Origin of the sequence: Gardnerella sp. Marseille-Q9185, from assembly GCF_046508745.1 — a bacterium.
Classification (GTDB): Bacteria; Actinomycetota; Actinomycetes; order Actinomycetales; family Bifidobacteriaceae; genus Bifidobacterium; species Bifidobacterium greenwoodii.
In genome coordinates this window covers 491,599-549,269 of record NZ_JBKFWK010000001.1, presented here as the reverse complement: position 1 = coordinate 549,269, position 57,671 = coordinate 491,599, and the positions used below count along the sequence as shown (strand labels likewise).

Here is a 57,671-nt window from a genome sequence, read left to right as displayed (position 1 = left end):
CGGATCGATCCCGCTCGGAGCCACAAACAAAAAACGCGCGGCAGTTTTGTCGCGCGTTTTGCTTTATCTAGTCAGTCTACTAGTCAATCTGCTTCCACGATTCAACGTCAATATGATGTTCAGGATTTGCTTGCCAAGCTGCCCAAGCAGATTCCACAATATCTTTTACATCGTAGCGAGCATGCCAGCCCATTTCCTCATTAATGCGCTTCGGGCTGCCAATAAGCTGAGGAGGGTCTCCTGCTCGGCGATCCAGCACAGTTTCCTTAAATGGAAGGCCTGTAACTTTTCGCACTTCTTCAACAATTTCTCGAACGGAAGTGCCTTTACCAGTTCCAACATTAAAAGCGTCGTACTTGCGATTGTCCAAATCCAAATACTTAAGCGCTTCAAGATGAGCGTCTGCCAAATCTGAAACGTGAATGTAGTCACGAATGCAAGTGCCATCTGCAGTAGGGTAGTCGTCGCCAAAAATAGCAGGAGCTTTACCGCGCTGCAAGCGTTCAAAAAGCATAGGAATCAGGTTCAAAATTGCAGGATCTTCTAATTCCACCGGACCGCAGCCTGCAACATTGAAATAACGCAGTGCGCAGAAGCGAATGCCGTAAGTGTGCTCGCAAGCGCGCGCCATCCACTCGCCAAAAAGCTTAGTCTGTCCGTAAGGGTTGATTGGAATCATAGGAACAACGTCTTCTGGCACAACATCAACAGGTGGAACGCCGTAAGTTGCTGCGGAAGACGAGAATACGAGCTTCTTCACTCCGCTATCTTTCATGCCCTCAAGAACATTCAGCATACCGTTAATATTCTGCTGGTAATACCAAAGCGGCTTTTCAACGGATTCGCCAACCTGCTTTCTAGCAGCAAAATGAATTACGGAATCAACATTCTCGTCCTTCATAATTTGCGCAAGACGTGCCCCGGCATCTGGAGATGCAATATCCATGCCATAAAGTCGAGCGCCTTCGATTCTAGTAGGCTTTCCGTAGCTTAAATCGTCTACTACAACAACATTCTGATTTATTTTATGTAAGGCGTGAACTACGTGTGCTCCAATGTAACCGCATCCGCCTGTAACAAGAACAGTCATTATTGACCTTTCCTAATATTTTGTATCTTTGTATAATCTCTGCAATTATATCTCGCCAAACTGAACTATAGGTTATTTTACATATTGATTGCTGTGGCGCGAGTTTTGGTGGATTTCTCTCCTCGCACGTCCCGTCCTTCGGGCGCTCTGGCTGCTAAGGGCGCTTATTGTGTTCGCCTTTCTTAAAGAATGTAGCTTCTCAGTCCTCTTTTAGTGCTCGTAAAGAAATCCACCAAACTCTGCGTGCTAATTCGTTAATAACCGTGCTAATCGCAGAGATTTTTCGATTTTTCTTCTTCGCTCGACGAATCAGCAGCCTTCGGCTCTGACGTTCGCCTCGCTCAGTGCGAAAAATCTCAAATCTCACCACACGAATATCCACACGACTGAATGACGTACAGCTAATATTTAAAACAAACTATAAATTTGCGTGCGGTTTATGCGCATTTTTTATAAAATCGGCGTTTTGCGCACAAATTTTTCGCATTATTTGCCCTAATTTTCTGCGTACGTGATAGCATCGAATAGATATATATCAATGAGATGCGTCCCAAAAGCGAGGTGTAAAGCATATGACTCTGTTGACGCCTAAGGACATTCGAGAGCATACCTTCCAGATTGTACGTTTCAAGGGAGGATATGACGTTGACGAGGTTGACGAATTTCTCGATCAAGTTACAGAAACAATAGAAGCGCTTGGTCAGCAGGCAGTGCAGGGACTTGGTGCTTCCACACAATCCCTCGGCCGCGATGTTGCGGGCTTGAATACCAAGATTGCTGAGTTGACTTCTAAAGTTGAGTCCTTAACTCAAGAAAATGAAATGTTGCGTAACGCTGCTAAGCAGCAGGGCGGATCTAATGAATCTGCTGAAAAGCTTGAGGCGACTGAAACTAAGTTGCGTGAAGCTGAAGAAAGCAACCGTGCTCTTACCGCTCAAAACCAACAGCTTAAGGAGCAGTTGGATGGCTTGGGTGCTCAGGTTGATCAGCTTACTGCTCAAACCGCTAAGGCGGATAACGCGGATCAGGTTCAGAAGGAACTTGAAGCTGTTACTCGCGAGCGTGATGACTTCCGTGCAAATAGCGAAAACTTGGGTCGTGAGCTTGAAACTGTTCGTCAGCAGCTTGTTGTTACCCAGCAGGAAAACGCTAAGGTTCAGGAGCTTTCTAAGCAGCTTGAAGAATCTCGTCAGCGTGAAGAGCAGCTTCGTCAACAAGTTTCTAAGATGGAGCCAAATACTGAAACTGGTAGCTTGCAGAAGATTGCTGGCGCTGGTGCTGATGCCCAGGGTTCTGAGCCAGAGCGCGCAACTGCTATGTTGACTCTTGCAATGCAATTGCACGATCAGTACGTTGATAAGGGCAAGGCTAAGGCTCAGCAGATTGTTGAAGAGAGCCAGGCTCGTTATAACGAAACAGTTGCTAAAGCTGATGAGTATTCTGAGCGTACTCGTTCTGAGGCAGATGAGTACAATAAGCAGACTCGTGGCGATGCTGATGATTATTCTGCACGTGCTCACAATGAGGCTGATGCTTACTCTGGTAAGGTTCGTCAGGCTGCTGACGATTATGCTAAGCAGACTCACGATCAGGCTGATCAGTACGAGTCCGAAGTACAGCACCGCGCTGCAGACTATGATTCTACAACACGCACAGCTGCCGACGCTTATGCTCGTCAGGTGCGCGAGAATCTTGAGAAGCAGACTCAGGTTATTGAAGGCAATATTCAGAGCCTCAAGCAGTTTGAGACTGAGTATCGCACTCGCTTGACTGACTTCCTTGGTCAGTTGGTTGCTCAGGTTTCTGACGAAAACGCGTATGCTGCTCTTGGTCAGAAGCAAGCTTCCAATGAGGATAAGCAAGAGTAGTTTTCTTCTTAAAGCGCGTAACTTTTAAATGGCGTAACTTTTGAATGTTTGTGCGCTTTAAGCAGATGCTGTTTTTATTTACAGATCGGATAAAAATTGACGCATAGAGATGTGCGTGTGAAACGGCTGCGTACTCGCGCAGCCGTTTTTGCACTTGTTGTTATTGTTGGGCTTGTTGTGGATCGCCTTAGCAAACTGTGGGCTCTTAGCGCTTTACAGTACGGAAAGCAGATTGTTTGTATTCCTAATTCCTTAATGCTTTCGCTTGTGCGAAATGGCGGTGCTTCGTTTGGTCTAGGCTCTGGATTAACTAGTTTTATTAGCATAGTGGCGATTTTGGCTTGTGTAGCTATGCTTGCTGCAGTTCGTCGCACAAAATCTTTGCAGTGGACGATTGTGCTGTCTTTAGCATTTTCCGGCGCTTTTGGCAATTTGATTGATCGCGCAATTTATGCCGAGCATTTTTTGGACGGCAAAGTTGTTGACTTTATTAACTACGGTTGGTCAGTTGGTAACGTTGCGGATATTATTCTTGCTATTGCTGGCATTTGGTTTGTTGGTTTGATTTTGTTTGAAACGCCGTTTAAGCCTGGCAAAAGTGATGACGAAAGCACTGACGAAAATACTTCCGAAAATACTTCCGAAAATGCTTCCGAAGGCGCTGCCGAAAATACTTCCGAAAGCAACAATTAATTATGCAAAGCAGTATGCCGGTTCCTGAAGATTTAGTTGGTTGCCGTTTTGACGTTGCAGTTTCAAAATTACGCAATATTTCGCGTTCAAAAGCAAGCGATCTTGTTTCTAACGGAACCGTGCGTATTGCTAATCGTAAAGCAAATAAATCTTCGCTGCTCGATTGTGGCGATGAAATAATATTCGATGATTTAGTTGGCGAAGATTTTGCTGAAAATAGTTGCAAAAATGATGCGCTTCAAGACGAAAACCAGCAAAATAATCAAATAGAGCTACAGCTACAAAATCAGTCAATCGAACAAAGCATGAAAATCGCTTATAAAGACGAAGATATTGTGGTTGTAGATAAGCCTGTTGGAATGGCTGCTCACCAAGCTCAAGGCTGGTGTGGTCCAACAGTGGGAGAGGCTTTAGAAAAGCGCGGAATTAGTATTTCGCATACTGCTGGAGACGAAAATCGCCGTGGTATTGTAAGTCGTCTTGATGCTGGCACAAGCGGCCTAATGCTTGTTTGCAGAACAGATTTAGCGTATGAAGAAATGAAAAAGCAGTTTGCTAATCACACTGTTAAAAAAACTTATCATGCGCTAGTACAAGGCGACTTGACGCAAAATAAAGCAACAATTGAAGCTCCTATTGGTCGCGCAAAAGTTTCGGATTTTCGTTTCACAATCACGCCAGATGGAAAACCTGCTGTTACGCATTGGGATGTTCTTGAACGCTTCGGTCAAGTAACTTTAGCAAGTGTTAACTTGGAAACTGGGCGCACTCATCAAATCCGCGTGCATTTTACGTCTATTGGTCATCCTTTGGTAGGGGATTCAATGTATGGAGCGAACCCAGTTTTGGCTAAAAAGCTTGGTTTAACAAGACAGTGGCTTCACTCTATGGAGCTTATTTTTACGCATCCTAGAACGGGCAAAATTATTAGAGTAGAGTCGAATTATCCTTCTGATTTACAACACGCTTTAGAAGCTATGCGAGAATTATCAAAGTAGCGTTTTTGCATTTTTCGGTCAGCTTTCGCTTATAGAATATCATTTATGACTCAGCCGGAAACCAACTTCGTACATTTGCATAATCACACGCACTATTCGCTTCTTGACGGTGCGTCAAAAATCCCTGATTTAGTTAATCGTGCTAAAGAGTTGGGCATGCCGGCTGTGGCTATTACAGATCACGGAAACATGCACGGCGCGTACGAAATGTGGAGCACCGCTGTAAAAGCCGGAATTAAGCCGATTATTGGCATTGAAGCGTATGTTACTCCTGAAACCGCAAGACAAGATAAAAGCCGCGTGCATTGGGGTACGGAAGATCAGCGTGCAGACGATGTTTCGGGCGGCGGCTTAATTACACACATGACTTTGTGGGCGGAAAACGATACCGGCTTAACAAATCTTCTTAAAGCTTCGTCTGTTGCAAATCTTGAAGGCCGTGTAATGCGCTACCCGCGTATGGATAAAGATGTGCTTTCAACCTACTCAAAAGGCGTAATTGCGTCTTCAGGATGTCCTTCTGGAATTATTCAAACGCGTCTTCGATTAGGCCAGTTCAATGAGGCTTTGCGCGCAGCCGGAGAGTTTCAGGATATTTTTGGTCGCGACAATTTCTTTATTGAACTTATGAATCACGGGCTTTCAATCGAAACGCGCGTAACTAAAGACTTGCTTGAGATTGCAAAAAAGCTTAACGCTCCTCTTCTTGCTACGAACGATTTGCACTACGTTCACGAGGAGGATCGCGAAGCTCAAGATGCTATGCTTTGTATTAATTCAGGCTCTAGGCTTGACGATCCTGACCGTTTTAAGTTTGACGGTTCAGGATACTATTTGAAGTCCGCTGAGCAAATGCGCGAGCTTTTTAAAGAGTTTCCAGAGGCTTGTGACAATACGCTTGAGATTGCTCGACGCTGCAATGTTATGTTCGACGACGGCGAAGATGGCGCTTTTATGCCGCAATTTGACTGCCCGGAAGGTTGGGATGAGACTTCGCTATTCCTTAAAAAAGTTGAGGAAGGTTTGGAGCGTCGTTACAACAACAACATTCCAATGGAAGTTTTAAAGCAGGCTGACTACGAGTGCGGTGTGATTTGCCAAATGCAATTCTGCGGCTACTTTTTGGTTGTTGCAGACTATATTAACTGGGCTAAAGCGCATGGTGTAATGGTAGGCCCTGGTCGTGGTTCTGCTGCAGGCGCTATGGTTGCGTACGCAATGGGCATTACTGAGCTTGATCCTATGAAGCATGGCCTTATTTTCGAACGCTTCTTAAATCCAGAGCGCGTATCCTTGCCTGATATTGACGTTGATTTTGACCCGGATGGTAGAGCAAAAGTTCTTGAATACGTTGGCGAAAAATACGGTAGGGATAAAGTTGCTCAGTGCGTTATTTACGGAACGATTAAAACTAAGCAGGCTCTTAAAGATTCCGCACGTATTATGGGATACGAGTTTTCAGTAGGCGAAAAAATTACGAAAGTTCTTCCGCCTGCAAAAAACGGCAAAGATATGAGCTTGCACGATATTTTCGACGAAAAAAGCAAGCGTTACGCTGAAGCGCGCGAGTTTCGCGAAATGTACGATACGGATCCAGATACGCATCGTATTACGGAAGAAGCAAAAGGTATTGAAGGTTTGATTCGTCAAACTGGTGTGCATGCTTGTGCAACAATCATGGGCTCGGAGCCAATCACAAACACCTCGCCGCTTCTTGAGCGCACTGACGGTACGATTACAACAACATTTGAGTATCACACTTGCGAAACACTCGGTCTTGTAAAAATGGACTTTTTGGGGCTTTCCAATTTGACAGTTATTCGCGATACTTTGCGAAATATTAAAAATAATGGAAAGGATTCGATCGACTATACGAAAATTCCTTTGGACGATAAAGCTACTTATCAGCTGCTTTCTAGGGGAGATACTTTAGGCGTTTTCCAGCTTGATTCCGACGGTATGCGCGCTCTTCTTCGCACCCTAAAGCCGGATAATTTCAACGATATTTCGGCTTTGATTGCACTTTACCGTCCAGGTCCTATGGATATGGATTCGCATACGAATTACGCTAAGCGCAAGAACGGTTTGCAAGATATTATTCCAATCCATCCGGAAGTTGAAAAGCCTCTTAAGGAAGTTTTGGACGAAACTTACGGTCTTATTGTTTACCAGGAGCAGGTGCAGTCTGCTGCGCGTATTTTAGCGGGCTACAGTCTTGGTAAGGCAGACGTTTTGCGTCGAGCAATGGGCAAGAAGAAGCCGGAAGTGCTGGCAAAAGAGCAGGTTCCGTTCTTTGAAGGTATGAAAGCGCACGGATATTCTGAAGAAGCTGCACAAGCTGTGTGGGATGTTTTGGTTCCGTTCTCCGGCTACGCGTTTAACAAAGCTCACTCTGCAGCTTACGGATTAATTTCTTACTGGACGGCATACTTAAAAACGCATTATCCTGTTGAATTTATGGCTGCATTATTGCAAAACGAGCGTACTAATAAAGATAAAACAGCGCTTTATTTAGGTGAAGCGCGCCGCATGGGTATTCAAGTTTTGCAGCCGGATGTTAACGAGTCCGTTCTTGAGTATTCTGCAGTTGGAGATGTTGTACGCTTTGGTTTGGGCGCTATTCGTAACGTTGGAGACAAGGCTGTAAACGATATTATTTCTGAGCGTGAAGCTGGACGCGGACGTTTCGTAAACTTTATGGACTTTGTAAAGCGTGTGCCAATTAGCGCACTTAATCGTCGCCTAGTGGAATCTCTTATTAAAGCTGGTGCTTTTGATTCGATTGATCCAAACCGTCGTGCGTTGCTGCAAATTTGCGACCCTGCAATAGACTCTGTGATTGCGCTTAAACGCAAGCAGGCAGAAGGTCAGTTTGATTTATTTGCCGACATTGACTCGTCTTCTGACTCATCGGACGATACTGGTTTGGGAGATATGCAAATCACTGTGCCTGATGTTGAAGAGTGGGATAAAAAAACGAAGCTTAATTTTGAGCGAGAAATGTTAGGATTGTACGTTTCTGATCATCCACTAAGCGGATTGTCTGCAGTTTTGGCAGATTTACGAGAAATGTCAATTGCTCAACTGATTGACCGCGCAAGAACTATGAGCGACGGCCAACAAGTAACTATCGCTGGTCTTGTTACAAGCGTAGATAGGCGAGTGTCTCGAAAAGGTAACGCTTGGGCAATAGTCACAGTTGAAGACATGGAAAGCTCAATACAATGCATGTTCTTTGGCAAAGTTTACGAAGCTTCGGCTCAGGAGCTTGCAATTGACCAGGTTGTGCGTATTCGCGGACAAGTTGAAGTGCGTGATGAAACTGTGTCTATGCGCGCAACCGAATTTGAAGTGCCAACGTTGGAATCAGTGGACGAAAGACCAATAACTATTGTGGTTCCGCGCAAAGCTTTAGATAAAGGTCATGTGGAAGAATTGAGCAATATTTTGAGCCGTCACCCTGGGTGCTGCCAAGTGCGTTTGGCTTTACTTGACGATTCTGGACGTGCGCAAGTTCTTACTTTTGGTGACCGTTTCCGCGTTAAGCGTGACACTTCGCTGTTTGCGGAAATGAAAATCGTATTTGGATCCAATTGCTTGCCGAGCGCGTAAAAAATATGCAGTATTAATTTGGTAAAATATGATTTTAAGAAGCTGTGTTTAAATAATTTATATTTAAAGGGGAGAAAGTAATAAAAATGTTAAATAATGACGACGAGAGTAAAAATAATAACGAGCGTAAAAATAACGATTGTAAAAATAACGAAGCTAACGATGACAATTCAGTACGCGCTTCTTTTACAGATGCTGAATTAGATAACGCGCTCGCAGGCTTTGAAAAAGAATTCCAAGAAAAAGAAAATCTAAGCAACTCAAATAACGAAGATTTATTAGAAGATTCCAATAGCAATAATCAAGAAAATAATTCTATCGAAGAAGCAATGCGCGGAATCGAAGAAGCAAATTTTGAAGAAGATTTACAAGGTTTGCTTGGCAACAAAGCAAAAGTTGCAATGATAATCGCATACGTTGAGCCGGCGAAATTACTTGCGGCCTTCTGCAAAATGGCAAATGTTAGCGCCAGATGCTTTTCGGAAGAACAGGGTTCTGTTGCAGTACTGAAAAATCTTGAAGGAAACGGCCCAGAAGAAGACGTGAAAAAATTTGTAGAATTCTTCTTCGGTATGGACGTAATGCTTATTACAAATCGTGCGGATAAAATAACTGCAAAAATCTACCAGGCTGTAAAAGAACCTCAAGAAATCGTTGCACCAATGGCACTAGCTGTTTGGTCAAGAGATGTTGAAGATCTTGCTATTTGCATGGAAAACGCCGATAGTCTTGAAAAACGTGGATTAGAAATGTTCAACAGTGACGACTTAAGTGACTTAGAAGCATACAAAATATTCCAAAAATACGGCAAAATAAACTAGCTAATAAATATGAGCATATAATTCGCAATTCATTACGATTACGTAAATTCATTGCGCATAGCTTAGATTTGTGCAGAATATTTTGCAAGAATACACTACAATATACATAACGAGCTTATAGATTTTATAGGGCTTATAAATATTACTGTGCAAATTGGCTTAAGCCAACATTAGCGCGGTAAATGCTACCCAAGGGGCTGATTTATGGATAGACAACAAGAGTTTGCTCTACGTACTGTTGAAGAGCGAGACGTGCGTTTTATTCGACTCTGGTTTACGGATGTTCTTGGCACGCTTAAATCCGTTGCTATTGCCCCTGCTGAATTAGAGGCAGCTTTTGAAGAGGGTATTGGATTCGACGGCTCGGCAATAGAAGGCATGACGCGCGTTTTGGAAGACGACATGATTGTTAAGCCGGATCCATCAACCTTCCAAATTCTTCCATGGCACGGAGGCCCGGAAGGAACAGCGCGCATGTTCTGTGATGTTTTAACTCCTGACGGTGAGCCTTCGCTGGGAGACCCTCGCCACGTTTTAAAGACTGCGCTCGCAAAAGCGAAGGAAAAGGGCTTTACTTTCTACGTGCATCCTGAAATTGAGTTTTATTTGTTCGAAGCTCAAGATGATTGGTCTAAAGCTCCTGTGCCGATTGACGAAGGTGGCTACTTTGATCACGTTCCTAGAAGCTCGGCAATGGACTTTCGTAGGAATGCTGTAAGTATGCTTGAGCAGATGGGTATTTCTGTTGAATACTCGCATCACGAAGGCGGACCTGGTCAAAACGAAATCGATTTGCGTTACGCAGATGCGCTTACTACAGCGGATAATATTATGACTTTCCGCACTGTAGTCAAGGAAATTTCGCTTGAGCGCGGAATATACGCAAGCTTTATGCCAAAGCCGCTAACGGATCAGCCGGGATCTGGCATGCACACGCATTTGAGCTTGTTTGAGGGAGATACGAACGCTTTCTATGAGGCTGGTCAAGAGTTTAATATGTCGCTTATTGCGCGTCAGTTTGCGGCTGGTATTTTGCATCACGCTTCGGAAATTTGCGCTGTAACCGATCAGTATGTGAACTCTTATAAGCGCTTGTGGGGTGGTGCGGAAGCTCCTAGCTACGTGTGCTGGGGTCATAGCAACCGTTCCGCGCTTCTTCGCGTGCCGCAGTACAAGCCTGGAAAGGGAAATTCTTGCAGGATGGAATTCCGCGCGCTAGATCCTGTGGCGAATCCGTATCTTGCTTACTCTGTGCTTTTGGCTGCAGGCTTGGATGGTATTGAAAAGCAGATGACTTTGTGCGATCCAACTAGTGACGACGTGTGGGAGCTTACTGATGCTGAGCGTCAAGCAATGGGTATTCAGCCGTTGCCAGAATCATTGGACGAGGCTTTGAAGATTATGGAGCGCTCGGACTTTGTGGCAAGCGTATTAGGCGAGCATGCTTTTGAGTATTTCTTGCGTAATAAGCACCAGGAGTGGGAAGAATACCGCCGCCAGGTTACGCCTTTTGAGCTGGAGAAGTACTTGCCGCGCTTGTAGCGCAAGCGACTTTGACGCTTTTATGAAACATTTGCCGGAGTTTTTTCTCCGGCATTTGTAGTTGTTAAGGCCCTCATGCGGCGCGACGACCTGCTTGAGCGCTGCCATTTAGCGCGAAAGCAACTCGGAGCGTGAGCTTGCTCAGGCGGAAAGTCCAGTGGACTTTCCGCGCAAGCTCAGCAGCGAGCGCGTAATCCGCGCGAGCGCAAACTGCGTGAGGGTCTTTTATTTGCTGTTTTGGGAAACATTTGCCGTGTATTTTTCCTGCGTTTGTTGTCGTTTTGTTTGTTTTTGACCACATTTGCCGGGAATCTACCTGGCGTTTGTAGTCGTTTTGGCAGCGTCTGACCACAAATGCCGTGTATTTTTCCGGCGTTTGTTGTCACTTTGGCGTTGCTTTGAAACATTTGCCGGAGATATTTAGGTGTTTGTAGCTGCTTCTATGCAAGTAACGTTTTTTATTTCCGGTGGTGCTTTTTTGAAAAAAAATCAAAAATTTTGCAAAAAAGTGGGGATTTTTGGGGAGGAATGGGGTAAAATGGTGACTAACGTGCAAATGGCATAGTGTGCGTTGAGTTAGGAGGTGGAGTATGGCACGTCGTGCTGCTAATAAGCAACCGCGGAATAAAGCCAATTCTGCCTCTGGGTATTCCGTAAATCAGGCTGGTTTCTCCACTGAATCTGATATGTCTCAGCAAACGCAGATGCCACTGCAAGCTGAAGCCCCGCAGATTCTTACGTCATATGTTCAGCCTGTTCAACCTCAGCATTCGCAGCACGCTCAGGACTCTTACGGAGTGCCTTCAACTTCTATGCCAGCTGTTCAGCAAGCAATTCAGGCGCCGACATTCACCTCCACTCCATCCGGCGCTTATAATTCAGCTACTCAAGCTGCAGCTATGCCAATTGCACCGTTCTCTAATGTTCAGCAGCCAATGCAGCAGCCAGTTCAGCCAATACAGCAGCCAATGCAGCAGCCTGTTCAGTATGCGCAAAATCCTGCGGCCTCGCCATTAGCTCCTATTTTGCTTGGAACTTACACGCCGAAAATCGACGATAAAGGTCGCGTGGCTCTTCCTGCAAAATTCCGCGCTCAACTTGGAAGCGGTTTTGTTATGGCTCGTGGCCAAGAGCGTTGCGTTTACGTGCTTCCAATGACTGAGTTTCAGCGCATGACCACGCAAATTCAGCGCACTTCTATGAGCAATAAGTCTGCTCGTGATTATTTGCGTGTCTTTCTTTCTGGCGCTGTTGACGAAGAGCCAGATAAGCAAGGTCGTATTGTTGTGCCGCCAATGCTTAGGGATTACGCCAGTTTAGGCAACGAAATCGTTGTTATTGGTGTTGGTACGCGTGCTGAAATTTGGAATAAGTCGGCTTGGGAAGCTTATCTTGCTGATCGTGAGCAAGGTTATGCCGATATTGCTGACGACGTACTTCCGGCGGTGATGTGATGCAAGATATTACAGCCATACACGCACCGGTTTTATTGCAAGATTGCGTCGATTTAGTAACTCCTGCTTTGCAGCATAAAGACGCGATTGTAGTAGATTGCACACTAGGTCTTGCCGGCCACGCTACAGCTTTTCTTAAAGCAGCACCTTTTGCAACTCTTATTGGAATTGATCGAGATTCTGAGGCGCTGTCTTTAGCTACAGAGCGCATGCGTAACGAAGGTTTGGAAAATCGTTTTATTCCAGCTCACGCAGCTTTTGACGAAATTGACTCAGTCTTAAGCGCGCATAATATTGACAAAATTGACGCAGCTTTTATGGATTTGGGTCTTTCTAGCCTGCAAATTGACGAAGCGGATCGCGGCTTCTCCTACTCTCACGACACCGCTCTTGATATGCGCATGGATACTACGCAATCAACTACTGCTGCAACGATTTTAGCAACATATGATGCTCGCGAATTAACTAAAATTTTCCGCGAGTATGGCGAAGAACGTTTTGCGTCTCTTATTGCGCGTCGAATTGTTGAAACTCGCGAAGATAAGCCTCTTTTAACTTCCCTACAGCTTGTTCGTTTAGTTGACGATGCGATTCCTAAGGCTCACCGTGCTGCCGGAAATCCAGCTAAGCGCGTGTTCCAAGCTTTGCGTATTGAAGTAAATGGTGAGTTAGATAAGCTTCAGCGTACGCTTCCAAAGATTGCTTTGCGTCTTCGTGAACGTGGTCGTCTTGTAGTTGAGTCTTACCATTCTTTGGAAGACACAACTGTTAAGCGCTTTATGAATAAGGGCTTAACAGTTGACGTTCCAGCGAATATGCCTGTTATTCCTGAAGATGCTCAGCCTTTCTTTAAGTCTCTTACAAGAGGCGCAATGAAAGCATCTAAAGAGGAGATTGAGCATAATACTCGCTCTTCTTCAGTTCGTTTGCGCGCTGTTGAATTGTGCCGTCCTATTCCTGAGCGTTGGCTCAACAGGCTTGAAGATGAAGCTTATGGCTTAGAGCCTCGTAAAGGAGGCCGATAAAAATGGTATTGAATACTAAAAATCGCGTATTGCGTTCGGCTTCTTCTACTTCCGCTCCTGCAGGTCGTGTTAAAGATGCGTCAACTCGTAAAGATTATTCGCGAAATTCTTCCACAGCAGTATTTGGTGCTGCTAAGCGTCAAACTTCCGTGGTTCTTAATCGTTTGCAGAAAGTTATGAACTGGAGTAATACGCGCAAAGTTCCAATCATAAATTTCATGATTATTGTGATTTTCATGGTTGTGACTTTGTCTACTTCGCTTATGCTTCGTACGCAAATGGCTGAGCTTTCTTTTGAGCAGACTGCTACGCAATCTCGTATTTCACGCTTGCGTCAAGATGTTGAAGCTAAGCAAGCAAAGCTCGATACTTTGGATGCTGAGCTTCCTTCGAAAGCGCAACGCATGGGGATGATTCCGCAGCAAGGTTCTATTGCGATTGATTTAAGTGATTATGCGGCTAAACGAAAGCATAATCAAAAGAACAAAAAAGAAGTTCCAAAAAATAATAATTCGCAAAATAATACGCAGGATAAAGCTAAAAACAAAACTAAAAATAAACCTAAAAACAAAACTAAAGAACAGCAACAAAAACAACAGTCACAACAAACAAAACAGGAGAAACATTGATGCGCCACATTTTTAAACAACGTTTCGCCAAAGAACAAAACTTTGTTCGTAAATGCGCTGTTATTGCTATAGTTTTCGCTTTCATAGGCATTTGTGCCATTGCAAAGCTTAGCTATATTCAGCTAATTAACGCACGCTCTACTGCACAGGCAGCTCAAGCAGAACGCAGCAGAGTGCGCCCAATTCTTGCTCGTCGTGGCAAAATTTTGGATGCAAATGGTGCTGTTCTTGCACAAAGCGTTGAGCGATTCAATATTATTGGAGACCCTCTTAACGCTCAGGCTTTTAAGCCTACGCCATGCACTAAGCAGACTGAAGATAATTGCCATATGCTAAATGGTAAACCGGTAGAGGGCACGGGCGCTGTGGCGGTTGCTCGTTTGCTCGCTCCGATTCTTCACATGAGTTCTGTAGAGCTTGGCGGAAAATTAGCTGGCGTTGGTCGTTACGTTTTGTTGAAGCGTAACGTAACTCCTGCAGTTAAGCGCGCTATTGACAATCTTAATCTTTCTGGATGCATTTATGCAGAAAATAGTAGTGAGCGAGTGTATTCTAGCGGCCCAATTCTTGGTTCTGTAATTGGTGCAGTTTCGAATGCGGATGAAGTTAATCGTAAAGATTTAAAGGATCGCAAGGGTGAAGTTGGTGTTTCTGGACTTGAGCTAACTCATGACTCCACCTTAAACGGTGTAGACGGTTACCAGCGTTACCAAGGAAATAACGTTGGAAATGAGAAGATTCCAGGAACTGTAACAGAATCTAAGCCTGCTGTAAACGGCAGCGATATTAAGCTTACGATTGATAGCGATGTTGATTGGTATGTTAAGAAGGTTCTTCTTGACGGAAAGAAACAATATCGTGCAGCATGGGGGGTTGCAGTAGTTCAGGATGTTCGAACTGGCGAAATTCTAGCTTTGGAAGATACTGACGATATTAAAGCTGGTAGCACGCAATCCAAAGTAAACGTGTCTCGCGCAGTAAGCCAAACATTTGAACCTGGTTCTATTGGTAAAGCTTTTGCAATGTCTGGTATGTTGCAAACCGGCGCTCACAAGCTTAGCGATCAGTTTGCTGTTCCTAACAGCATTAATAAGAATGGCCAAACATATCACGATGCTGTTGATCATGGTGTTGAACATTGGACTTTGGCTGGTATTCTTGCTGAATCTTCAAACGTTGGTATGGTTATGGCCGGCGAAAAGTATCCATTAGATAAGCGCTACGAATACCTTTATAAGTTTGGTCTCGGTCAGTATACCGGATTGAATTTGCAGGGTGAATCTCGCGGCTTGCTTCCTAGCATGCAATCTTGGGATGGTCGTAAGAAAGATACTGTTCTATTCGGCCAAGGTTATGCTGTGAACGCTTTGCAGCTTACTAACGCTATGGCAACTATTGCTAATAAAGGCGTGAAGTTGCGTCAAACTTTGATTAAGTCTGTTATTGATTCTAACGGTCATGTGACTAAAGCTGGGCGTGCTCAAGGAACGCGAGTTATTGATGAGAATGTTGCAGCTCAAATGATGAACGCTCTTGAAAACTCAGGCGAGCATTATCACCGTTTTGCAGGTGTTGATGGCTACCGTGTTGCTGCAAAGAGTGGTACTGCAGAAGTTGCGGGACCTGATGGCCGTCTTAGCTCCACAATTAGCGACTGGTCTGGCGCTATTCCGGCGGATAATCCTCGCTTCATCGTAACCGTTGTGCTAAAAGATCCACAAGGTGTTTACGGTGGTATGACTGCAGGCCCATTGTTCAAAACAATTGGTGAATTCCTTATGCAAAAGTACGATGTTCCAACTTCTGCTGCACGCACGAACCCTGTTGCGGTAAATTGGTAATGAGCGCATTACAATGTTGTTTAATACTAAGTAGGGTGTGCAATGAATGTGGTTGATGAATATTCAAGAGTAAGAGTTACTTTAGGTTTCGCTGCAAAAAACTACGGTTTTGAAGTTGTGCCAGCGTTTGCATCTGAAGTAACTGTTACTTCTATTGCTCATGACGTGCGACAAGTGCATCCTGGCTGCCTGTTTGTGCCGCTCGGCCACGTTGATCGCCGTCAACTTGAAGCTGCTAGAGATGCTGGAGCGTACGCTGCACTAGTTCCACCAGAGTTTCGTAATGAAGCTGTAGATTTAGGAATACCGCTACTTGTATCTTCTGCTAATCCTGTTGCTCTTGGAAAACTTGCTTGCGATATTAATTGTGATCCTTCTTCTTGCGTTGCAACTTTTGCTGTTGCAGGCGACGACGATGACGAAATTCATGCTAATGTTTTGCGATTGGCAGACTTTTTACACATGCTTGGTAATCCTGTTGGTGTGATTAGTGACGCTGGATCGTCTTCTTTGCAGCGCGAACTTTCGCTGGAATATCCGTTAAATATAGCTGATGTTCAGCATACGCTGTCAGTTTGTGCAGAAGATGGTGCTGCTGCAGTAGTTATTGCACTTAATAGCGCGACTTTGTCGAAAAATGCGTTGCAGTCGGTAAATATTGACGTTTTGGGTGCAGAGAAATCTCAAGTAGACGACGACTCTAAATCAACTGACAATGCCACTACTAATGCAACTAACAATGCCACTACAACTACAACTACCAATATAAGTTTTTATTCTTTGCGACAACGTTACGGTTTTAGTAGCAGAGATCACTCGTATTGCGTTACAAGATCTACTGAATCGGACGAATTAGCGCAATTAGCAGACGAAATTGGCGGACAAAATATTAAGCGTCATCTTTCACTAGCAATTGCAATGGTGTTGGCTGCTGGAGTGCGTCGTGGAACTATTAAAAGCGCATTGCGTGTTTCTCACGAATTGCGTTAAATAGGTAATTTGCGCGTGTGTTTTAGCTGTGCAAACTACTTTAAGCAAATGATTTAGACTTGGATTTTGGACTTTGGATTTGGGCTTTGAGTGTTTTTAAGCATGCGGAGCATTTAGGAGGATTTTATGAGTTGTAATCAAAACCATGAGGCAATTAGTGAAGCGAAGACGCAAAATAACATGATGCCTATGAGTGTTTTTGAAATTGCTTCTGTAGTAAATGGCACTGTGCACGTTAGCAATCAAAATAATTCTTCTAATACAAAGCGCGAAAACACTACTGTTACATCCGTTTTTACTGATTCTCGTGAAGTTCGTGAAGGATCCGTTTTTGTTGCAATTGCTGGTGAACATGTTGACGGTCACGACTATGTAGAAAGTGCTGAAAAATCTGGGGCTGTATTAGCAATTGTTGAGCATTTTGTAAAAGACGTTTATATTACTCAGATTGTTGTTAAAAATTCCGTTGAAGCTTTAGGCTTGCTCGCTAAACATAATTTGCAGCGTAGACGCGAATTACAGCAGCCGTTTACAATTGTTGGGATTACTGGTTCTGTTGGAAAAACAACAACTAAAGATATGCTTAAGGCATTGCTTAGCACTTTGGGCGAAACTGTTGCTCCTGTTGGGTCTTTTAATAACGAAATCGGCTTGCCTTTAACCTCTTTAAAAGTTGGCCCATCTACTAGATTCTTAGTAGCAGAAATGGGTGCTAACCATGTTGGAGAAATTGCGAATTTAACAAAAATTGCTCCGCCAGATATTGCGGTTGTGCTTAAAGTTGGTGTTGCTCACTTAGGAGAGTTTGGTTCAGTTGAGCGCATTGCTCAGGCAAAAAGTGAGATTGTGCAAGGGCTTGTGCCGCATGGTATTGCAGTGTTAAACGCGGATGATTCTAGGGTTTTTGCAATGAGCAATCTTGCAGATAAAAATCATGTTCGCTACTTTGGCAGAAATCTTAAAAATGGTTTGCTTGAATCAGCTCCTAAAAGCGAGTATCAACTTTGTGCGAGTTGCGTAGAACTTGATTCTTTTGGAAAGCCAACTTTTACGCTTAGCGAATACGAAAAATCTTCTGAAGATTCTTCTGAAATAACGAATAAAACGCAAGTTCATCTTGCTATACAGGGTGAGCATAATGTTATGAATGCTCTTGCTGCAGCAAATGTTGCTCGCTATTTTGGTATGCCTTTAGAAAATATTGCGGATGTGCTTGGCAAAGTTTCGCATATTAGCCCGCATCGCATGCAGCTTAGTACCGTTTCTTATGAGGGCAAAGAGTTTACGCTTATTGACGATTCTTTTAACGCTAACCCTGATTCTATGAAAGCTGGACTTGACGGCTTATGTGCTTACGAAAGTAAAGACAATGCAAATAAGTCTAATGTTTTTAGAATTGCTGTTTTAGGTTCAATGCTTGAACTTGGCAAAAATGAGTGCGAATTGCACGAAAATATTGGTTCGTATGCTGCTAAGTCAAATGTTGATGCTGTTATAGCTGTTGGTTCAAAAACGGATTCTGATTTAGACAATTTAGCCCAGTGTATTGCGCATGGCGCTCGCAATTCTTGGGAAAATAAAAAGCTTTCAGCCAATGACGCAGTACATTTAGCACATAGCTCTTATGAGGCTAATGAACTTGTTTGGAAGATTGTGGCCGACCATCCGAGTAGTGTTGTGTTATTGAAAGGTTCGCATGCGTCAGGTTTAAGTGTGTTGGCTGAACGTTGGGCCAGTATTAATAAGTAGTGCAAACGGAATATAAAACGGAGGTTAAGCGGTGATTGCGCTTATTATCGGAATTGTTGTGTCGCTAGTTGTGACGATTATAGGCACGCCTCTGCTTATTCGTTTGGTGCACCGCTTGCATTATGGGCAGTACATTCGTCAGGATGGTCCGCAATCTCATTTAGTAAAGCGCGGAACTCCAACTATGGGCGGTGTTGTTATTAATCTTGCCGTTGTTGCAGGTTGGGCTGCTTCTGCACTTTACCGCTACATGGCTGTTGGAAGAGCACCTTCCTGGTCTGCTGTTTTAGTGCTTTTTGCCATGCTTTCTATGGGTTTGCTTGGCTTTATTGACGATTTTGCTAAAGTGAGAAAAAAGCAGAATCTTGGTCTTTCTGTGCACGCTAAATTCATTGGGCAGATTGTTTTTGCAAGCATTTACGCTCTTCTTGCGCTGCTTCTTCCAACGCAATCTGGTATTGCTAGTGCTCAGCCTGGAATGAGTTTTATTGAGCGACCATTCTTTGATTTTTCAATACTCGGTAAGGGTGTTGGAATTGTTGTGTTTATTATTTGGGTGAATTTCCTAATTGCTGCATGGTCTAATGCTGTAAATTTGACCGATGGTCTTGACGGCTTAGCTTCTGGCTCTTCTATGATTGCTTTTGCAGGTTACGCTTTGATTGCTTTTTGGGAAAGCTACCATGTGCGCGGCGGCGGTCATTTTGGCTTCTCTTACGCTGTTTCTGATCCTCTTGATTTAACCATTATTTCCGTTTGCGCGGCTGTTGCCTGCTTCGGTTTCTTGTGGTTTAATTCCAATCCTGCTCAAGTATTTATGGGAGACACTGGTTCTCTTGCGTTGGGCGGCTTGTTTGCTGCTATTTCTATTGCTACGCACACAGAGTTTTTGGCAGTAATTTTGGGCGGACTCTTTGTAATGGAAGCTGCAAGTGACGTTATTCAGGTTGGCTTCTTTAAAGCAACGCATAAACGCGTTTTCAAAATGGCTCCTATTCATCATCATTTTGAATTGCTCGGCTGGACGGAAACAAAGGTTGTTGTGCGTTTTTGGATGATTGAGCTTATGTTTGTTCTTTCTGCGCTTATGATGTTCTACGCGGATTGGGCAGGCCGTTCTGGATTGCTTATTTAATATAAAAGTTGGAAGGCTTCAATATGAGTACTCTTAAGAGTTCTGATTCGTCTGTTTCGCTACCATCATGCGAGTGCAGTGGCACATTCCCGTTCAAAAATGTTCTTGTTGCAGGACTTGGTGTTTCTGGACGTGGAGCTGCTGAAGTTTTGCGCGCTGTTGGATCTAATCCTATAACTGCAGACGAAAAAAAGCCTGAAGCCGATATTCATAATTTTGAAGAAATTAACTGGTCTAAAATCGACGCTGTAGTTACTTCTCCTGTTTTTAATCCTCGCACACCATTTTTGCAAGAAGCTCAATCGCATAATATTCCAGTAATGAGCGAAGTTGAGTTAGCGTGGCGTTTGCGCGTTCCATCTAAGCGCACAAATAAACCTGCTTATTGGATTGGTATTACCGGAACTAACGGCAAAACTTCCACTACAGAAATGACTTCAGCAATGCTTAACTCTTGCGGATTAGATGCTCCAGCTGTGGGAAATATTGGAAAATCTGTTTCTCATGCGGCTTTGGAAGCTAATCACGACGCTTTATGTGTTGAATTAAGCTCCTTCCAGCTGCATTTTACTGATTCTTTAGCTCTTGATTGTGCTGCTATTACGAATATTGCTGCCGACCATTTAGATTGGCATGGTGGCATGGAAGCTTATGCTCACGACAAGTCAAAAGTTTTTAATAATGTTCGCAAAGCTTTAGTTTACAATGCTCAAGATGAAAGAGTTAAAGCATTAGCTCAAGCTGCAAAAGTGGCTTCGGGTTGCAAGCGTATTGGTTTTACTTTAGCTGAGCCTTCTTTGGGTGAAATTGGTGTTAAAGACGGTTGGATTGTTGATAACAGCGGTGTTGCTGGGGGAGATCCTGGAGTATTGAAGCGTATTGTTGCTTTGCGTGATTTGCGTCATTTATGCGAGCCAGATGGCACAGTTTACCCGCATTTGTTGGCTGACGCTCTTACGGCATTGGCTTTGGCTCTTGGCTTAACTGGAAACGTTGATGCTGCAGTTCGTGCTTTATGCGAGTTTGCTCCAGGCGGTCATCGAATTCAAACTGTTGCAACTTTGCCGGCTCAAGATTGCAATCCTTCGCATTCTATTCGATTCGTTGATGATTCTAAAGCAACTAATGCTCACGCTGCAGCCGCGTCTTTAGCAAGTTTTGCTAATAATTCGGTAGTTTGGATTGCTGGCGGCTTGGCAAAAGGCGGTTGTTTTGAAGATTTAGTAGCAAATCAGCTTCATGTGATTAAAGCTGTTGTTGTTATTGGCGTAGACCAGCGTCCGATTGTTGAAGCTCTTCATAATTCTGCTCCAAATATTCCTGTAACTATTGTTGCTCCAGACGGTTCTAGTGCTGAATCGTATAATGGTATTGACGATGCGGTTTGCGCGCGGATTGAGCATAATTCGCTTATAAATGCTGATTCTTCATTCGGCGAAGCTGTTATGCAACAAACTGTAGAAGCTGCCGGGCGTTACGCTAAGCCTGGTGATGTTGTGCTTCTTGCTCCAGCATGTGCTTCTATGGATCAATTCGTTTCGTATGCTGATCGTGGAAATCGCTTTGCTGAAGAATCTCAACGATGGGTACACAATCATGGTATTAAACAACAATAAGCCGATTAAGTGGTTGCGCTCATTAGTGCACAAAAAAAGTGGTGAAGAGCAGGGTCAAGATTTAGCGCTTAAGCATTATCTTGGGTGGAAAAGTTTAACAAATCCTCTGTGGTGCTTATACGGAATGAGAATATCGGTAATTATTTTATCGATATTTGGCTTATTTATGGTGTTTTCTAGCTCCTCAGTAACAATGATTACTTACGGAGTTGCACCTTGGGGGCAGGGCGTAAACCAAACTCTTTACTGCATTTTGGGCATGATTGGCTATATTTTTGCTTCTCGCGTGCCTGTTTCGTACTACAGAAAATATGTTGCGATTATTTATGCTGTTGCGGCCGTAGCGCAGTTTTTAACTTTTGTGCCAGGTTTGCGCCGAGAGGTTAATGGTAACGCGGGCTGGATTGCTGTTGGCCCTATTACTTTGCAACCTGCAGAAATCACAAAACTATCTTTGTGTATTTGGCTTCCAATCGCACTTCTTGCCGCAAAAGAAGCTTATAAGCGTGTTCAAATGCGAGCCTATATTCCCGCCGCATCCGGATTAGGCGTATCTTTGCTTCTAGTTATTGCCGGTAAAGATCTTGGTACTGCTTTAATTATTATTCTTATTGCTCTTATAGCTTTCTATTTAGGTGGATTTCCAACCAAATGGCTTGTTGGAAGCATATTTATTGCTTGCATAATGGTTGCTCTTTTGGTTTTAACAAGTCAAAATCGTATGCGAAGAATTCTCGCAACATTGCACGGCTGCGATGCTAAAGCAGCTAAAGGCGTGTGCTTCCAAGCAATTCACGCACAATACGCAATGGCTTCCGGAGGACTTTTAGGCGTTGGTATTGGTAACTCGCGCGAAAAATGGAATTATTTACCTTACGCTCATAACGATTTTATTTTCGCAATTATTGGCGAAGAAATGGGATTTTTGGTTGCGTCTGCAGTAGTTATTTTGTACATAATAATCGGCTGGTGCATTCTTTCTTCCGCACTTCAAGCAAAATCTAAGTTTATTTCAATAACTTTAATGTGCATAGCAACCTGGATTGTAGGCCAGGGCTTAGTTAATATTCTTGTAGTAGTGCAACTATTGCCGGTTATGGGAGTTCCTATGCCGTTTGTGTCTGCAGGCGGATCTTCGCTTGTTATGTGTTTGGTTGCAGTAGGAGTCGCTGACGGTCTTATGCGAGCAAACCCACAGCTTAAAATGGAAAAATAGTAGCGTAATTGAAGAATCGGGGAAATAATGAATCAGACTAATGCTAATCAGAAAGAAGTGCATATTGTGCTTGCAGGAGGGGGAACTGCAGGACATGTTAATCCACTACTTTCTGTTGCAGACGCATTAAAACGTATTGAGCCAAACGCTCATATTAGCGTAATTGGTACGGCTGTTGGATTGGAAAAAGATCTTGTTCCAGAAGCAGGATACGAACTTGACACTATAGAAAAAGTGCCTTTTCCTAGAAAACCAAATCTTGACGCACTAAAATTCCCTTTGCGTTGGATTAAAGAAACGCGCAAAGTTCAAAATATTTTATTAAAACGAAAGGCAGATATTGTAGTTGGCTTCGGCGGCTACGCTTCTGCTCCAGTTTATTTTAAAGCTCATTCGAAGCATATTCCGATTGTTATTCATGAGCAGAATGCTAAAGCCGGAATGGCAAATAAATTAGGCGCTAAATGGGCTGAAGAAATAGGAACTGTGTACAATACCACTGGTTTGCGCGCAAAAAACGGTTCTGAAGCAAAAAGAGTAGGATTGCCGCTTCGCCCTGCTATTTCTACATTGTGCAAAAAACTGGAAGAAGATAGGGGCTCGGCTGCAGTTGAAGGAGCTTGCAAGCTTGGATTAGATCCAAAGCGACCAATTATTTTGGTAACTGGAGGCTCTTTAGGAGCAAAAAGCATCAATCTGGCTGTGGCTCAAGCTTCTAAAGAAATTTTGCAGCATGCGCAAGTCATACATTTAACTGGTCGCGCAAAAGCGGAAGAAGTGCGAAGCATAGTTGCAAAGCAAGTAGGTGAATCGCAAATAAACGATATTAATCCAAATCATGCTGGATTAGGTGATTATCATATTGCGGAATATTTAGAGCGTATTGACTGGGCTTTTGCTTGTGCAGACTTGGTTATTTGCAGGGCTGGAGCTGGAACTGTTGCCGAAATTTCCGCTTTAGGATTGCCTGCAGTTTATGTGCCGCTTCCTATTGGTAACGGCGAGCAGCGTTTTAATGCTGAGCCGGTTGTAAAAGCTGGCGGTGCAGTTATGGTAAACGACTGCGATTTTAGCGCTCAATGGTTAAATCTTGAAGGAATAGCTTTATTAGAGGATAGTAAGCGTTTGCAAAATATGCGAAAAGAATCATGGAATTATGGTATTCGTAACGCGGCAGACGTTATGGCAAAGCGTATTCTTGAAATCGCAAAAGGAAGCAGAAAATAATGTCGAATGTTAATAATAATGCGGATTTGCTATGCTATAAAATCACTCTAAATCCAATAAAAGCTGCATTTGAAGATTCTAAAAACGCATCCACTCTTGGAAGAGTGCATTTTATTGGCATTGGTGGAGCAGGAATGAGTGTTCTTGCAGAAATGCTTCACGAAGAAGGCGTAAGTGTTAGCGGATGCGACCGCGAAGAAAACGATCACACAAAGCGTTTGGAAGAATTAGGTATTTCAGTAGAAATTGGCCAAAACGCTTCTCATGTTGAGAGTGCAGATGTGCTTGTGTATTCAAGCGCAATTAAGCCGAATAATCCAGAAATTGTGGCAGCTTACGCCAATGGTGTAAAACTCGTGCATAGAAGCGATATTCTTGCGCTACTTCTTGCCTCAAAAACTGGTGTTACTGTTGCAGGAGCTCACGGTAAAACAACTACAAGCTCGCTTCTTTCTCACATACTAAGCGTTGCTGGAACTGGAGAACTTGCAGACCCAAGCTACGCGATTGGCGGATCAATACAGTCTGAAGATGGCACTGTTATTGATGGCGGCCACGCGGGTAAGGGAAGCGTTATGGTTGCTGAAGCTGACGAATCCGACGGAAGCTTTGAAAAATATCGCCCAAGTATTGCAATCGTAACAAATGCTGAAGCAGATCACTTAGATCATTACGGTTCTAGCGAACGCTACCGTGAAGCTTTTGTTGAGCATGTAAGTCACGCTATTGATCACGTAATAATTTGCGCTGATGACGAAGGTGCTAGAAAAGTTCTTGAAAAAATGTCGGACGAAACTTTGCGCGCAACAATTGCCTACGGTGCTTACGATTCGTGGGCTTCAACTAGCGCTCGCGTGCAAAATTTGACGCAGTTTGCTGGTATTAAGCATGAAAGCGAGCAGGCTGTAAGTGGGCGAGAAGTATTTACGCTTGTTTTGCCTGGGGATATTGCTGGTAATGCTGGTAATGCTGGCAAAATAGAAGATTCACTAAGCTTAGAAGTTAGTTTGCTAATTCCAGGATTGCACAATGCGCGTAACGCTTCGGCTGCTATTATTGCTGCAGTGTTGCTTGGAATGAAGCCGGAAGATGCGGCTCGTGGTGCTCAAAGTTTTAGGGGAGCATCTAGGAGATTTGATATTCGAGGATGCGTTAGCGGTGTTACTGTTGTTGACGATTATGCGCATCATCCAACGGAAATTGAAGCTTTACTTCGTGCTGCTAGAAGGCGCTATACTTCAGCGAAATTGCGTGTGCTGTTCCAGCCGCATTTGTTCTCTAGAACGCGCGCTTTTGCTAGTGAGTTTGCTAAGGCTTTGGCTTTGGCTGACGACGTGATTGTTACTGGCATTTTTCCAGCTCGCGAAAAGCAGGAAGATTTTCCTAATATTCACGCAGAAACTATTGTTGAGGCTGCAAAAACGCAGAATCTCAATGTGCAAATTGAGGCTGTGGAAGATATGCGTGAGGCTGCGTTGAAACTTACTGCGCGCGCAAAATCCGGAGATGTTCTTCTTACTGTTGGTGCTGGAAGTATTACTGATATGACGTCTGTTATGCTAGAAGCATTGTAAAAATATTCACAAAATAGTAAGAAATATCTGCTATTCTTTAGGAAACTTAAGCTTCACGAGGAAAGGAGCGGTATGGGTCGCGTGATTGTTAGTAAATCAAATGATTCTTCTGAAAATAAGCCGCATCCTCGCACTGTTAAAAGCCTTAATTTAGCAGATGCGAATCCTAATCGCGAAGAAAAGCATCAGGGTAAATTTGTTGATGCAAGGCGCTTGCCAGGTCTTGACTTCATAAAGAAAACGCTAAGTCAAACTTCTGGATCTTTTGGAATGATGACTCGTCCTAGAATTGTCAATTTCAAAGAGCGCTTAAAAGAACGTAAATCCGCTTATTTGAAGTTTACGCTTAAACGTGTTTTAGCTGCTATAGCTGTTATTGCAGTTCTTGCAGCGCTTTTATGGCTTCTGTTTTTCTCACCGGCATTTCGTCTTCAACTAGACGATATTACTATTTCTGGTTCTAACGAATGGGTGAGTGAGCAGAAAATCGAATCGATAGCGTCTACTCAAGTAGACAAATCGCTGTTTTTGGTATCTTCGCAAGAAGTAATTGGTCAGCTTAAAGATATTCCTGGCGTAACTGAAGCAAAAGTTACTAAAAATTTCCCGCATAGTTTACAAATTACGGTTAGAGCTCAACGTCCTGCAGCAATGCTTAAAACTCGCGAAAGCAGTAAGCTCACAGCTGTGGATGCAAAGGGTAGAGTTTTAAATGCCGTAGCACAGGCGTCTATTAAAGGTATTCCGGTAATCGAAGTAGGGGATATTCAACGAAGCCTAAACAATAGAGCCGTTCTTGAAGCTGTGAAAATCGTAAGCTCGCTGCCGGAATCAATGCGTGCCAGAGTTACAAAAGTTAGTGCAAAAACGCAGGATTCTGTTGAAACGGAACTTGGTGATGTAAAGCGAACTATTGTTTGGGGCGATTCTTCGCAAATCGAATTAAAAAAGGCTATTGTTGCTAAAATTATTGACGATCCAAGCAAAATAGGAGATAAGCATAGGCTCGATGTTTCCGCTCCTGTGCGACCAATTCTTAAGTAGATTTTGGTTTTAATTGGGTTTGAGTTGGGTTTTATTTTGCTTTTGTGATTTAGTTAGAAGCATTGTCAAACTTTGGTGTATAATAGTAATTCGTGTGTGCCAACGGCGTGCCTTATGTGATAGGCGTGCAGGTTGGGATATCCCAAGTGCCAAAGATAGCGCGCAGTAATGCGTGACTGGAGGCGCAAGGGCCATCGGGCCGGTGGACTGTGGCTTTTACTCTTTTAACCGATTCAGGTTTAAGGTGTGCTGCAGTGTGGCGGTTTTCACCAAACAGAACATATCAATGAATCGGAGAACTTAAGTTGCCTACGATTGAACAACTCGTCCGTAAGGGACGTCAGGCCAAGCCTAAGAAGTCAAAGACTTTGGCCTTGAAAGGTAGCCCGTTGCGTCGTGGCGTGTGCACCCGTGTGTACACCACCACTCCTAAGAAGCCAAATTCCGCGCTTCGTAAGGTTGCTCGTGTGCGCCTCAGCTCGGGTATTGAAGTAACCGCCTATATTCCAGGCGAAGGCCATAACTTGCAGGAGCACTCCATCGTGCTTGTGCGCGGTGGCCGTGTGAAGGATCTCCCAGGTGTGCGTTACCACATCGTGCGTGGCGCGCTCGATACCCAGGGTGTCAAGGACCGCAAGCAGGGTCGTTCCCTGTATGGAGCAAAGAAGGCGAAGTAAAACATGTCACGTAAAGGACCTGCAAAAAAGCATCAGTTGCTTCCTGATCCAATCTACGGCTCGACCGTCGTGGCTCAGTTGATTAACAAAATCCTTCTCGATGGTAAGAAGTCCATCGCAGAAAACATCGTCTACACCGCTCTTGAGCAGGTGAAGGCTAAGACCGAGCAGGAGCCAGTTTCTGTTTTGAAGCGCGCTCTCGATAACATTCGTCCAAGCCTCGAGGTTCGTTCCCGCCGCGTTGGTGGCGCAACCTACCAGGTTCCAGTCGAAGTTAAGCCTGCTCGTGCAAACACATTGTCCCTTCGCTGGCTTACTGACTTCTCCCGCGTTCGTCGTGAGAAGACAATGGCTGAGCGTTTGGCCAACGAAATTCTCGATGCCTCCAATGGCTTGGGTGCTTCCGTGAAGCGCCGCGAGGATACCCACAAGATGGCAGAAGCAAACAAGGCTTTTGCTCACTATCGCTGGTAATCCACAAGATAATCGGTATCTTAAAGAGCTAAGGATAAGAATATGGCACAAGATGTGCTTAACGACCTGAATATGGTTCGTAACATCGGCATCATGGCGCACATCGATGCTGGTAAGACTACTACAACCGAACGTATTCTTTACTACACTGGTAAGAATTACAAGATCGGTGAAACTCATGATGGTGCTTCTACCATGGACTTCATGGCTCAGGAGCAGGAACGCGGTATTACTATTCAGTCTGCTGCAACCACCTGCTTCTGGAAGCGTCAGACTCACGACGTTGATGACCGCTATCAGATCAACATCATCGATACCCCAGGCCACGTGGACTTCACCGCTGAGGTGGAACGTTCCCTTCGTGTTCTCGACGGTGCTGTTGCAGTCTTCGATGGTAAGGAAGGCGTGGAGCCTCAGTCTGAAACCGTGTGGCGTCAGGCAGATAAGTACAGCGTTCCACGTATTTGCTTCATCAACAAGATGGATAAGCTTGGCGCAGACTTCTACTACTCCGTCAAGACCATCAAGGAGAAGCTCGGCGCAACTCCACTCGTTATTCAGCTTCCAATCGGCGCTGAAAACGACTTCACTGGCGTTGTTGACTTGATTCGTATGAAGGCTTACGTCTGGAATGACGTTAAGGACGATATGGGTGCTCACTACGACACCGTTGACATTCCTGCAGATTTGCAGGATCGTGCAGAAGAGTATCGTGCTGAACTCATGGATCAGGTTGCTGAAGCTGACGACGAATTGGTTGAGAAGTATCTCGAAACTGGCGAACTTACTGAAGAAGAAATGCGCGCTGGTATTCGTAAGCTTACAATCGAACGCAAGGCCTTCCCTGTAACCTGCGGTTCTGCATTCAAGGATAAGGGTGTTCAGCCAATGCTGGATGCTGTTGTTGACTTCCTTCCAAGCCCAGAGGATGTTCCATCCATTAAGGGCTTCAAGCCAGGCGACGAATCCGTTGAAATTGACCGCAAGCCAGTGAACACCGATCCATTCGCAGCTTTGGTCTTCAAGATTTCCACCCATCCGTTCTACGGCAAGCTCGTATTCGTGCGCGTTTACTCTGGCGAAGTTAAGCCAGGCGATTCTGTGTACGATTCCACGAAGTCCAAGAAGGAACGCGTTGGCAAGATCTTCCAGATGCACGCTGATAAGGAAAATCCTGTAGATTCCGCAGAAGCTGGTAACATCTACACCTTCGTTGGTTTGAAGAACGTCAGCACTGGTGATACCTTGTGCGACGAAAAGAACCCAATCTCCTTGGAATCCATGACCTTCCCAGATCCTGTTATCGAGGTGGCTGTGGAGCCAAAGACGAAGGCTGATCAGGAAAAGATGAGCTTGGCTTTGGCTAAGCTTTCTGACGAGGATCCTACCTTCCAGGTTAAGACCGATGAGGAATCTGGCCAGACTTTGATTTCCGGTATGGGCGAGCTTCAGCTTGACATTATCGTTGATCGTATGCGCCGCGAGTTCAAGGTCGAAGCGAATGTTGGTAAGCCACAGGTTGCTTACCGTGAAACCATTCGTAAGGCTGTTATGAACCAGGAATACACTCACAAGAAGCAGACCGGTGGTTCTGGTCAGTTCGCTAAGGTTTTGATGAACTTCGAGCCTCTCGACACAGAATCTGGCGAAACTTACCAGTTCGTCAACGAAGTTACCGGCGGCCACATTACCAAGGAATTCATTCCTTCCATCGACGCAGGTGTGCAGGAAGCTATGGAATCCGGTGTGTTGGCTGGCTTCCCAGTTGTGGGCGTAAAGGCAACCGTCACCGACGGTCAGACTCACGATGTCGATTCTTCGGAAATGGCCTTCAAGATTGCAGGTTCCATGTGCTTCAAGGAAGCTGCACCAAAGGCTAATCCGGTAATTCTCGAACCAATTATGGCAGTCGAAGTCCGTACTCCAGAAGAGTACATGGGCGATGTCATGGGCGATTTGAACTCTCGCCGCGGTAACATCCAGTCTATGACTGATGCAACCGGCGTTAAGGTTATTGACGCAAAGGTGCCGCTGAGCGAAATGTTCGGCTACATCGGCGATCTTCGTTCCAAGACTCAGGGCCGCGCAATGTTCACCATGCAGATGGACTCTTACGCAGAGGTCCCGAAGGCTGTTTCGGACGAGATTATTAAGGCTCAGCGCGGCGAATAAAGCGCACGCTACTTCGGTGTTTTCTGTCCCCGGTCAACGCTAGAATTTCTACGTTGACTGGGTTCTGGCACCGAAGTGGCACCTAACCCAGAAACCCAGTAAATATGTAGCGAAAGACTTTACACATTCGTGTAAAGCAAACTACGAGACGTCCAGGAGGACAAACACATGGCAAAGGAAAAGTACGAGCGTACTAAGCCGCATGTCAACATTGGTACCATTGGTCACGTTGATCACGGCAAGACTACTCTGACCGCGGCTATCTCCAAGGTGCTGCACAGCGAATATCCTGATTTGAACCCTCAGTATGACTTCGATCAGATTGATGCCGCTCCAGAAGAGAAGGAACGCGGTATTACCATCAACATCGCACACATCGAGTATCAGACCGCTGAGCGTCACTACGCTCACGTGGACGCTCCAGGCCACGCTGATTACGTTAAGAACATGATCACCGGTGCTGCTCAGATGGATGGCGCAATCCTCGTGGTTGCTGCTACCGATGGTCCTATGGCTCAGACCCGTGAGCACGTTTTGCTCGCAAAGCAGGTCGGTGTCCCGAAGATCCTCGTTGCTTTGAACAAGTGCGATATGGTTGATGACCCAGAGCTTATTGACCTCGTTGAAGAAGAGGTCCGTGACCTCCTCGAAGAAAACGGCTTCGATCGCGACTGCCCAGTCATCCGCACCTCTGCTTACGGTGCTTTGCACGATGACGCTCCAGATCACGACAAGTGGGTAGAGACCGTCAAGGAACTCATGAAGGCTGTTGACGAGTACATCCCAACCCCAGTTCACGATCTTGACAAGCCATTCTTGATGCCAATCGAAGATGTGTTCACCATCTCCGGTCGTGGTACCGTGGTTACCGGTCGTGTTGAGCGTGGTAAGCTCCCAATCAACACCCCAGTGGAGATTGTTGGCTTGCGTCCAACCCAGACCACCACCGTTACCTCCATCGAGACCTTCCACAAGCAGATGGATGAGGCAGAAGCTGGCGATAACACTGGTCTTCTTCTCCGTGGTATCAACCGTACCGACGTTGAGCGTGGCCAGGTTGTGGCTGCTCCAGGTTCTGTGACCCCACACACCAAGTTCGAAGGCGAAGTTTACGTCTTGACCAAGGACGAAGGTGGCCGTCACTCGCCGTTCTTCTCCAACTACCGTCCACAGTTCTACTTCCGCACCACCGACGTCACCGGCGTTATCACCTTGCCAGACGGCGTTGAGATGGTTCAGCCAGGCGATCACGCAACATTCACTGTTGAGTTGATCCAGGCCATCGCAATGGAAGAGGGCTTGACCTTCGCAGTTCGTGAAGGTGGCCGTACCGTTGGTTCCGGTCGTGTGACCAAGATTCTTGCCTAGTATTCTCTAACTGAAAATATTAGCTAAGGCTTAACAAAGACCCCGCGAGGAAACTCGTGGGGTCTTTTTGTTGTTTCGCGCGTGCTCCAAATGCGGGATTTGATGCTCGCTTTTGGAGGGTTTGCTCTGGCGTATCGCTCCAAATGCGGGTAATTCATCTCGCTTTTGGAGGGTTTGGTCTGGTTTGGCGCTCCAAACGCGCGCGACTGGTTTCACGTTGGCGCGACGACCTGCTTGAGCGATGCATTGCGAGCGATGACCTGTTTTCTGCGCGAGTGTCTCATTTTGCCCATTTTTGGGCACTGGTGCAGATGGGTTACTGCGTTAGGTTCTCTGATTGTAGATTATTGGACATTAGTGCAGATTGCGTACTGCGTTAGGGTCTCTGGTTGCCTGTTTGGGAAACATTCGACGTGTAGTTCTCTGGCATTTGTTGTCGTTTTTGCCTTGGCTGACCACATTTGCCGTGTATTTTTCCGGCGTTTGGAGAGTTTGGGGTTGTTTGTCGCTCCAAATGCGCGCGACTGGTCTCATGTTTGGAGCGTAGAACACATAAATAAAAACCCTGCCGACGAATCAGCAGGGTTTTTGTGTTAGCTAGTTAGATTTTGTTAGATTCTTGAGATTCCAACATTCTTGCATTTTGCTGAAATTGCAACAAGCAATCCAAGCACTAATAAACCGAAGGATGCAATAATCGCGCAGTATGTATCCGTTCCAGTATTAGATAACTTGTGACGTTTATTGCTGGATTTGTTTGCAGTTTTGCCTGTGTTAGCGTTGTCGACTGTGTTAGCGTTGTTGCCTGAGTTAGACGTATTTGCGGAATTTGCGCCATTTTGAGATGCATTATTTTGAGATGCGCCATTTTGAGATGTATCATTTTTAGCAGCATCTGGCTTTCTATTAATGTACGGATTAGGCGTATTGCTATTTTCTGAACCAGTATTAGGCGTTGTGCCTATGTTTGGATCAGGCGTTACGTCTATTTTCAAATACGGCTTAGGTAATATCTCTGGTTCCGTCATGTGCGATTGATTCGAAGGGGTTCCAGGCTGATCTGGAATTGGCGCAGGTGTAGGCGTGACAGACGGATCCTGCGAATCTGGCGTTGGCACAGGCGTTGGTGTTGGCTGCGGAGCTGGCTGAGGCTGAGGTTGAGGTTGAGGTTGAGGCTCTGGCTGCGGCTGCGGCGGCGTTGGCGGAGTCGGCGTTGGATCAGGATTCGGCTTTGGCTTTGCCTTTACAGTAAAGCTCGCATAAAACTTACACTGCGATCCATCAAGATAAGTAACCGTAACAGGAACATTAACAGTTTGATCTTTATCAGTTGCGTCAGGTATTTTTTTAAAATCATCACCTATCGTAACCGTAGGCGCCTTGTAATAATATGCAACATCAACATCATCATCATTCGTATATGCACAAAAATCTCCTACTTTTTTGAAAATAGTCCGTTCAGGATTCATTGGCCCATACAAATAGAATGAATAAGCGCTTGTTTCGTTACCACAATTTCTCTTATTACAATCATCATCCTCTGGATCACAATAATCACATGCAGTAGGCTTTAAACCAGCAGGAATTGCAGGATATTTACGTTTTCCACCTGTTACAAATAATCCCTCAACCTGATTTTTAACATCATCACTAATCGATTTCACAGTCGGTTTGCTACTAGACTGCGTAGCACTAGACGAATCAATATCATTAATTTTCACATCACTACTTTTAGCAGGCCACGTTTCAGCCATTGTTTTTACTTTAACGTGAATATTAAAGTTATCAACAGAATCATACCCGATTATCTTGTTGTCTTTTGCTTCTCCTTGTGTATATTTTAAAGCTGCAGCAAAATTGTATTCGCCAGGCAGATATGCATTCCTGCTAATTGCACCATCAGTATTAATATTTTCATTCCAGGCATCCCAATATGAAAAATCAAAATAATCCGTGCCCTTTTTAAATCCGTCTATTACAACTTTGGATTTTAGAGATGATATATCAATCCCTCTTCCCTCACCAAATCCAAGTTCAATATTAAAATCTTGTATCTTATGTTGACGAATCAACAATTCTCCATTAAACAAAAAATTAGGACCAACATGAACATTTCCTCCACCTGTATGAGAATAGAACTCAAATCCTAATGTTTTATTTAGGTCAAAATTTATTAATTTAACTCCATCATTTTCGTTTATTGTAATAGTTTTATCATTTATATAAGTTGGCCGCATAAATGGAGTGGGAACATATCTATAAACGTACTTATAAGTAAAGTTGTAATCTTTATCTTTAATAGTTGACGCCAAAAGCTTAGTATATTCATACCCATCTTTAGCCTGCTGAGTAGTTATATTTTCTTCAATATGCTGGTTAGAAAAATCATACAAACTATCGTATTTGGATTTTGAATATAACACATACGAATACGGATCTTTTTTGGCATCAGCAAACAATTTATCGCTTTTTACAGCAGCAATAGCGTAAATCTTATCAACGTTTCTAATACTATTTTCTTCAGCCTTAATGCTTATAAGCTTGCCATTACAAAGACTAACAAGACTATCTACATTACTAACTTTGTTTATACTTATGTCCAAAGATTCAAGATTTGTTAAACTGGCTAATTTAGAAATATCACTTATATTATTATCACTCAAATCCAATGTTTTAAGATTTGTAAGAGTAGAAAGCGGCTTTAAATCAGAAATATTATTGTGATCTAATTTCAATTCTTCAAGATTTGGAAAATACTTTAAAAAGCTGATGTCACTAATGTCTTCAATGCTTAAACCAAGCTTTTTGATTTTCTCCATATCTGTTTTTGTTGGATGCCACTTTTCAACAGAATCAGGTAAAGTAAAACCATCGTTTTGAGAGTAAGACAAGCTGTTATACAAGTCTCTCTTAAGTTTTGGGTTATTAGCAAATAAATTGTTTGGATCTTCTGGCTTGGCTACACTGTCACTACCGGTACTAGATGCAGAAGGCTTAGTTAACGCAGCCCCCCCCCAAGCGTATTTTGCGCAAAAGCCGCATAAGCAGGTATCATGCCAAAAATCATGCAGCTAGAAATAATTGAACCAACAATTAGCTTAAAAACTTTAAGATTTAAACCACTTTTAATACGATTAACTAACATGCCAATAATCCCAGGCATAAACTCAACCTTCTTATTCAACAATCTCAAATAAATACTAGTCCGTAAGTACAGCCACCAGCTGCTAACTGTTATTTTAGTAACTGTCTGGAACAATTGCATAAAAGAGTGCATAATAAAAACCCTGCCGAACGAATCAGCAGGGTTTTTATGTTTAGAAAATCAGAACTACTAATCTCTGTTATTCCCAAGCAGCTGCAGCAAATAAATGAACATGTTAATGAAGTCCAAATAAAGCTGGAAAGCGCAGAAAATCGACAGCTTCTTAACCATTTCTGGCTGATTTGCGTACTGTTCAAGAAGAGAACGCGTTGCTTGCGCATCGTAAGCGGTTAGACCAGCAAAAATCAGGATTCCAATAGCCGCAACAATTCGCAATACGCCCGCACCAGGAGCGACGAACATCAAAATAACTTGTGTAATAACTAACGCAATAAGCGCAACCATAAGAATTGGTCCAGCTTTAAGTAGATTCATCTTCGTAGTCAGCGCAAGCATAGTCAAGCAAAGGAAGAATCCTGCAGTTAACGCAAATACGAGCGCAATCGAACCTAAGCTAAACACCATAAAAATAGTGCTGAGCGTAAAACCGGTTAGAGCAGAATAAACGTAAAACAGAACGCGCGCTGTAGTAGTGCTCATTTTCATAATGCGAGTGCCCATAAAAACGGATATGATAATTTGCGCGCCGATTAGCAAAATCCAACCCCAGCCGCGAGTTGCAAGCATAAATTGCAAGAATAAATTACTGGTTTGCGTAAACATTGCAACTAGTGCAGTCACAGCAAGACCAATCGTCATTTCACCGTAAGTGCGACCTACAGAAATTCTTTTTGCTTTTTCAAAAGCGTAAGTAGCATTAGTGTCGATTACTTCAGGAGCGCTCGCTCCGTAATAATCTTGCGTAAAGTTTGTCATAATTTCTCCTTAACAGCTGTGAAATAAAACGCTGTCAAGACAACGTTCTCATAATATTTTAGCTGATGCATCTTAAAAAATGCTAAAAAATGTAACGTAATTTAGTACTTTTGCACAAATAGACTATAGATTAACCTACAGTTTAGCAGTTTCTCGAGTATTATAGAAAGACGTGATACTTGATCGTCATAATCGCGTAAACGCAGCAGAATTGTACGCCCGCCTTCATAGCAACGAAGCAATTAGTGAGCAGGGCGTTGAAAATAACACTAATACAAATACGCACGAGCAGCACGAACACGAGCACGCTTCGCATAATTGCCCAAACTGCGGCAAATCAAACTCCCCAATGCTGCCGGAAGATCAAATCGACGAATTCGTAAACATGATGCAAGTTTACGAAGGCGCAATGTACGAAATCAGCACAAAGCTTGAGATTCTCGACAGCGAATTCCAGGTGCGCTTCTCTCATGACCCAATTCACCACATGGAGCGCAGACTTAAATCGGTCCACTCTATTTTTGAAAAGCTGCAGCGCCGTAATCTGGAAATTTCTATGCGCTCTATACGCGACAATCTTTTCGACGTTGCTGGCATTCGCGTCATCTGCAATTATTGCGACGACGTATACTCCGTAGCGCAGTACCTTTCTAAACAAACAGATATTCAGGTGCTGCGAGTCAAGGATTATATTAAAAATCCTAAGCAGAACGGATACCGCAGTTTGCACGTGATTTACGCCGTGCCTGTATTCTTGTCGTCGGGCGCGCATTATACGCCGGTTGAAGTGCAGTTCCGCACAATTGCAATGGATTATTGGGCTAGTTTGGAACATGCTTTGCGATATAAATCCGGCTTGCCGGACGCAAAGTTGGCCGAGCACTCGCAGACTTTGCTTGATTGCGCACGCAGTTTGCAAAATATTGAGGCGCAGATGCAGGGCATTCACCGCGATATTAACGGCGCTCCTCGCGCTGAAGAAGCACCAAATAGCAGGGCGTAAGAATAGTTTCAGCAGCCTCGGGATTATAATATTTAAGATAAATCTGATTTGTATGCGCGTAAGTTGAGGAGCGTGACGTGGCGGAAAATAAGCAAAATCACGTGCCGAAAGTGATTTCAATCGTAGGACCTACAGCTTCCGGCAAAACGGGTCTTGGTATTGCGCTGGCAAAAAAACTAGCTGAACGCGGCGTGCGCGCGGAAATCATCAATGCAGATGCGTATCAAATGTACCGTTACATGGATATTGGTACGGCGAAGGCGAGCACTCAAGAGCAGGCGGAAGTGCCGCATCATTTGCTGGATATTATCGATCCAGAGGAAACTATGACAGTCGCGCGCTTTCAAGATCTTGCGCAAAAGTGCATTCGTGAGCTGCAGTCGCGCGGTGTGAGACCGATTTTAGTTGGCGGTTCGGGATTGTATGCGCGTGCTGCAGTGGATGATATTACATTCCCTGGTACGGATGCGTCTATTCGTGCAGCTTTAGAAGAGCGCGAGCGCAAAGAGGGTGCGGGTGCGCTGTTTGATGAGTTGCAAAAGAAGGATCCTGTTGCCGCGGCTCATATGGATGCGCGCAATCCGCGACGTACTATTCGTGCGCTTGAAGTGATTGAGCTTACCGGAAAGCCTTATTCTGCAACGCTTCCGCGCTATAAATACGTGATTGATTGCCTGCAAATTGGTTTAGATTTAAAGCGCGAGGATTTAGACAAGCGCGTGGATTTGCGTACACAGCTGATGCGAGAACAGGGGTTTGTGAACGAAGTGCGCGCAATTCGCGGTAGATTAGGTGTGACTGCAGCTCGTGCTCTCGGCTACCAGCAGATTATGGATTATTTGGATGGCGTGTGGAGCGAGGATGAGGCTTTTGAGGATATTGCACAGAAGACTCGTAGGCTTGCGCGAAAGCAGATGGGCTGGTTTGGGCGAGATGCGCGCATTCATTGGTTGGATGCTCTGCGTCCGGATCTTGCGGATGCTGCGCTCGCGTTAGTTGATGCTGCAGATGCGGGGGAGTTTGATAACGAAGACGCTGGTGCGACTCAGCATCATCTTGGATTTGTGCAGTAAATGCTGTGCTTAAAACGAAAGTCGACATAAACAGCGCAACGCTGAGTAGTTTTGGCCGCCTGCACGCTATTTAGTTGCACGCTATTTAGTATTGATGATGCGTGTGATCGTGCATAACATCGTGGTGCTCTGTTGCGTGAGGAATATGCATTACGCGCATTCGATTAATCGCCCTGCGTGCAAGATTATGAGCCGATCCTGCTCCTTCACCTTTAACACCAAAAATGACCAGTAGTGCCATAACAGCGGTAATAATCGCGCTAATGCGTAGCGTCCACTGCACGCCAAAAATACTGGCAGCAACATCTGCTGCGTGACCGCTTCCAGTAACGGTATGATGCCACGTTGTTAGAACCGTCATTGTAACTACCAGCACAGGAGCGCCAATCGCACCCCAAAGCTGACGCATAGTATTAGTTACAGCCGATCCATCGCCAAGCTCTTCGGGTTTCAAGCAATTAAGCGACCAGGTTGTTATTGGCATAAGCAAGAATCCCATACCAATTTGGCGAGTGAATTGCCAAATAGAAATCCACCAAATCCAAGTATTCATGTCAATAAGACTCATCATTACAGTGCCAAAAAGCAGAATAATAGAGCCTGCCATTGCAACTGGTCTAACTCCAAAACGATCCAGCATGCGTCCGCCAAAATACTGCGAAATCGCCATTCCAAAAGCGCCCGGAAGTAGAATCAGACCGCTCATAGTGGCAGAAAAACCGCGGTCGGACTGAATATAAAGCGGAATAAGCACCATAATCGAGCTAAAAGCGAAGAAAGTTAAGCATGCGCAAATTGTGCCGATCATAAAGTAGCGGTTTTTAAGTACGCTAAGTCCAAGAAGGGGAGTGTGACCGCGCTTTTGCGCTCGCAACTGTCTTATAACAAACCACGCAATTCCCAAAGCTCCAACAAGCATAGGAACCCAAGAAAGTGGGTGTGTAATTCCGCATCCTTCAATATTAGTGAAGCCGAACATAAGTCCGCCAAAACCAATAATCGAAAGACCAACCGAGAAGAAGTCGGCGTGAGCGTTAGGGTCGTGTTCGCCAAAATTATGCAGGAAAAGAAGCGATAAAATCACGGAAATTACGCCGATAATTGTAAGAGAGCAGAAGATTGATCGCCATCCGTTAATATCAGTTTGCAATCCGCCAATAGTAGGGCCGATTGCTGGAGCAATGCTCATTGCCATACCGACACTACCCATAGCCATGCCGCGTCTAGTAACAGGGAATACGGAGAAGACGGTTATTTGCAAAACAGGCCACATTACGCCAGTGCCAATCGCTTCGAGAGCGCGGCCAATAAGTGCCATCATAAAATCGTTACTTAGCCACGCAAGAACTGAGCCGATTGTAAAAAGAAGCATGGAAGTAATAACAATTTGACGCGTTGAAAAGCGGCGAGTTAAGAACGCTGTAAGTGGCACCATAATTGCCATAATCAGCTGGAAAATAGAGGTTAGCCACTGGCCTGTTGTAACACTTATGCCAAATTCTTGCACGATCGTTGGAAGAGCTGCCGTAAGTTGCAGTTGCGCAAAATTGCCTATGAAGGTAATAAACGTAAGAATTGCAAGGGAAATTAGTGCAGGTTTAGTAAGACGATTATTGCGGTATGCTTCTTCTCCTGCCAAAGCATGGCTGAGATTACGGCTTTCAGAAGATAGCCAATTTGCTATTGCCACAATAAGATCCTTTTCTGTTCTAAAGCTAGAAAGCGTGTAAAATCAACGTGTAAAATCAACGCGCTAAACAAGAGTACGTAGTCAGCGTGCGTAGTCAGCGTAATGAACTGCCTTGCGGAACCGGCTTGCGGAACCTACTTGTTTTAGCGCAAATTATATTTAAAAATTAAAATTGCTTAAATCAGTAGCTGCGGTAGGAAAGCCAGTGCTGATAAGCTCCCTGAATAGAACCGTAGCGGCCGTTGCAGTAATTCCAGAACCAGCGAAGCTGAGTCTGGTAATTCGTGGCCCAGTCAGCACCCGCAGAAGCCATCTTTCCGCCCGGCAAAGCTTGAGGCAAGCCGTAAGCTCCAGAAGGATTCATAGCATTTACTCTCCAGCCTGATTCATGAGAAATAATGAACACTGTAGCTGTAAAGTCTGCTTCGCTATAACCGTTGGAAATAAGCCAGTCGTGAGCCCATTGCTGCATTTCGCCAGCTGGAACTGTAGTTCCAATAGAAGCAGCTAATCCAAGATTTGCCGAAGCGCCACCAGTTCCAACAAGAATAACCTTGTCTTTTGGAGCTTTCTTTACGTAGGAAGCAAAAACGTTGGAAGAAACAACTTTACCTTTTGTGCGCGTAACTATTTTTGCTGTTTCCATAACGCCGTCAGCGCCCTGGCTTTGCACTTTTTCAGTACCTTTTGGAAGAGCTGCTGTTTCTTTTTTCACAACGTTAAAAGCAATCGGATCGTCGGAAGTTTCGAGCTTTGCTCCGGCGCGATTGATTGTAATAACGGTTGATTCGTCAACTTTTGTGTTAAGTGAAGGCGTTACAACATCGTGCGGCTCAAGAGTAATATCGCCAGCGTCTAAAACTGATTTTACGTCGGTAAAATTAGTGCCTAAAATCGTGCGATGATGTCCGTTTATAACAACGTTTATATATGAAGTTGCGCTTTTAGTGAAAACATCTCGAGCAGCGCCACGAGAAACTTGCGTGGAATCAGTTGCAGAATACGAAGTGACAGGTGCTGCGTGCTCTTTAGATGAAGTGTAAAAGCCGCGAGAAGTAAAGCCGAGTGCCACCAAAGATACGGAGCTCACAATAATCGCACCAAACTTAGCCCACTGACGTAAACTGAGCGAACTAAGCGTAACGGTATGCTTGCGGTGACTGGTGGCCATAAATCTCCCTTTGTTGAGTAAACGCAATCAAAATAAATAGCACAATCGAGAGCTTGACTGCGAATAACCAAGTTGGCAAATAACCAAAGTTATTAATATTCTAGTAGCACGTAAAGAGAAGGGCGCTATTTCAACGTTTATTAATTTCAGTCTTCTGAATCGTCGTCCGTTACAAGTTCTTTTGCTTTTGAAACTACCAACTCTAATTCGTTAGCAGTTATAGCACCTTGGTGATTCCAAACCAATCCACCATTTTTTATGACCTGAATAGTTGGAATAGAATGGATTTCTGCTTCTTCTGCTATTTGCTGATTTTCGTCAATGTCGATTTTAACAAAAGCAATATCTGGATGATTATTGCTTACAGATTCAAAAATTGGACCAAATGAACGGCACGGACCGCACCATGTTGCCCAAAAGTCAACGAAAACGATTTCGTTAGACTTAATAATAGACATAAAATCTTCCTGGCTTGCGTGAATAACTGCCATTTTTTCTCCTATCTTTAGTCTGTTTATATAAGTATACCCCATGTATTTATTGCATACTTATCTGTATATTTATCTGCATACTTGCCTGTATATTTATCTGTCGCCTTGCGGCACTAGGCTAGAGTGCATGCTTGATATTCAATTTATTCGTGAACATGCAGACGTAGTTAAGGAATCGCAGCGCAAGCGTGGTGAGTCCGTTGAACTCGTTGATGAAGTGTTGCGCAATGACGATTTGCGCCGTGATGCTCTTAAGGCTTTTGAAGCTGCTCGCGCTGAGCAGAAGGCGATTGGTAAGAAGGTTGCTTCTGCTCCTGCGGAAGAAAAAGCCGCGCTTATTGCAGAAACTAAGGAATTGGCTCAAAAGGTGGCTGAGTATAAGGTTGAATCCGAAAAAGCTACTGCCGACTACACAACCGCAATGTGGAAGCTTTCTAACATCGTTGAAGATGAGGCTCCAGAAGGCGGCGAAGACGACTACGTGGTCGTTAAGAAGGTTGGTACGCCTCGCGATTTTGCGGCTGAAGGTTTCGAGCCAAAGGATCATTTAACTCTTGGAACCGGCGTTGCTGGAATTGATATGCGTCGCGGTGTAAAGGTTGCAGGCTCTCGCTTCTACTTCTTGCGTGGCGCTGTGGCTCGCTTGCAAATCGCAATGCTCACTATGGCTGTAGACCAAGCAGAAGAGCACGGTTTTACGCTTGCGATTACTCCAACGCTTGTGCGTCCGGAAGTTATGCGCGGAACTGGCTTCTTGAATTCTCACGCGGACGAGATTTACCGCCTTCGCGAGCCAGATGATCAGTATTTGGTTGGTACTTCTGAAGTTGCTTTGGCTGGTATGCATGAGGATGAGATTCTTGACTTAAGCAACGGCGCTTTGCGTTACTGCGGCTGGTCTAGCTGCTATCGTCGTGAGGCTGGCGCTGCTGGTAAGGATACTTCCGGAATTATTCGCGTGCATCAATTCGACAAGGTCGAGATGTTCGTTTACTGCAAGCAGGAAGATTCTCGCGCTGAGCATCAAAAGTTGCTCGGCATGGAGCAGGAAATGCTGGCTAAGGTGGAAGTGCCTTACCGCATTATTGATACTGCTGCAGGCGATCTTGGTTCTTCTGCGGCTCGCAAGTTTGATTGCGAAGCTTGGGTTCCAACGCAGGGTCGCTACCGTGAGCTTACTTCTACTTCTAACTGCACCGAGTATCAGGCTCGTCGCTTGAATGTGCGCGAACGCATGGAAGATGGCGGAACTCGTCCAGTAAGCACTTTGAACGGCACTTTGGCTACTACGCGCTGGCTTGTGGCTATTTTGGAAAATCATCAGCATGAAGATGGTTCGATTGATATTCCAAAGGCAATGCAGGCTTATATGGGCGGTAAGGAAGTTATTGAACCTACGAAGTGGGAAGCGTGAGAGTCGCGTTCCACGCGTAATGATATGCTTAACCCCTGTGCGTTAAGAGCGTATTAGTTGCGTTTGCGCACAGATTGGATGGGTGTCCGAGCGGTCTAAGGAGACGGTCTTGAAAACCGTTGTAGGGAAACCTACCGCGAGTTCGAATCTCGCCTCATCCGCAAGCAGGGCTTCTAGTAAATCGCTAGAAGCCCTTTTTTCATGCCGTTTGCGTCAGATTTCTTGCGATCCCGACAGAAACGACTCAGCTGTGAGTAGTTTATGTCACTTTTGTATTGTGTAGAAATTTTATTGCAATAAAGCGTTGTCCTACTATACTTATTCTTGGTCATTTGTTTACGCGTATAGACAAATGTTATGTGACTTATAGTGTCGCACTTGAAAAAATGAATCAGTTTACAAAGGAGTAATAATGACTTCCATAATCCTGGATTGCGATCCTGGTCATGATGATGCCATGGCTATTTTGTTAGCACTTGGCAATCCGAATATCGATTTGATTGGCGTAACAACTGTTGGCGGCAACCAAAGTCTCGAAAAAGTCACGTATAATGCGCGCGCAACGCTGGAAATGGCGCATGCTACTAATATTCCTGTGCACGCAGGCTGCGATCGCCCTATGATTCGTCCGCTGGAAGTTGCGGCTGCAGTCCACGGCGAAACTGGCTTGGACGGCGTAACTCTTCCGGAACCGACGCGCCCATTGGACGAAGGCCACGCTGTAAATTGGATCGTTGACACGATTATGAGCCACGAGCCAGGCACAATTACTCTCGTTCCAACCGGCCCGCTTACGAATATTGCTATGGCTGTGCGCATGGAGCCTAGAATTGTTAGCCGCGTTAAGGAAGTCGTGCTTATGGGCGGCGGCTACCACGTTGGAAATTGGAGCGCGGTTGCAGAGTTTAATATTAAGACGGATCCGGAAGCTGCACACGTTGTGTTTAATGAGGCATGGCCTATTACAATGGTTGGCCTTGATTTAACTCATCAGGCTCTTTGCACGCCGGAAGCTCAAGCAAAGATTGACGCAGTCGGCACGCCTCTTGCCGCGTTTGCCAGCGGTTTGATGGACTTCTTCCGCAAGGCATACCAGAATAATCAGGACTTTATTGATCCGCCTGTGCACGATCCTTGCACTATTGCGTATTTGATTGACCACAGTGTTGTTCAAACTCGTCGCTGCCCGCTTGACGTTGAAATTAAGGGTGATTTGACGCTTGGTATGACAGTTGCGGATTTGCGCGGACCTGAGCCTTCGGCTGACGAGTGCCATACTCAGGTTGCTACGAAGCTTGATTTCAATAAATTCTGGGATTTGATTGTCGACGCGCTTAAGCGTATTGGCTAATTGTACTAAAATTATTGCGGATATTTTTCAAGTATTATCAAATACTGATACGAGGTTATTATGACTGAGGTTTCATCTCCAGCGCCTTCCATGTTAGATAAAGGCGGCCGCTCAATCGTAGCGCTAATGACTGCGCTTCTTGTGGCAATTTTTGCATTCCAGCTCAACGCTTCAATGCTGTCTCCAGCATTGGCAACGATGACAAAAGAGCTTCACACAACCGATACGCAAATCGGCTTAACTCAAACGGTATTCTTCACTGCAGCAGCTTTGTTCTCGCTGTTTTTGCCGCGATTAGCTGATCTAGTTGGTCGTAAGAAGGTGCTTATTGGCATTTTAATTTCTACGATTTTAGGCTGCGTTGTTTCAGCTCTTGCTCCAGACGTTAACATTTTGATGATTGGCCGTATTTTGCAAGGTGCGTCTGGCCCTGTGGTTCCAATGTGCTTGATTATGCTGCGCGTTCGCGTTGCTGAAGAAAAGCGTTACGCAAGATTGATGGCAATCTTAACTTCTGTAAACGGCGGTATTGCAGGCGTTGACGCCCTTCTTGGCGGATGGCTTGCTGGCAATTATGGATTCCGTTCCGTATTCTGGACCATGGCCGGTATTGCTGTTGTTGCAGTTGTTATGGTTGTGCTTGCTGCGGATGAATCTCACGCTGAAGAAACGCCGCGAATGGACTGGCTGGGCGTTATAACTCTTGGTATTGCGTTCTTGGCAGCATATCTTGCAATTAATGAGATTGATAAGCTTGCTTCCGCAAACTTGACTATGATTGCAGGACTTGTGGTTGTGGCTGTTGTGTTCTTCGTTGTGTTCTGGAAGATTGAGGGCAATAGTGCAGCTCCGCTTGTTTCTACGCATTACATGAAGCAGCGTCGTACGTGGGGTCTTCTTTCTTGCACGCTTTTGACGATGACTGGCGTATTCGCTTTGATGAACGGCGTTGTGCCGCAGCTTGCGCAGGATGCGAAGGCTGGTGCGCATTTGGGTGCTGATGTTGTGAGCTTTGCAACGCTTACACCTTACGCAATTATTGGATTCCTGTTCGGACCTATTGCCGGTATTTTGGCCGCAAAGTTTGGATACCGTTTGGTGCTTCGCGTGGGAATTTTGTTGAGCATGGTTGGTGTGCTTTTTGGCATTTATGTTGCTGGAGTTCCTTCTGTGTGGGCTCTTGTAGTGCTTTCGCTCGCTATGGGCGTAAGCTACGCTGGTATTTCCAACATTATGCTTAACGGACTTGGTATTGTGCTTTCTCCAAAAGATAATCCAGGCTACTTGCCAGGCATGAATGCTGGAGCGTTTAACTTGGGTGCTGGCTTGAGCTTTGCAATTCTTTACGCTGTGATGACAAATGTTGCAGGAACTAATGGTGCAACAGGCGGATACATGGCTTCTATGGTTGCGGGCATTGTGTTGCTTGCACTTGCGTTTGCTTGCTCCTTCTTAATCCCGAATCCTGAAGAAGTAAATAAGTAAGTTAAGTAGTGTTGTTTTTGACTGCAAACGCCGGGGAATTTTCTCCGGCGTTTGTTGTTGCGTGACGACTTTCTGAGCTATTAGACTGTGGCGCGAGTTTATTTTCGTTATTCTTGGCTTTCGTCTATGAGTTTTGTAACTGATTTTGTTCTCTGGTTTTGACGAGGCTAGAAAATTTGTGTTTGCGTGCGTGTTTACGGTGGTTATGAGATGTGGCTGTGAGAGATAGGAATTACTTGTCTCGCAGCGCTACGCTCTTATACCTTATTTAGACTTAAAGGTTGCATAGTTAAGTTTAGTTTTTTACTTACTTTCTTTCAAAAATAGTTATTTATCAAAAAGATATTACTATCGCTCCGCTTTTATATTGCTCGATCAAGCAATTCCTATCTCTCACTCGTAAATTCACACACCGTTGTTTTTGGTGTGGTAGGAAGAGTGCTTGGCGTAGTGTGCGCTGCAGCAATAATGCTAATGTTCGCTAATCAACAGGAATCAACGTTGCCTCGCTCAGTGCGAAAAATCTCAAATCTCACCGCGCTGGTATTCGTACACTAAAGTCGCAAAACAAACTGTGGGTTGGTGTGTGGTATATGTGCCTGGTGTGATGTGTGCAGTAGCAATGATGCTAGTGTTCTTTAAGCAATAAATACTTAACGTAAGCAGAGCAATACTGCAAAGCTACAGGAACATTTGCAGGAAAATGCGCGGCATTTGTTTCCTTTTGAGGTTACAGCTAAGCTAGAAGTATGCATATTATTGCGGGACGTTTCAAATCTTTGCCACTTACTTCGGCGCAATCTTGCACACGGCCGACCACAGATCGCACGAAAGAAGCCATATTTTCTAGGCTTGATTCGTGGGATGTTATGCACAATGCTCGCGTTCTTGATTTATTCGCCGGCACAGGTGCGTTAGGAGTTGAGGCACTATCTAGAGGCGCGCGCGAGCTGGTTTCGGTTGAAGCGAACGCTCAGGCTGCGTCTCTTATACTTCGTACGGCGAAGACCTTGCAGAGTTCAAAATCTTGGGATTCTGCGCTTTCTATGAGGGTGATTCGAAAGCGCGCGGAGCAGTTCGTTGCAGATTATAGTGGGGAAGCGTTCGAGCTGATTTTTATTGATCCGCCTTATGCTTACGAAACTTCGGATTGTGAAAGTTTATTGGCTTCGATGATTACTAGTGGCGTTGCTAGTGTTGCGGCAGACACGCTGATTGTGCTTGAACGCAGCGCGCGTAGCGTCGCTCCGGCGGTTCCTGAGGGTTGGGAGCTGTTTGACACGCGCAATTACGGCGAAACTGCTGTGCTGTTTATTCAGCCTTCTCGCGACTAATCTTATTTTTCATAAGGTTTTGCGAGGGTGCTCGCCGGAAACTTCCCAGCCGAGAGCCATCAGCGTTTTTCGATCCGCTTTATCTAGCGCGCGGCAGTCAAGTCGCTCAATTAAATCCGGTCGAATCTCGCTAGTACGCGAAATCGCTTCGTCTCGGCGGAATCTGTCTACCTTCGCATGATTTCCAGAAGTCAGCACTTCCGGAACGCTTATACCGCGCCAAGTAGTCGGCCGCGTGTACTGATGATGCTCCAACAGTGCATCCGCACCAGTATAAGACTCTTCAACAATCGACTCAGGATTTCCCATAAACCCAGGAATTAGGCGCGTAATCGCCTCAAGCATAACGCTTACTGCCACTTCGCCGCCGTTAAGCACGTAGTCACCAATCGAATATTCGCGCACGTCGATGCCTTTTGCGCGGTAATATTCCGGAATTCTAGCGTCGTAGCCTTCGTAGCGGCCGCATCCAAATAGCAAATGATTAGCGTGACTTAATTCCGTTGCATCTTTTTGCGTAAATAGTGGGGCAGAAGGGTTTGGGAAAATAAGAATTGGTAAATCTTGCGTATCTTGCGAATCCTGCGCATTTTTCTGATTCGGCAAATTCAGCAGCTCGTCTAAGCATTCAGCCCAAACTTCCGGCTTCATAACCATCCCGGCTCCGCCGCCAACAGGAGTATCGTCAACTGACTGATGCACATCGTGAGTCCACTTTCGCAAATTGTGTGCGCGAATCTGCAGAAGGCCGTTATTTTGCGCCTTGCCAAGCAGACTTAAATCGAGCATTTGAAAATACTCGGGAAATACTGAAACAATATCGATGTCCATCATAATGCACTCTACTACGGAAACTACGGAAACTACGAAAGCCCTGGAATTAAGCCGCCTGGAGGGTCAATAGTCAAATACCCTTCATCAACGTCAACCTCCGGCACAAGCGCCTCAACAAATGGCACAAGCGCAGTCTTATTATCGTCGTCAACCGGATTATTTAAGCGGATTTTTAGCAAAGATTGCGCACCGTCGAGCACATCCACAACTTTTCCAATAGTGCAAGCCGGCAGCCCCAGCTGATTTTCCTCGCAAAGCCGCGCTTGTAAACCGACCAAATCCTTAATATACCAAGCATTTTCGGCAGCAAGTTCTTGCGAATCTTCTGCAGGCGCATACAATTCCAAGCCATTAAGAGCTTCAGCGTCGTTGCGATTTTGTGATTCTTCAAACAGCAGAATCCAGCGATTTTTAAAAGTTCGTGCGCGCTCAATAACAAACTCGCGCTCGCCGTCGGCAGTGCATAACACGTTTCCAGGCTCGAAACGTTCGTAAGGTTCGTCGGTAAAGACTTGTACAGTTACTTCGCCTTTTAAACCTTGGGCTTTGCCGATACGACAAACCCTCAGCAGGTCATTACGACTTTGCTGAGGGTTGTCAAAAGATTGTTGGTCTAAGGCCACGTTCATCTCACTTACGTACGTCCATAATGTCTACGCGCACATTGTGATTGCTTAAAGCTTGCACAACAATGCGAATAGCATTAGCAGTACGACCGTTTCGGCCGATTACACGGCCAATGTCTTCAGGATTCACGCGCACGCGCAGCAGTTCGCCGCGAGCGTTTTCGTGAGAACGCACCGACACATCATCTGGAAAATCCACGATGTTTTTAATGAGATGTTCCACAGCTTGAGCCAGCATGATTACTCAGCCTTTTCCTCGGCTTCGGCAGCTTCAGCGGCCTCTGCTGGTGCTTCAGCTGGAGCTTCTTCAGCTTCGTTTGCAGCAGCTTCTGCTGCGGCCTTTGCCTTTGCAGCGGCTTCAGACTTAGCGGCCTTCAACTTCTGAGCTTCAGCTTCAACAGCCTCAACGCGAGCCTGTGCATCTGGGCCAGCTTCGGAAGTCTTCAAAGTACCTTCAGCGCCGTCAAGACCCTTGAACTTCTGCCAGTCACCGGTGATCTTCAAGAGCTTCAACACTGGTTCGGTTGGCTGTGCGCCAACGCCAAGCCAGTACTGTGCTCGCTCAGAATCAATCTGAATCATAGATGGCTGCTTGTTTGGATCGTAAACGCCGATCTCTTCAATGGACTGACCGTTGCGCTTGTTGCGCGAATCAGAAATGACCACGCGGTAGAAGGCATAGAACTTCTTGCCGAGTCGCTTAAGACGAATCTTGGTTGCCAAAATGGCTCTCCTTATAACTAGAGTCGCGGAATTTCGTTCGGGTGTGGGGCACTCCTTGCGAGCTTCCACATGTTCCTCACGTGGTCGGGAAGAGGGCGCCGATTCACGCGAATAACTTATCCATTATGCCTGCGCGCTTGGACGTTTTTATTCCAGAGAATATAGGGCGATTGATGCGATGTATGCAAGGTGATCAGTGCCGTCTATTACGGCGTTTTTTTGCCACACTGCTTTGGCGTGCAAGTTTTTTGCGCAAAATAGAACGTGATCAAGAGTAAGATTCGGCCATTTAAGCCAGGTAGGCCAAGTTTTTAGGCGCTTTCCAAGGCAAATAGAAGCGTCTAAAAATCCGGATTTTAAAAGAGAACGAAAACTTGGGTGGTCGATTGCTGAATTAAGATCGCCTGTAAGGATTGTGAGAGTAGATAATTCGCAAGTCTCTGAAGTGCTTGTATTTTCAGTACTTTTTATACTTTTTGAAGTTTTTATAAGATTTGCTAGCGCGCAGATTCCCTCGCTCCAAGCTTTGCACCCGCGCATAGGTGACTTTGGGTGTGCGGAAGCAAAGTTTACGAAAACGTTTGTAGACGCGCCAAAATCTAAGCAAGTTGTAACGCTCGGCACGCTTGCTGCTTCAATTTTTATGGCATTATTGCAAGTAGAAATCGCGGAATATTGTGTAAAAATCGCGTTGAATCCGCCGTTATTGTGCTCGCTTTTGCTACCTACGCAAGAAGTTGGAAAAATTTCGTAAATACCTAGTTTTTCAAGATTTTTTACTAAGGATTCGCTTAATTCTTGTAAAAGTAACGTGTTTACGTTGTATTTTTTCGCAGTTTCGATTATTTGAGATGCGTTTGCTTTTCCGTATCTGCAATTTAGTGTCATTACGCGGATTTCCTGGTAATCTTCCGGCTTTTGTTTTCGCGCGCTTCTAAATCTTCCAAACCAGTACGGCGTATACGACTTAAGTGAAATCAAAAATAGTACCGCGTAAGCAATGCATAAATATGTGTAAGCTTGAGCGAAATTATACGATTGCGGATTTTTAGATGCGTACAGCACTTGCCATTCTGTAGCGAAAATACTAAAGAAAAGCAGTGCCACTACAACATAAGTCGAAAGCGGAAGAAGCGCAATAATATACGGAAGTGGGTTATATTTATCCGCGCCAGCAGGCAGCCACCGAAGCAGCTGCCAGCAAAGAAGCGCCGCAAATATAACCCACAGAATCGCTAATACAAAACTCATCTTCCGAATAGTCGCTTATTTTTACGAGTAATCGCTTATTTTCCAAATAATCCGGCTAATCCTCCGCCGAAGTTAGGTGGAAGTTGATTATCTTGATTCGAATTTTCAGAATTCATAAGCTCTTGTAAGCCTTCAGGAAGATTCTGCGGATTTGGCTGCTGCTTTGCGAAAGCGGAGCCAGCAACGTCGTTACTGCCGCTTCCGGAAGATTCTCCCGAAAGTCGCTCGCGCAACGCGCGCTCCTCAGCCTCGCGGCGCATTGGATTGCCGGACTTTCCGCCCTTCTTCTTCGACTTCTTATCCTTGCGCTTCGACTTTCCGCCAGGGCCGCCAAATCCTGGAATACCGCCCATTCCAGGCATTCCAGCGCCGCCACTCATACGCTTCATCATCTTGGCAGCCTGCTCAAAGCGCTGCAAAAGCGCGTTAACCTTAGAAACGCTTACGCCTGCACCGGCCGCAATACGAGCGCGGCGAGATCCATCAATAATCTTCGTATCTCTACGCTCTTGAGGAGTCATAGAGCGAATAATTGCCTCAGTGCGGTCAATTTCCTTATCGTCAAACTGTTCAAGCTCCTGTCGGTGAGCGGCCATTCCTGGCATCATTCCCAAAAGCTTCTTCATTGAACCAAGCTTACGAACTTGCTGAAGCTGCTCCAAAAAGTCGTCTAAACCAAAGCTTCCTTCAGCAATCTTTTCGGCAGCCTTACGCGATTCTTCCTCGTCGAACTGCTTCTGAGCGTGCTCAATAAGCGTTAAAATATCGCCCATATCGAGTATGCGTGAAGCCATTCGATCCGGATGGAAAATCTCAAAATCCTTCAAACCTTCGCCTGTAGAAGCGAACAAAATTGGCTTGCCGGTAACGCTTGCAACCGAAAGTGCAGCACCGCCTCGAGCGTCGCCATCGAGCTTAGAAAGCACAACGCCCGTAAAGTTTACGCCGTCGTTAAAAGCCTGAGCCGTGCGAACAGCGTCCTGACCAATCATTGCGTCAATAACAAACAGCACTTCTTGAGGATTTACAGCGTCGCGAATATTGCGAGCCTGCTTCATCAAATCCTCATCAACGCCCAAACGACCTGCGGTATCAATAATCACAGTGTCATACATCTTTTCGCGCGCATAATCAATAGAATCGCGTGCAACTTTAACAGGGTCGCCTTTAGTAAACCATGGCAAAGAAATTGCGTTTCCGCCATTTTGCACGCCCTTTTCCGGCGCAAAAACAGGAACTCCAGCGCGCTCGCCAACAACCTGCAGCTGCGTTACTGCGTTTGGACGCTGCAAATCCGCGGCCACAAGCAAAGGAGTGTGGCCGGAATCTTTAAGCCAGTAGCCAAGTTTTCCGGCAAGCGTAGTCTTACCAGCGCCTTGCAAACCCGCAAGCATAATCACAGTAGGCGGGTATTTCGCAAAATTAAGTGGCCTATCAACTCCAGAGCCAAGCACTTTAGTCAACTCGTCGTTAACAATTTTCACAACTTGCTGAGCAGGATTAAGCGCTTGAGACACTTCTTCGCCAAGAGCGCGCTCGCGAATCTGCGCTGTAAAGGAGCGTACAACTTCGAGAGCAACGTCGGCGTCAAGAAGCGCACGGCGAATTTCGCGGATTGTGCCGTCAATATCCGATTCTGAAAGCTTGCCTTTACTACGCAAATGCTTGAAAGCACTAGAAAGGCGGTCTGTTAACGAACTAAATGCTGCCATAATTTTCCTATTCTACCCGCTGTTACTAACGTTGTGTAGCTGTGTGGTTGCTTTCTTACTGCAAATGCCACGAAGATCCTTTAGCGCCGTCTTCAATTACGATTCCGGCGTTATTCAGTGCATCTCTAATTGCGTCTGCTGTAGAAAAATCTTTTGCCTTTCTAGCATCTGCTCTAGCCTGAAGCTGCAAAGCGATTAAAGCGTCCAAAGCCGCGCATTCCTTACTGCTTTCTCCGTTTGCTCCGGTTGCAGAAGATTTATTTGCGTTAGAAGTCCAAGGATCTGCATAAGGATCCAATCCAAGCGCGTCTAGCATAGCGCGCACTTGTAAAACGGCTGTATATAGCAGTTTTTGCGTGCTACTGTTTTGTGCTTGTGCGCAGTCGTCAAGGATTGCGTTACCTTGACGTATTGCTGTGAAGATTGCCGCGTTTGCGCCAGAGACGTTAATATCGTCGTTCATTGCGCGCGTAAAATCTTCCGGAAGCAAGTCTGCATCTACAGATTGCACTTCTTCTCGAGTTGGCGTATTTTCAAGCAATCTGCCAGCTCGCTCAAGGAAGTTTGTAATGCGATCGTAAGCAGATTTTGCTTCTACTAAAGCCTGGTCAGACCATTCCAACATTGCGCGGTATTGCACGGCTCCAAGTGCGTAACGCACAACCCAAGCTGAATTATTCGCCAAAACAACTGGTACGGAGAGACCATTTCCTAAAGATTTAGACATTTTCTCACCCTTGGCTGTAACCCACGCGGAATGCATCCACACATTCGCGCTTTTCCAGCCTGCAGCACGCGTTTGTGCCATCTCGTTTTCGTGGTGAGGGAATCGCAAATCTAATCCGCCGCCGTGAATATCAAAATCGTCTCCAAGATAACGGTGGCTCATAGCCGAGCATTCAATATGCCAACCAGGTCGTCCTTCTCCAAAATGCGTTTTCCAGCGCGCATCCGGCTGGTCGAAATCGCAAGGTGCTTTCCAAAGCGCAAAATCTCTAGGATCGTGCTTGTCTGGGGATGCGTCGGCAGGGTCAGTCGGATTGTAAATATCGTTTCCTGCTGAGTCAACACTTGGGCCTTTTTCGTCTGCAATTGCGGAAGCTTCGTCACCATCAATTTCATTACTATTTTGATTTTGGTGCGTAAGCTCGCCGTAATGCTCCCAGCTTGGCACGTCAAAATAGACGTTTCCAGTAGGATTTCCGGCGCTGTCTTTAATAACATATGCGTGACCGCGCTCAATTAAGCGCTCAATCAGCTCAACCATATCCGTAATATGGCCGGTAGCGCGCGGCTCAACAGTTGGCGGCAAAACTCCCAAAGTGTTGTAAGCTTCAGTAAATTCGCGCTCGTAAATATATGCGCGTTCCCACCAAGTTTGCCCGGCTTCACTGGCTTTTTTCATGATTTTGTCGTCAATATCTGTGACGTTTCTAACGAACGTAACTTTGTATCCTAAACGCAGCATCCATCTGCGTACTACGTCAAAAGCAATTGCCGCGCGAATATGACCAATATGCGGCGAGCTTTGCACTGTAGCGCCGCAAACATACATGCCAACTTGCCCAGGTTTTGCAGGCTTAAACGCGCTTGTTTTGTGTGAAGCAGTGTTGTATAAGCGCAAGTTTTCCGCGGCTTTACTAAGTTTTGTTGTCTCTTCGTTCAAAGTCTTATTAAGCATAATTGATATTATAAATGCTTCTTCATACTCAGAGTGACTTTGAGAAGTTGCATTTCGTGCATCGGCTCTTTAGTTAGCGATACAATTATTGCGATTTGGTTTTAGATTTAGCTTTAGTAATCCAATTAGATTCATATCTACTACTTATCTATTACCTAGCTGTTTTTATTTTGTTCGTTACGAAAGGAATATCATGGCTGAGATTTCATCTGCTCTTATGACGGACATGTATGAATACACTATGCTTGACGCTGCTCTTAAGGACGGCACTGCAAATCGCAAGTGCGTTTTTGAAATTTTTACGCGCCACTTGCCTCAGGGTCGTCGCTACGGCGTTGTTGCCGGAACGGGTCGCATTTTGGAAGAGCTGCAAAAATTCCATCTTTCGGAAGATGATTTGCGTTTCTTAAGTGATCGTAAAATTGTTAGCGCCGAAACTATTAAATGGCTGGAAAATTTCCGATTCCACGGTAAAATTTCCGGTTATCGCGAAGGGGAGATGTTCTTCCCGAATTCGCCAATTTTGCAGGTAGAAGGCACTTTTGGTGAGTGCACTTTGCTTGAAACTGTGCTTCTTTCTGTGCTTAATTACGATTGCGCGGTTGCTTCTGCCGCAGCTCGTATGGTTTCTGCCTCCGCAGGTCGTCCTTGCATGGATATGGGCGGCCGTCGCACAAACGAATATTCTGCAGTTGCTGCATCTAGAGCCGCGGTTATTGGCGGTTTTAAGGGAACTGCAAACTTGTTGGCTGCAAAACTTTACGGATTGAAGGCAATTGGAACCGCAGCTCACTGCTTTACTCTTGTTCACGACACCGAGCGTGACGCTTTTACTTCTCAAATTGCCGCTCTTGGCAAGGGCACTACGCTTCTTGTTGACACATACAATATTGAGGAAGCTGTAAAGACAGCTGTGGAAGTTGCGGGCCCTGATCTTGGCGGAATTCGTATTGATTCTGGAGATTTGTGCGCTTTGGCTCGTCGCGTAAGAAATCAGCTCGACGAGTTGGGTGCTAAAAACACGAAGATTACAGTTACTAACGATTTGGACGAGTATGCTTTGGCTTCCTTGCAAACCGCTCCTGTGGATTCTTATGGAATTGGCACAATGCTTGTAACCGGCTCCGGCGCTCCAACTTGCGCAATGGTTTATAAGCTTACTGAGCGCGAGGGTGCAGATGGCGTTATGCAGCCTGTTGCTAAGAGGTCTAAGAATAAGGCGACTGTGCCTGGGCGAAAATTGGCGTATCGTTCATACGATTACAGCAGCGATTCTTGCGGTGTGGCAGATTGCGAACGCGTGATTTCCGGTTCGGAAGTTGCGCTCGCTCAGTTTAAGCCTGAGGATTCGTGGGAGAATCTGCTGGTTGATTACATGGTTGACGGTGAAGCTGACGAACAGTTTATGGGTCATGATGCGATTATGCGCGCTCAAGATTATTGCGCTTCTGCTTTGAGCCGATTGCCGTTGGCTGCGCAAAGTTTGATGCGCGGAGACCCTGCAATCCCAACTGAAGTACGCGTTTTATAATATAAATTGCGCATTGGCAAAAAGCAGCTTAGCGGCAGCGTTTACTAGTAGCGCTGCTTATTAGAAGTTGAGCTTGCCCATTTCGTCATAAATGCGCTTGCACTCAGGGCATACCGGATAGTCGTTTGCTTCGTGGCGAGGAATCCACACTTTTCCGCATAACGCGACTACCGGTCGCCCTGTTAAGCGCGACTCTTCAACGCGATCTTTAGAAACGTAGTGTGCAAATCGGTCTGCATTCCCACCGTCGTCTAAACGAGCATCTTCATCTACTTCCGGACGCTCAAGTACGGAAGTAGATGTACCTGAACCGGAATCTGGATTAGAGGATTGCGAATCGGCTTCCATAATTGCATTAAGTGTGCTATCTGCTAATAACGTTGAAAGCATTGCGCATCCCTTTCTATAATCATGCCTGACTAAATCTAATCTAATTTAATCAAGCGTCAGTATTAACTAGCATAAAGCATTATTGCAACAAATGCACGAAAACTTTCGCACTCTATTGTGCTATGTGTTTCACTATGAGCTATGTGGGTGATAATCTAAAAGCATGACTATAGCTGTGTGCCCCGGCTCGTATGATCCAGTCACTGCCGGCCATTTAGACGTAATACAACGCTGTACGCATCTATTTGATGAAGTACACGTGCTTGTTGCGGTGAACGCCGCAAAAACACCGTTGTTTTCAGAGTCTGAGCGTGTGCAGATTATTCGAGAAGCTGTGAAAAATTTGCGTAATACGCATAGTAATTGCTCTGATACTAGCGCTGATAATTGCGCTGATGTGTGCTCCTGCAATAACGCAGGAAAAATAGTTGTCTCCTCAACAACAGGCTTAATTACCGACTATTGCAAAAAAGTAGGTGCAACGGCAATCGTCAAAGGCTTGCGTCAAAACGGCGACTATGAAGCTGAGCTTGGAATGGCTTTAGTGAATCGCAAATTAGCTGGAATTGAAACGCTTTTCTTGCCGGCGGATCCAATACTTGAGCATGTTTCAAGCTCCGTAGTTAAAGACGTTGCGCGTCACGGAGGAAATGTTACTGGCATGGTTCCAGATAACGTAATACCCTTATTACAAAAGCTTTTTGCTGAACAAGCTTCAGATCAAAGCAATAATTCAGTTACGCTGAACAATTGAGACAGGAGAGTAGAAATGACAAATAAAGATGAACTTAACAGTGAAACCTCTGGATTAGCAAGCATCGCAAGCGAGCAAGCAGAGGAAAATCACGCTGAAAATAATGCAAAACTGCCGCTTCATCCTATTCTTGCCGACGAAGAAGATGCACAAGATGAGGTTATAAACACAACAGCATCTGAAGAGCAGAATCTTCCTAAAGGTGATTTATTAGTTGATTTAGATGCAGACAACACAGAAACTTCATCTGTTGCAGCAGTTGGAAATGTTTCTGATGCGAATGAAGTTCGTGACATTACAGCAGATAAAGCAAGTCAAAAAGACAAAAGTAGCAAAAAAGCTTCTGCAGCATCGGCATTTTCTGCTTTTCCTCTACCGGATTTGCGAGAGCGTGAAGACGGCGGTGCAATAGATTTTGAAGAAGATGAAGCTCCTTTAGCTGCGCAAACAACTAAAGTAAGTGACGAAGTACGTTCAAAGAGTCGTGCAGAATTTACTACTGTTTACGACATTATTGACTCCATGGAAACAACTCTTTCGGAAGCAAAAAATGTGTTATTTGCTGCTGGAATGGTAAAAATTGATCGCGACGAATTTGTTGATCAGTTAGCTCGTTTGAAAGATATGCTTCCAGTTCAGTTGGAACGCGCGTCTGCATTAATGCGTGAAGCGGAACGACGCTTGCGCACGGCTCAAGCTCAAGCAAATTCCATTGTTTCTTCTGCTCAGTCGCAGTCTGCAGAAATTATTGAAGAAGCTCAGGAGCGTGCGCAATTCTTGGCAGGTCAAGAAAACGTTACGGCTTTGGCAAAGCAGAAAGCTCGCGATATTCTCGATACTGCTCAAGCTAAGTCAGACAAGCTTACCCAGGGTGCAGATCAGTATTGCGCTAATGTTATGGAAGGCTTAAAGACGCAGCTCGATAAGTTGGAACAAGACGTGCAAGCTGGTCGCAGAGTGTTAGAAGAGCGACGCAGGACTGCAAAGCGAGCACAAGACGAGATTAAAGAATCTTTATACGATAATAACGACGAAGACGAAAGGAATGATTAAATGACTTCGCATCCTTCCCAATCACCATGGGCGATTCCAGTAGCGCAAATGGCTGCGCGCGCTGGTAGCAGCATGGCGTTACACCGCGTATTCCCAGCTCCGGAAGGCATTGGAGATTACGTTATTGGTGTAAAACCAGGCAGCGATGTGCATGTTGATGGTGACTTTGATGCTGTTGTTGACGGCCTAATGTTCCAGGGAAGTATTACAGCTCCAGTGCACGCCGAGTGCACGCGCTGTTTGATGCCGCTTCGTCGTGATTGGAAAGTAGATGTGTGCGTTTTCTTCCCTTATGTAGATGAGCGCTCGCAACATGCGGATAATCGCAAGAACCGCAAAGATGTTAACGAAGACGAATCTCAAATTTGGGAAGATAATGACGAGTCGGGAAACGTGTATCCGCTGGTTGGTGGCGGCGATTTTGCTGATATTGAGGCGCTTATTCGCGACACGATGGTAAGCGAGTTGCCTTTGCAGCCGTTGTGTGAGCCAGATTGCCGCGGACTTTGCCCGCAGTGTGGCGAAAATCTTAACGAGCATCCGGAGCATCATCACGATGTTACTGATATTCGATTCGCGGCTTTGGAAGGATTAAAAGCGCAACTTGAGAATGCTGAAAAACGGCATTAATTTTACTCGCGTGAGTAGTTTCGGTCGCGCTAGATTGCGAGCAAATTACGCAATTGTACGGTGCGTGCTGTAATATACAGAACGCTTAAGCTCAATCGTTTGAACGAAATAGAGGAAAAACTATGGCACTGCCTAAATACAAGACCTCGCGTGCTAATACGCATTCGCGTCGCGCTAATTGGAAGGCGTCTGCCGTGCAGACTGTGACTTGCCCGAACTGCGGTTCTGAGGCATTCCCACACATGGCTTGCCCATCCTGCGGAACCTTCCGCGGTCGTGTGTACCGCGAAGCTATTCGCTCGGCGCACAACAACTAGGTTGTATTGAAAAACCCTGCCATCGACGGGTGGCAGGGTTTTCTTTTTTCTTTCGTATTGTTTTAGTTTATATGGCTGTGAGGTTGGGTGTTGCTTGTCTCGCAGCGCTCCAAACGCTAGACAGATTCCCCGCATTTGGAGGGTTTGGTCTGGTGTGGCGCTCCAAACGTGGGAATTTTATCTCGTGTTTGGAGGGTTTGGTCTGGTGTGGCGCTCCAAACGTGGGAATTTTATCTCGTGTTTGGAGGGTTTGGTCTGGTG

Annotated in this window: 48 protein-coding genes and 2 tRNA genes (1 of these 50 running past the window's edge); 35 read left to right on the top strand and 15 right to left on the bottom strand. The window is 45.2% G+C overall.

Going from position 1 to position 57,671, the window contains the following annotated elements; all coding sequences use genetic code 11:
* A tRNA-Phe gene (locus ACLD5M_RS02140) sits at nt 1-23 on the top strand; it begins 50 nt to the left of the window's first position.
* 56 nt (nt 24-79) lie between these two features.
* Here the strand turns inward: ACLD5M_RS02140 and galE are convergent.
* Nucleotides 80-1,090, bottom strand: coding sequence for a UDP-glucose 4-epimerase GalE (gene galE / locus ACLD5M_RS02135; RefSeq protein ID WP_410314485.1), 1,011 nt, complete (start codon nt 1,088-1,090; stop codon nt 80-82).
* A gap of 572 nt (nt 1,091-1,662) precedes the next feature.
* Between galE and ACLD5M_RS02130 the strand changes: the two genes are divergently transcribed.
* From ACLD5M_RS02130 to tuf, 22 genes are all read left to right on the top strand, one after another.
* Complete coding sequence (locus ACLD5M_RS02130; RefSeq protein WP_410314484.1) at nt 1,663-2,958, top strand: DivIVA domain-containing protein; 1,296 nt, start codon at nt 1,663-1,665, stop codon at nt 2,956-2,958.
* A 111-nt stretch (nt 2,959-3,069) separates the two neighbouring features.
* A complete protein-coding gene (lspA, locus tag ACLD5M_RS02125) occupies nt 3,070-3,651 on the top strand; it encodes a signal peptidase II (RefSeq protein ID WP_410314540.1) in 582 nt (193 codons plus the stop codon).
* A 2-nt stretch (nt 3,652-3,653) separates the two neighbouring features.
* Nucleotides 3,654-4,649 carry an RluA family pseudouridine synthase gene (locus ACLD5M_RS02120; RefSeq protein WP_410314483.1) on the top strand — a complete coding sequence of 332 codons (996 nt, stop codon included), beginning with the start codon at nt 3,654-3,656 and terminating at the stop codon, nt 4,647-4,649.
* A 45-nt stretch (nt 4,650-4,694) separates the two neighbouring features.
* Entirely contained in the window at nt 4,695-8,261 is a 3,567-nt protein-coding gene (gene dnaE / locus ACLD5M_RS02115) for a DNA polymerase III subunit alpha (RefSeq protein ID WP_410314482.1), read from the top strand.
* Between the two features lie 86 nt (nt 8,262-8,347).
* Nucleotides 8,348-9,082: a hypothetical protein gene (locus ACLD5M_RS02110; RefSeq protein ID WP_410314481.1), complete on the top strand. Its 735-nt coding sequence runs from the start codon at nt 8,348-8,350 to the stop codon at nt 9,080-9,082.
* A 204-nt stretch (nt 9,083-9,286) separates the two neighbouring features.
* Nucleotides 9,287-10,624, top strand: coding sequence for a type I glutamate--ammonia ligase (glnA, locus tag ACLD5M_RS02105; protein WP_004127624.1), 1,338 nt, complete (start codon nt 9,287-9,289; stop codon nt 10,622-10,624).
* Between the two features lie 590 nt (nt 10,625-11,214).
* Nucleotides 11,215-12,078: a division/cell wall cluster transcriptional repressor MraZ gene (gene mraZ, locus ACLD5M_RS02100; protein WP_410314480.1), complete on the top strand. Its 864-nt coding sequence runs from the start codon at nt 11,215-11,217 to the stop codon at nt 12,076-12,078.
* Nucleotides 12,078-13,103, top strand: a complete 1,026-nt coding sequence (rsmH, locus tag ACLD5M_RS02095; RefSeq protein ID WP_410314479.1) for a 16S rRNA (cytosine(1402)-N(4))-methyltransferase RsmH — start codon at nt 12,078-12,080, stop codon at nt 13,101-13,103. Before mraZ ends, rsmH begins: the two co-directional genes overlap by 1 nt.
* A 2-nt stretch (nt 13,104-13,105) precedes the next feature.
* The gene (locus ACLD5M_RS02090) at nt 13,106-13,732 is read left to right on the top strand and encodes a hypothetical protein (protein WP_410314478.1); all 627 of its coding nucleotides are present in this window, start codon (nt 13,106-13,108) and stop codon (nt 13,730-13,732) included.
* On the top strand, nt 13,732-15,573 hold the full coding sequence (locus ACLD5M_RS02085; RefSeq protein WP_410314477.1) for a peptidoglycan D,D-transpeptidase FtsI family protein: 1,842 nt from the start codon (nt 13,732-13,734) through the stop codon (nt 15,571-15,573). The genes ACLD5M_RS02090 and ACLD5M_RS02085 overlap by 1 nt, the downstream gene beginning before the upstream one ends.
* A gap of 42 nt (nt 15,574-15,615) precedes the next feature.
* Entirely contained in the window at nt 15,616-16,563 is a 948-nt protein-coding gene (locus ACLD5M_RS02080; protein WP_410314476.1) for a UDP-N-acetylmuramyl peptide synthase, read from the top strand.
* 126 nt (nt 16,564-16,689) lie between these two features.
* The gene (gene murF / locus ACLD5M_RS02075; RefSeq protein ID WP_410314475.1) at nt 16,690-18,312 is read left to right on the top strand and encodes a UDP-N-acetylmuramoyl-tripeptide--D-alanyl-D-alanine ligase; all 1,623 of its coding nucleotides are present in this window, start codon (nt 16,690-16,692) and stop codon (nt 18,310-18,312) included.
* 31 nt (nt 18,313-18,343) lie between these two features.
* Nucleotides 18,344-19,447 carry a phospho-N-acetylmuramoyl-pentapeptide-transferase gene (mraY, locus tag ACLD5M_RS02070; protein WP_019260451.1) on the top strand — a complete coding sequence of 368 codons (1,104 nt, stop codon included), beginning with the start codon at nt 18,344-18,346 and terminating at the stop codon, nt 19,445-19,447.
* Between the two features lie 23 nt (nt 19,448-19,470).
* Nucleotides 19,471-21,063, top strand: coding sequence for a UDP-N-acetylmuramoyl-L-alanine--D-glutamate ligase (gene murD / locus ACLD5M_RS02065; protein WP_410314474.1), 1,593 nt, complete (start codon nt 19,471-19,473; stop codon nt 21,061-21,063).
* Nucleotides 21,044-22,279 carry a putative peptidoglycan glycosyltransferase FtsW gene (locus tag ACLD5M_RS02060; protein WP_410314473.1) on the top strand — a complete coding sequence of 412 codons (1,236 nt, stop codon included), beginning with the start codon at nt 21,044-21,046 and terminating at the stop codon, nt 22,277-22,279. Before murD ends, ACLD5M_RS02060 begins: the two co-directional genes overlap by 20 nt.
* A gap of 27 nt (nt 22,280-22,306) precedes the next feature.
* The gene (locus ACLD5M_RS02055; RefSeq protein WP_410314472.1) at nt 22,307-23,506 is read left to right on the top strand and encodes a UDP-N-acetylglucosamine--N-acetylmuramyl-(pentapeptide) pyrophosphoryl-undecaprenol N-acetylglucosamine transferase; all 1,200 of its coding nucleotides are present in this window, start codon (nt 22,307-22,309) and stop codon (nt 23,504-23,506) included.
* A complete protein-coding gene (gene murC / locus ACLD5M_RS02050; RefSeq protein ID WP_410314471.1) occupies nt 23,506-25,080 on the top strand; it encodes a UDP-N-acetylmuramate--L-alanine ligase in 1,575 nt (524 codons plus the stop codon). Before ACLD5M_RS02055 ends, murC begins: the two co-directional genes overlap by 1 nt.
* Nucleotides 25,081-25,152: 72 nt before the next feature.
* A complete protein-coding gene (locus ACLD5M_RS02045; RefSeq protein ID WP_004135466.1) occupies nt 25,153-26,124 on the top strand; it encodes a cell division protein FtsQ/DivIB in 972 nt (323 codons plus the stop codon).
* A 305-nt stretch (nt 26,125-26,429) separates the two neighbouring features.
* Nucleotides 26,430-26,801 carry a 30S ribosomal protein S12 gene (rpsL, locus tag ACLD5M_RS02040; protein ID WP_003813881.1) on the top strand — a complete coding sequence of 124 codons (372 nt, stop codon included), beginning with the start codon at nt 26,430-26,432 and terminating at the stop codon, nt 26,799-26,801.
* Between the two features lie 3 nt (nt 26,802-26,804).
* Nucleotides 26,805-27,275 (top strand): 30S ribosomal protein S7, encoded by a 471-nt coding sequence (gene rpsG / locus ACLD5M_RS02035; RefSeq protein ID WP_004127577.1) that lies wholly within the window; start codon nt 26,805-26,807, stop codon nt 27,273-27,275.
* Nucleotides 27,276-27,317: 42 nt separating this feature from the next.
* A complete protein-coding gene (gene fusA / locus ACLD5M_RS02030) occupies nt 27,318-29,447 on the top strand; it encodes an elongation factor G (protein ID WP_004135467.1) in 2,130 nt (709 codons plus the stop codon).
* A 168-nt stretch (nt 29,448-29,615) separates the two neighbouring features.
* Nucleotides 29,616-30,815, top strand: coding sequence for an elongation factor Tu (gene tuf / locus ACLD5M_RS02025; RefSeq protein ID WP_410314470.1), 1,200 nt, complete (start codon nt 29,616-29,618; stop codon nt 30,813-30,815).
* 611 nt (nt 30,816-31,426) lie between these two features.
* On the opposite strand, the gene ACLD5M_RS02020 is transcribed toward tuf, so the two are convergent.
* The 3 genes from ACLD5M_RS02020 to ACLD5M_RS02010 all read right to left on the bottom strand — a co-directional run bounded on the left by ACLD5M_RS02020 (nt 31,427) and on the right by ACLD5M_RS02010 (nt 34,896).
* Complete coding sequence (locus ACLD5M_RS02020; protein WP_410314469.1) at nt 31,427-33,706, bottom strand: leucine-rich repeat domain-containing protein; 2,280 nt, start codon at nt 33,704-33,706, stop codon at nt 31,427-31,429.
* Nucleotides 33,707-33,813: 107 nt separating this feature from the next.
* Complete coding sequence (locus tag ACLD5M_RS02015) at nt 33,814-33,978, bottom strand: hypothetical protein (protein WP_410314468.1); 165 nt, start codon at nt 33,976-33,978, stop codon at nt 33,814-33,816.
* A gap of 171 nt (nt 33,979-34,149) precedes the next feature.
* Nucleotides 34,150-34,896 (bottom strand): Bax inhibitor-1/YccA family protein, encoded by a 747-nt coding sequence (locus tag ACLD5M_RS02010; protein WP_410314467.1) that lies wholly within the window; start codon nt 34,894-34,896, stop codon nt 34,150-34,152.
* Between the two features lie 172 nt (nt 34,897-35,068).
* Between ACLD5M_RS02010 and ACLD5M_RS02005 the strand changes: the two genes are divergently transcribed.
* Together ACLD5M_RS02005 and miaA are read left to right on the top strand one after the other, a co-directional pair.
* Complete coding sequence (locus ACLD5M_RS02005) at nt 35,069-35,899, top strand: GTP pyrophosphokinase family protein (protein WP_410314466.1); 831 nt, start codon at nt 35,069-35,071, stop codon at nt 35,897-35,899.
* A 77-nt stretch (nt 35,900-35,976) separates the two neighbouring features.
* Complete coding sequence (gene miaA, locus ACLD5M_RS02000; RefSeq protein WP_004135474.1) at nt 35,977-36,972, top strand: tRNA (adenosine(37)-N6)-dimethylallyltransferase MiaA; 996 nt, start codon at nt 35,977-35,979, stop codon at nt 36,970-36,972.
* Between the two features lie 85 nt (nt 36,973-37,057).
* Here the strand turns inward: miaA and ACLD5M_RS01995 are convergent, their stop codons facing one another.
* From ACLD5M_RS01995 to trxA, 3 genes are all read right to left on the bottom strand, one after another.
* A complete protein-coding gene (locus tag ACLD5M_RS01995) occupies nt 37,058-38,662 on the bottom strand; it encodes an MDR family MFS transporter (RefSeq protein WP_410314465.1) in 1,605 nt (534 codons plus the stop codon).
* Between the two features lie 181 nt (nt 38,663-38,843).
* Nucleotides 38,844-39,833 (bottom strand): G5 domain-containing protein, encoded by a 990-nt coding sequence (locus tag ACLD5M_RS01990; RefSeq protein ID WP_004136863.1) that lies wholly within the window; start codon nt 39,831-39,833, stop codon nt 38,844-38,846.
* Between the two features lie 146 nt (nt 39,834-39,979).
* Entirely contained in the window at nt 39,980-40,324 is a 345-nt protein-coding gene (trxA, locus tag ACLD5M_RS01985; RefSeq protein WP_004127552.1) for a thioredoxin, read from the bottom strand.
* 127 nt (nt 40,325-40,451) lie between these two features.
* Here trxA and serS point away from each other — a divergent pair, with 127 nt between their 5' ends.
* The 5 genes from serS (at nt 40,452) to rsmD (ending at nt 45,908) form a co-directional block, all read left to right on the top strand.
* A complete protein-coding gene (gene serS / locus ACLD5M_RS01980; RefSeq protein WP_004127549.1) occupies nt 40,452-41,738 on the top strand; it encodes a serine--tRNA ligase in 1,287 nt (428 codons plus the stop codon).
* Nucleotides 41,739-41,814: 76 nt separating this feature from the next.
* Nucleotides 41,815-41,899 (top strand) — tRNA-Ser (locus ACLD5M_RS01975).
* 251 nt (nt 41,900-42,150) lie between these two features.
* Complete coding sequence (locus ACLD5M_RS01970) at nt 42,151-43,089, top strand: nucleoside hydrolase (protein WP_004135482.1); 939 nt, start codon at nt 42,151-42,153, stop codon at nt 43,087-43,089.
* A 60-nt stretch (nt 43,090-43,149) separates the two neighbouring features.
* Entirely contained in the window at nt 43,150-44,574 is a 1,425-nt protein-coding gene (locus ACLD5M_RS01965; RefSeq protein WP_004135483.1) for an MFS transporter, read from the top strand.
* 749 nt (nt 44,575-45,323) lie between these two features.
* Nucleotides 45,324-45,908, top strand: coding sequence for a 16S rRNA (guanine(966)-N(2))-methyltransferase RsmD (gene rsmD, locus ACLD5M_RS01960; protein WP_004135484.1), 585 nt, complete (start codon nt 45,324-45,326; stop codon nt 45,906-45,908).
* A gap of 9 nt (nt 45,909-45,917) precedes the next feature.
* On the opposite strand, the gene trmD is transcribed toward rsmD, so the two are convergent.
* The 7 genes from trmD to cysS all read right to left on the bottom strand — a co-directional run bounded on the left by trmD (nt 45,918) and on the right by cysS (nt 52,735).
* Nucleotides 45,918-46,739 (bottom strand): tRNA (guanosine(37)-N1)-methyltransferase TrmD, encoded by an 822-nt coding sequence (gene trmD, locus ACLD5M_RS01955; RefSeq protein WP_004135485.1) that lies wholly within the window; start codon nt 46,737-46,739, stop codon nt 45,918-45,920.
* Nucleotides 46,740-46,771: 32 nt separating this feature from the next.
* Nucleotides 46,772-47,371: a ribosome maturation factor RimM gene (gene rimM, locus ACLD5M_RS01950; protein WP_032837919.1), complete on the bottom strand. Its 600-nt coding sequence runs from the start codon at nt 47,369-47,371 to the stop codon at nt 46,772-46,774.
* 1 nt (nt 47,372) lies between these two features.
* Complete coding sequence (locus tag ACLD5M_RS01945; protein WP_004105376.1) at nt 47,373-47,606, bottom strand: RNA-binding protein; 234 nt, start codon at nt 47,604-47,606, stop codon at nt 47,373-47,375.
* Between the two features lie 2 nt (nt 47,607-47,608).
* The gene (gene rpsP / locus ACLD5M_RS01940) at nt 47,609-48,091 is read right to left on the bottom strand and encodes a 30S ribosomal protein S16 (RefSeq protein ID WP_004135488.1); all 483 of its coding nucleotides are present in this window, start codon (nt 48,089-48,091) and stop codon (nt 47,609-47,611) included.
* Nucleotides 48,092-48,238: 147 nt separating this feature from the next.
* A complete protein-coding gene (locus ACLD5M_RS01935) occupies nt 48,239-49,342 on the bottom strand; it encodes an endonuclease/exonuclease/phosphatase family protein (RefSeq protein WP_410314464.1) in 1,104 nt (367 codons plus the stop codon).
* A 35-nt stretch (nt 49,343-49,377) separates the two neighbouring features.
* Nucleotides 49,378-51,054: a signal recognition particle protein gene (ffh, locus tag ACLD5M_RS01930; protein WP_410314463.1), complete on the bottom strand. Its 1,677-nt coding sequence runs from the start codon at nt 51,052-51,054 to the stop codon at nt 49,378-49,380.
* 55 nt (nt 51,055-51,109) lie between these two features.
* A complete protein-coding gene (gene cysS / locus ACLD5M_RS01925) occupies nt 51,110-52,735 on the bottom strand; it encodes a cysteine--tRNA ligase (RefSeq protein WP_410314462.1) in 1,626 nt (541 codons plus the stop codon).
* Nucleotides 52,736-52,928: 193 nt separating this feature from the next.
* On the opposite strand from cysS, the gene ACLD5M_RS01920 reads away from it, so the two are divergent.
* Nucleotides 52,929-54,266, top strand: a complete 1,338-nt coding sequence (locus ACLD5M_RS01920; protein ID WP_019260471.1) for a nicotinate phosphoribosyltransferase — start codon at nt 52,929-52,931, stop codon at nt 54,264-54,266.
* Between the two features lie 60 nt (nt 54,267-54,326).
* On the opposite strand, the gene ACLD5M_RS01915 is transcribed toward ACLD5M_RS01920, so the two are convergent.
* The gene (locus tag ACLD5M_RS01915) at nt 54,327-54,656 is read right to left on the bottom strand and encodes a DUF3039 domain-containing protein (RefSeq protein ID WP_004135497.1); all 330 of its coding nucleotides are present in this window, start codon (nt 54,654-54,656) and stop codon (nt 54,327-54,329) included.
* A gap of 163 nt (nt 54,657-54,819) precedes the next feature.
* Between ACLD5M_RS01915 and coaD the strand changes: the two genes are divergently transcribed.
* The 4 genes from coaD (at nt 54,820) to rpmF (ending at nt 57,410) form a co-directional block, all read left to right on the top strand.
* Entirely contained in the window at nt 54,820-55,410 is a 591-nt protein-coding gene (coaD, locus tag ACLD5M_RS01910; RefSeq protein ID WP_019260472.1) for a pantetheine-phosphate adenylyltransferase, read from the top strand.
* 15 nt (nt 55,411-55,425) lie between these two features.
* On the top strand, nt 55,426-56,463 hold the full coding sequence (locus ACLD5M_RS01905; RefSeq protein WP_410314461.1) for a hypothetical protein: 1,038 nt from the start codon (nt 55,426-55,428) through the stop codon (nt 56,461-56,463).
* Complete coding sequence (locus tag ACLD5M_RS01900; protein ID WP_410314460.1) at nt 56,464-57,093, top strand: YceD family protein; 630 nt, start codon at nt 56,464-56,466, stop codon at nt 57,091-57,093.
* Between the two features lie 122 nt (nt 57,094-57,215).
* Entirely contained in the window at nt 57,216-57,410 is a 195-nt protein-coding gene (rpmF, locus tag ACLD5M_RS01895; protein ID WP_004127492.1) for a 50S ribosomal protein L32, read from the top strand.
* Nucleotides 57,411-57,671 lie beyond the last annotated feature (261 nt).

Coding starts and splice junctions, on each gene's coding strand:
- ACLD5M_RS01945 (WP_004105376.1), bottom strand. CDS start 47,606: ATGCTGGCTCAAGCTGTGGAACATCTCATTAAAAACATCGTGGATTTT.
- rpmF (WP_004127492.1), top strand. CDS start 57,216: ATGGCACTGCCTAAATACAAGACCTCGCGTGCTAATACGCATTCGCGT.
- murD (WP_410314474.1), top strand. CDS start 19,471: ATGAGTACTCTTAAGAGTTCTGATTCGTCTGTTTCGCTACCATCATGC.
- ACLD5M_RS01970 (WP_004135482.1), top strand. CDS start 42,151: ATGACTTCCATAATCCTGGATTGCGATCCTGGTCATGATGATGCCATG.
- ACLD5M_RS02010 (WP_410314467.1), bottom strand. CDS start 34,896: ATGACAAACTTTACGCAAGATTATTACGGAGCGAGCGCTCCTGAAGTA.
- tuf (WP_410314470.1), top strand. CDS start 29,616: ATGGCAAAGGAAAAGTACGAGCGTACTAAGCCGCATGTCAACATTGGT.
- ACLD5M_RS02080 (WP_410314476.1), top strand. CDS start 15,616: ATGAATGTGGTTGATGAATATTCAAGAGTAAGAGTTACTTTAGGTTTC.
- dnaE (WP_410314482.1), top strand. CDS start 4,695: ATGACTCAGCCGGAAACCAACTTCGTACATTTGCATAATCACACGCAC.
- murF (WP_410314475.1), top strand. CDS start 16,690: ATGAGTTGTAATCAAAACCATGAGGCAATTAGTGAAGCGAAGACGCAA.
- coaD (WP_019260472.1), top strand. CDS start 54,820: ATGACTATAGCTGTGTGCCCCGGCTCGTATGATCCAGTCACTGCCGGC.
- ACLD5M_RS02090 (WP_410314478.1), top strand. CDS start 13,106: ATGGTATTGAATACTAAAAATCGCGTATTGCGTTCGGCTTCTTCTACT.
- trmD (WP_004135485.1), bottom strand. CDS start 46,739: ATGGACATCGATATTGTTTCAGTATTTCCCGAGTATTTTCAAATGCTC.
- rimM (WP_032837919.1), bottom strand. CDS start 47,371: ATGAACGTGGCCTTAGACCAACAATCTTTTGACAACCCTCAGCAAAGT.
- ACLD5M_RS02045 (WP_004135466.1), top strand. CDS start 25,153: ATGGGTCGCGTGATTGTTAGTAAATCAAATGATTCTTCTGAAAATAAG.
- ffh (WP_410314463.1), bottom strand. CDS start 51,054: ATGGCAGCATTTAGTTCGTTAACAGACCGCCTTTCTAGTGCTTTCAAG.
- ACLD5M_RS01900 (WP_410314460.1), top strand. CDS start 56,464: ATGACTTCGCATCCTTCCCAATCACCATGGGCGATTCCAGTAGCGCAA.
- fusA (WP_004135467.1), top strand. CDS start 27,318: ATGGCACAAGATGTGCTTAACGACCTGAATATGGTTCGTAACATCGGC.
- ACLD5M_RS01965 (WP_004135483.1), top strand. CDS start 43,150: ATGACTGAGGTTTCATCTCCAGCGCCTTCCATGTTAGATAAAGGCGGC.
- ACLD5M_RS02110 (WP_410314481.1), top strand. CDS start 8,348: ATGTTAAATAATGACGACGAGAGTAAAAATAATAACGAGCGTAAAAAT.
- galE (WP_410314485.1), bottom strand. CDS start 1,090: ATGACTGTTCTTGTTACAGGCGGATGCGGTTACATTGGAGCACACGTA.
- glnA (WP_004127624.1), top strand. CDS start 9,287: ATGGATAGACAACAAGAGTTTGCTCTACGTACTGTTGAAGAGCGAGAC.
- ACLD5M_RS01990 (WP_004136863.1), bottom strand. CDS start 39,833: ATGGCCACCAGTCACCGCAAGCATACCGTTACGCTTAGTTCGCTCAGT.
- ACLD5M_RS02060 (WP_410314473.1), top strand. CDS start 21,044: ATGGTATTAAACAACAATAAGCCGATTAAGTGGTTGCGCTCATTAGTG.
- ACLD5M_RS01915 (WP_004135497.1), bottom strand. CDS start 54,656: ATGCTTTCAACGTTATTAGCAGATAGCACACTTAATGCAATTATGGAA.
- mraZ (WP_410314480.1), top strand. CDS start 11,215: ATGGCACGTCGTGCTGCTAATAAGCAACCGCGGAATAAAGCCAATTCT.
- cysS (WP_410314462.1), bottom strand. CDS start 52,735: ATGCTTAATAAGACTTTGAACGAAGAGACAACAAAACTTAGTAAAGCC.
- ACLD5M_RS01905 (WP_410314461.1), top strand. CDS start 55,426: ATGACAAATAAAGATGAACTTAACAGTGAAACCTCTGGATTAGCAAGC.
- ACLD5M_RS01920 (WP_019260471.1), top strand. CDS start 52,929: ATGGCTGAGATTTCATCTGCTCTTATGACGGACATGTATGAATACACT.
- serS (WP_004127549.1), top strand. CDS start 40,452: ATGCTTGATATTCAATTTATTCGTGAACATGCAGACGTAGTTAAGGAA.
- rpsG (WP_004127577.1), top strand. CDS start 26,805: ATGTCACGTAAAGGACCTGCAAAAAAGCATCAGTTGCTTCCTGATCCA.
- rsmH (WP_410314479.1), top strand. CDS start 12,078: ATGCAAGATATTACAGCCATACACGCACCGGTTTTATTGCAAGATTGC.
- rsmD (WP_004135484.1), top strand. CDS start 45,324: ATGCATATTATTGCGGGACGTTTCAAATCTTTGCCACTTACTTCGGCG.
- ACLD5M_RS02130 (WP_410314484.1), top strand. CDS start 1,663: ATGACTCTGTTGACGCCTAAGGACATTCGAGAGCATACCTTCCAGATT.
- ACLD5M_RS02015 (WP_410314468.1), bottom strand. CDS start 33,978: ATGCCTGGGATTATTGGCATGTTAGTTAATCGTATTAAAAGTGGTTTA.
- ACLD5M_RS02085 (WP_410314477.1), top strand. CDS start 13,732: ATGCGCCACATTTTTAAACAACGTTTCGCCAAAGAACAAAACTTTGTT.
- ACLD5M_RS01935 (WP_410314464.1), bottom strand. CDS start 49,342: ATGAGTTTTGTATTAGCGATTCTGTGGGTTATATTTGCGGCGCTTCTT.
- ACLD5M_RS02120 (WP_410314483.1), top strand. CDS start 3,654: ATGCAAAGCAGTATGCCGGTTCCTGAAGATTTAGTTGGTTGCCGTTTT.
- ACLD5M_RS02055 (WP_410314472.1), top strand. CDS start 22,307: ATGAATCAGACTAATGCTAATCAGAAAGAAGTGCATATTGTGCTTGCA.
- trxA (WP_004127552.1), bottom strand. CDS start 40,324: ATGGCAGTTATTCACGCAAGCCAGGAAGATTTTATGTCTATTATTAAG.
- murC (WP_410314471.1), top strand. CDS start 23,506: ATGTCGAATGTTAATAATAATGCGGATTTGCTATGCTATAAAATCACT.